This window comes from Hydrogenophaga taeniospiralis CCUG 15921 (genome assembly GCF_001592305.1).
Lineage (GTDB): Bacteria > Pseudomonadota > Gammaproteobacteria > Burkholderiales > Burkholderiaceae_C > Hydrogenophaga > Hydrogenophaga taeniospiralis.
Window position 1 is genome coordinate 57,672 of sequence record NZ_BCWR01000021.1, and the last position, 55,115, is coordinate 112,786.

General features: G+C 65.8%; 57 protein-coding genes and 1 tRNA gene (2 of these 58 cut by a window edge). 11 read left to right on the top strand and 47 right to left on the bottom strand.

Annotated features, from left to right (window positions below; translation table 11 throughout):
• The 29 genes from nuoI to HTA01S_RS22320 all read right to left on the bottom strand — a co-directional run.
• A protein-coding gene (gene nuoI / locus HTA01S_RS22180) for an NADH-quinone oxidoreductase subunit NuoI (protein ID WP_068175376.1) crosses the window boundary here: on the bottom strand, positions 1-430 show its 5' portion. The gene continues 98 nt to the left of window position 1, outside the view; 430 of the gene's 528 nt are visible here — the first part of the coding sequence; it begins with the start codon at positions 428-430; the stop codon falls past the left edge of the window.
• A gap of 15 nt (positions 431-445) precedes the next feature.
• Positions 446-1,528 (bottom strand): NADH-quinone oxidoreductase subunit NuoH, encoded by a 1,083-nt coding sequence (nuoH, locus tag HTA01S_RS22185; protein WP_068175378.1) that lies wholly within the window; start codon positions 1,526-1,528, stop codon positions 446-448.
• On the bottom strand, positions 1,525-3,675 hold the full coding sequence (gene nuoG, locus HTA01S_RS22190) for an NADH-quinone oxidoreductase subunit NuoG (RefSeq protein WP_068175380.1): 2,151 nt from the start codon (positions 3,673-3,675) through the stop codon (positions 1,525-1,527). The genes nuoH and nuoG overlap by 4 nt, the downstream gene beginning before the upstream one ends.
• A gap of 14 nt (positions 3,676-3,689) precedes the next feature.
• On the bottom strand, positions 3,690-5,051 hold the full coding sequence (nuoF, locus tag HTA01S_RS22195) for an NADH-quinone oxidoreductase subunit NuoF (protein ID WP_068175383.1): 1,362 nt from the start codon (positions 5,049-5,051) through the stop codon (positions 3,690-3,692).
• On the bottom strand, positions 5,048-5,572 hold the full coding sequence (gene nuoE / locus HTA01S_RS22200; RefSeq protein ID WP_068175385.1) for an NADH-quinone oxidoreductase subunit NuoE: 525 nt from the start codon (positions 5,570-5,572) through the stop codon (positions 5,048-5,050). The genes nuoF and nuoE overlap by 4 nt, the downstream gene beginning before the upstream one ends.
• Positions 5,569-6,822 carry an NADH-quinone oxidoreductase subunit D gene (locus HTA01S_RS22205; RefSeq protein WP_068175387.1) on the bottom strand — a complete coding sequence of 418 codons (1,254 nt, stop codon included), beginning with the start codon at positions 6,820-6,822 and terminating at the stop codon, positions 5,569-5,571. The genes nuoE and HTA01S_RS22205 overlap by 4 nt, the downstream gene beginning before the upstream one ends.
• 2 nt (positions 6,823-6,824) lie before the next feature.
• Complete coding sequence (locus HTA01S_RS22210; protein WP_068175389.1) at positions 6,825-7,445, bottom strand: NADH-quinone oxidoreductase subunit C; 621 nt, start codon at positions 7,443-7,445, stop codon at positions 6,825-6,827.
• A 40-nt stretch (positions 7,446-7,485) separates the two neighbouring features.
• Complete coding sequence (locus HTA01S_RS22215) at positions 7,486-7,965, bottom strand: NuoB/complex I 20 kDa subunit family protein (protein ID WP_068175390.1); 480 nt, start codon at positions 7,963-7,965, stop codon at positions 7,486-7,488.
• A gap of 36 nt (positions 7,966-8,001) precedes the next feature.
• Positions 8,002-8,361, bottom strand: a complete 360-nt coding sequence (locus tag HTA01S_RS22220; protein ID WP_068175391.1) for an NADH-quinone oxidoreductase subunit A — start codon at positions 8,359-8,361, stop codon at positions 8,002-8,004.
• Between the two features lie 49 nt (positions 8,362-8,410).
• Positions 8,411-8,495 (bottom strand) — tRNA-Leu (locus tag HTA01S_RS22225).
• Positions 8,496-8,664: 169 nt separating this feature from the next.
• Positions 8,665-9,069, bottom strand: coding sequence for a preprotein translocase subunit SecG (secG, locus tag HTA01S_RS22230; protein ID WP_068175393.1), 405 nt, complete (start codon positions 9,067-9,069; stop codon positions 8,665-8,667).
• A gap of 36 nt (positions 9,070-9,105) precedes the next feature.
• Positions 9,106-9,852, bottom strand: a complete 747-nt coding sequence (gene tpiA / locus HTA01S_RS22235) for a triose-phosphate isomerase (RefSeq protein ID WP_068175398.1) — start codon at positions 9,850-9,852, stop codon at positions 9,106-9,108.
• Between the two features lie 32 nt (positions 9,853-9,884).
• Positions 9,885-10,874, bottom strand: a complete 990-nt coding sequence (locus tag HTA01S_RS22240; protein ID WP_068175399.1) for an NAD(P)H-quinone oxidoreductase — start codon at positions 10,872-10,874, stop codon at positions 9,885-9,887.
• A 19-nt stretch (positions 10,875-10,893) separates the two neighbouring features.
• The gene (gene pnp / locus HTA01S_RS22245; protein ID WP_068175400.1) at positions 10,894-13,029 is read right to left on the bottom strand and encodes a polyribonucleotide nucleotidyltransferase; all 2,136 of its coding nucleotides are present in this window, start codon (positions 13,027-13,029) and stop codon (positions 10,894-10,896) included.
• Between the two features lie 265 nt (positions 13,030-13,294).
• Complete coding sequence (gene rpsO, locus HTA01S_RS22250; RefSeq protein WP_068175401.1) at positions 13,295-13,561, bottom strand: 30S ribosomal protein S15; 267 nt, start codon at positions 13,559-13,561, stop codon at positions 13,295-13,297.
• A gap of 209 nt (positions 13,562-13,770) precedes the next feature.
• On the bottom strand, positions 13,771-14,958 hold the full coding sequence (locus HTA01S_RS22255) for a pyridoxal phosphate-dependent aminotransferase (protein WP_068175402.1): 1,188 nt from the start codon (positions 14,956-14,958) through the stop codon (positions 13,771-13,773).
• Positions 14,959-15,087: 129 nt separating this feature from the next.
• A complete protein-coding gene (locus HTA01S_RS22260; protein ID WP_068175404.1) occupies positions 15,088-16,380 on the bottom strand; it encodes a branched-chain amino acid ABC transporter substrate-binding protein in 1,293 nt (430 codons plus the stop codon).
• Between the two features lie 121 nt (positions 16,381-16,501).
• Positions 16,502-17,596, bottom strand: coding sequence for a tRNA (adenosine(37)-N6)-threonylcarbamoyltransferase complex transferase subunit TsaD (gene tsaD / locus HTA01S_RS22265; RefSeq protein ID WP_068175405.1), 1,095 nt, complete (start codon positions 17,594-17,596; stop codon positions 16,502-16,504).
• Between the two features lie 37 nt (positions 17,597-17,633).
• Entirely contained in the window at positions 17,634-17,909 is a 276-nt protein-coding gene (locus HTA01S_RS22270) for a cytochrome C oxidase subunit IV family protein (RefSeq protein ID WP_068175408.1), read from the bottom strand.
• Between the two features lie 11 nt (positions 17,910-17,920).
• Positions 17,921-18,481 carry a cytochrome c oxidase subunit 3 gene (locus HTA01S_RS22275; protein WP_245638174.1) on the bottom strand — a complete coding sequence of 187 codons (561 nt, stop codon included), beginning with the start codon at positions 18,479-18,481 and terminating at the stop codon, positions 17,921-17,923.
• Between the two features lie 215 nt (positions 18,482-18,696).
• Complete coding sequence (locus HTA01S_RS22280) at positions 18,697-20,310, bottom strand: cytochrome D1 domain-containing protein (protein ID WP_068175411.1); 1,614 nt, start codon at positions 20,308-20,310, stop codon at positions 18,697-18,699.
• Complete coding sequence (nirJ, locus tag HTA01S_RS22285) at positions 20,303-21,580, bottom strand: heme d1 biosynthesis radical SAM protein NirJ (RefSeq protein ID WP_068175413.1); 1,278 nt, start codon at positions 21,578-21,580, stop codon at positions 20,303-20,305. The genes HTA01S_RS22280 and nirJ overlap by 8 nt, the downstream gene beginning before the upstream one ends.
• A 5-nt stretch (positions 21,581-21,585) precedes the next feature.
• The gene (gene ahbB, locus HTA01S_RS22290) at positions 21,586-22,068 is read right to left on the bottom strand and encodes a siroheme decarboxylase subunit beta (RefSeq protein ID WP_068175415.1); all 483 of its coding nucleotides are present in this window, start codon (positions 22,066-22,068) and stop codon (positions 21,586-21,588) included.
• Positions 22,055-22,555: an Lrp/AsnC family transcriptional regulator gene (locus HTA01S_RS22295; RefSeq protein ID WP_068175417.1), complete on the bottom strand. Its 501-nt coding sequence runs from the start codon at positions 22,553-22,555 to the stop codon at positions 22,055-22,057. The genes ahbB (HTA01S_RS22290) and HTA01S_RS22295 overlap by 14 nt, the downstream gene beginning before the upstream one ends.
• Positions 22,539-23,579: a siroheme decarboxylase subunit beta gene (gene ahbB, locus HTA01S_RS22300; protein WP_068175418.1), complete on the bottom strand. Its 1,041-nt coding sequence runs from the start codon at positions 23,577-23,579 to the stop codon at positions 22,539-22,541. Before ahbB (HTA01S_RS22300) ends, HTA01S_RS22295 begins: the two co-directional genes overlap by 17 nt.
• A 4-nt stretch (positions 23,580-23,583) precedes the next feature.
• Positions 23,584-24,858, bottom strand: coding sequence for a cytochrome D1 domain-containing protein (locus tag HTA01S_RS22305; RefSeq protein ID WP_068175420.1), 1,275 nt, complete (start codon positions 24,856-24,858; stop codon positions 23,584-23,586).
• Positions 24,855-25,199 (bottom strand): c-type cytochrome, encoded by a 345-nt coding sequence (locus HTA01S_RS22310; RefSeq protein WP_407656129.1) that lies wholly within the window; start codon positions 25,197-25,199, stop codon positions 24,855-24,857. Before HTA01S_RS22310 ends, HTA01S_RS22305 begins: the two co-directional genes overlap by 4 nt.
• Before the next feature lie 101 nt (positions 25,200-25,300).
• The gene (locus tag HTA01S_RS22315) at positions 25,301-25,615 is read right to left on the bottom strand and encodes a c-type cytochrome (RefSeq protein ID WP_068175422.1); all 315 of its coding nucleotides are present in this window, start codon (positions 25,613-25,615) and stop codon (positions 25,301-25,303) included.
• Between the two features lie 127 nt (positions 25,616-25,742).
• Positions 25,743-27,464 (bottom strand): nitrite reductase, encoded by a 1,722-nt coding sequence (locus HTA01S_RS22320; RefSeq protein ID WP_068175425.1) that lies wholly within the window; start codon positions 27,462-27,464, stop codon positions 25,743-25,745.
• 212 nt (positions 27,465-27,676) lie between these two features.
• Between HTA01S_RS22320 and cobA the strand changes: the two genes are divergently transcribed.
• From cobA to HTA01S_RS22355, 7 genes are all read left to right on the top strand, one after another.
• On the top strand, positions 27,677-28,525 hold the full coding sequence (gene cobA / locus HTA01S_RS22325) for a uroporphyrinogen-III C-methyltransferase (RefSeq protein WP_068175427.1): 849 nt from the start codon (positions 27,677-27,679) through the stop codon (positions 28,523-28,525).
• Positions 28,526-28,622: 97 nt separating this feature from the next.
• Entirely contained in the window at positions 28,623-29,894 is a 1,272-nt protein-coding gene (locus HTA01S_RS22330; protein WP_068175472.1) for a nitrate regulatory protein, read from the top strand.
• 375 nt (positions 29,895-30,269) lie between these two features.
• Positions 30,270-31,556: a CmpA/NrtA family ABC transporter substrate-binding protein gene (locus HTA01S_RS22335; protein WP_084236476.1), complete on the top strand. Its 1,287-nt coding sequence runs from the start codon at positions 30,270-30,272 to the stop codon at positions 31,554-31,556.
• A 130-nt stretch (positions 31,557-31,686) separates the two neighbouring features.
• Entirely contained in the window at positions 31,687-32,625 is a 939-nt protein-coding gene (gene ntrB / locus HTA01S_RS22340; RefSeq protein ID WP_068175476.1) for a nitrate ABC transporter permease, read from the top strand.
• Entirely contained in the window at positions 32,622-33,434 is an 813-nt protein-coding gene (locus HTA01S_RS22345) for an ABC transporter ATP-binding protein (protein ID WP_068175428.1), read from the top strand. The genes ntrB and HTA01S_RS22345 overlap by 4 nt, the downstream gene beginning before the upstream one ends.
• Positions 33,435-33,866: 432 nt before the next feature.
• Positions 33,867-35,081, top strand: a complete 1,215-nt coding sequence (locus HTA01S_RS22350; protein ID WP_068175430.1) for an MFS transporter — start codon at positions 33,867-33,869, stop codon at positions 35,079-35,081.
• A gap of 157 nt (positions 35,082-35,238) precedes the next feature.
• A complete protein-coding gene (locus HTA01S_RS22355; protein ID WP_068175432.1) occupies positions 35,239-35,532 on the top strand; it encodes a hypothetical protein in 294 nt (97 codons plus the stop codon).
• Positions 35,533-35,583: 51 nt separating this feature from the next.
• Here HTA01S_RS22355 and HTA01S_RS22360 read toward each other — a convergent pair whose 3' ends face one another.
• Positions 35,584-35,883, bottom strand: a complete 300-nt coding sequence (locus HTA01S_RS22360; RefSeq protein WP_068175434.1) for a hypothetical protein — start codon at positions 35,881-35,883, stop codon at positions 35,584-35,586.
• A 366-nt stretch (positions 35,884-36,249) separates the two neighbouring features.
• On the opposite strand from HTA01S_RS22360, the gene HTA01S_RS22365 reads away from it, so the two are divergent.
• The 3 genes from HTA01S_RS22365 (at position 36,250) to HTA01S_RS22375 (ending at position 39,037) form a co-directional block, all read left to right on the top strand.
• On the top strand, positions 36,250-37,395 hold the full coding sequence (locus HTA01S_RS22365) for an HPP family protein (protein ID WP_068175435.1): 1,146 nt from the start codon (positions 36,250-36,252) through the stop codon (positions 37,393-37,395).
• Between the two features lie 73 nt (positions 37,396-37,468).
• A complete protein-coding gene (gene serA, locus HTA01S_RS22370; RefSeq protein WP_068175438.1) occupies positions 37,469-38,731 on the top strand; it encodes a phosphoglycerate dehydrogenase in 1,263 nt (420 codons plus the stop codon).
• A 12-nt stretch (positions 38,732-38,743) separates the two neighbouring features.
• A complete protein-coding gene (locus HTA01S_RS22375) occupies positions 38,744-39,037 on the top strand; it encodes a hypothetical protein (protein ID WP_068175440.1) in 294 nt (97 codons plus the stop codon).
• 25 nt (positions 39,038-39,062) lie between these two features.
• Here the strand turns inward: HTA01S_RS22375 and HTA01S_RS22380 are convergent, their stop codons facing one another.
• Both HTA01S_RS22380 and HTA01S_RS22385 read right to left on the bottom strand, forming a co-directional pair.
• On the bottom strand, positions 39,063-40,283 hold the full coding sequence (locus HTA01S_RS22380; protein ID WP_068175442.1) for a cation:proton antiporter: 1,221 nt from the start codon (positions 40,281-40,283) through the stop codon (positions 39,063-39,065).
• A gap of 124 nt (positions 40,284-40,407) precedes the next feature.
• The gene (locus tag HTA01S_RS22385) at positions 40,408-41,286 is read right to left on the bottom strand and encodes a LysR family transcriptional regulator (protein ID WP_068175444.1); all 879 of its coding nucleotides are present in this window, start codon (positions 41,284-41,286) and stop codon (positions 40,408-40,410) included.
• 93 nt (positions 41,287-41,379) lie between these two features.
• Between HTA01S_RS22385 and HTA01S_RS22390 the strand changes: the two genes are divergently transcribed.
• Positions 41,380-42,384, top strand: a complete 1,005-nt coding sequence (locus HTA01S_RS22390) for a zinc-dependent alcohol dehydrogenase family protein (protein WP_068175445.1) — start codon at positions 41,380-41,382, stop codon at positions 42,382-42,384.
• 42 nt (positions 42,385-42,426) lie between these two features.
• Here HTA01S_RS22390 and HTA01S_RS25780 read toward each other — a convergent pair whose 3' ends face one another.
• From HTA01S_RS25780 to HTA01S_RS22460, 15 genes are all read right to left on the bottom strand, one after another.
• A complete protein-coding gene (locus HTA01S_RS25780; RefSeq protein WP_218017378.1) occupies positions 42,427-43,326 on the bottom strand; it encodes a GNAT family N-acetyltransferase in 900 nt (299 codons plus the stop codon).
• A 19-nt stretch (positions 43,327-43,345) separates the two neighbouring features.
• Positions 43,346-43,738 carry a hypothetical protein gene (locus tag HTA01S_RS25445; protein ID WP_157572236.1) on the bottom strand — a complete coding sequence of 131 codons (393 nt, stop codon included), beginning with the start codon at positions 43,736-43,738 and terminating at the stop codon, positions 43,346-43,348.
• A gap of 138 nt (positions 43,739-43,876) precedes the next feature.
• Complete coding sequence (locus HTA01S_RS22400) at positions 43,877-44,308, bottom strand: GNAT family N-acetyltransferase (protein ID WP_068175447.1); 432 nt, start codon at positions 44,306-44,308, stop codon at positions 43,877-43,879.
• Between the two features lie 158 nt (positions 44,309-44,466).
• Entirely contained in the window at positions 44,467-45,492 is a 1,026-nt protein-coding gene (locus tag HTA01S_RS22405; protein WP_245638176.1) for a YeiH family protein, read from the bottom strand.
• 122 nt (positions 45,493-45,614) lie between these two features.
• Positions 45,615-46,388 carry a ferredoxin--NADP reductase gene (locus tag HTA01S_RS22410; RefSeq protein WP_068175449.1) on the bottom strand — a complete coding sequence of 258 codons (774 nt, stop codon included), beginning with the start codon at positions 46,386-46,388 and terminating at the stop codon, positions 45,615-45,617.
• Positions 46,385-46,705, bottom strand: coding sequence for a DUF971 domain-containing protein (locus HTA01S_RS22415; protein WP_068175451.1), 321 nt, complete (start codon positions 46,703-46,705; stop codon positions 46,385-46,387). Before HTA01S_RS22415 ends, HTA01S_RS22410 begins: the two co-directional genes overlap by 4 nt.
• A 61-nt stretch (positions 46,706-46,766) precedes the next feature.
• A complete protein-coding gene (locus tag HTA01S_RS22420; RefSeq protein ID WP_157572237.1) occupies positions 46,767-47,651 on the bottom strand; it encodes an ABC transporter ATP-binding protein in 885 nt (294 codons plus the stop codon).
• Complete coding sequence (locus tag HTA01S_RS22425; RefSeq protein ID WP_245638177.1) at positions 47,648-48,643, bottom strand: ABC transporter permease; 996 nt, start codon at positions 48,641-48,643, stop codon at positions 47,648-47,650. Before HTA01S_RS22425 ends, HTA01S_RS22420 begins: the two co-directional genes overlap by 4 nt.
• A gap of 3 nt (positions 48,644-48,646) precedes the next feature.
• Positions 48,647-50,134 carry an ABC transporter substrate-binding protein gene (locus HTA01S_RS22430; RefSeq protein ID WP_245638178.1) on the bottom strand — a complete coding sequence of 496 codons (1,488 nt, stop codon included), beginning with the start codon at positions 50,132-50,134 and terminating at the stop codon, positions 48,647-48,649.
• Positions 50,135-50,200: 66 nt separating this feature from the next.
• Positions 50,201-50,530, bottom strand: coding sequence for a ferredoxin FdxA (fdxA, locus tag HTA01S_RS22435; protein WP_068175455.1), 330 nt, complete (start codon positions 50,528-50,530; stop codon positions 50,201-50,203).
• The gene (locus HTA01S_RS22440; RefSeq protein WP_068175457.1) at positions 50,527-51,504 is read right to left on the bottom strand and encodes a HEAT repeat domain-containing protein; all 978 of its coding nucleotides are present in this window, start codon (positions 51,502-51,504) and stop codon (positions 50,527-50,529) included. The genes fdxA and HTA01S_RS22440 overlap by 4 nt, the downstream gene beginning before the upstream one ends.
• Positions 51,505-51,506: 2 nt before the next feature.
• Positions 51,507-51,740: a 4Fe-4S dicluster domain-containing protein gene (locus HTA01S_RS22445; RefSeq protein WP_056273822.1), complete on the bottom strand. Its 234-nt coding sequence runs from the start codon at positions 51,738-51,740 to the stop codon at positions 51,507-51,509.
• 29 nt (positions 51,741-51,769) lie between these two features.
• Positions 51,770-53,506 carry a fumarate reductase/succinate dehydrogenase flavoprotein subunit gene (locus HTA01S_RS22450; RefSeq protein ID WP_068175459.1) on the bottom strand — a complete coding sequence of 579 codons (1,737 nt, stop codon included), beginning with the start codon at positions 53,504-53,506 and terminating at the stop codon, positions 51,770-51,772.
• Positions 53,507-53,546: 40 nt separating this feature from the next.
• Complete coding sequence (locus HTA01S_RS22455; RefSeq protein WP_218017379.1) at positions 53,547-54,341, bottom strand: GntR family transcriptional regulator; 795 nt, start codon at positions 54,339-54,341, stop codon at positions 53,547-53,549.
• Between the two features lie 475 nt (positions 54,342-54,816).
• Positions 54,817-55,115: the final stretch of a class I SAM-dependent methyltransferase gene (locus HTA01S_RS22460; RefSeq protein WP_068175463.1), read on the bottom strand. It continues 403 nt past the right edge of the window; only the last 299 of its 702 coding nucleotides appear in the window; the start codon falls outside the window, past its right edge — the gene reads right to left on this strand; it ends in the stop codon at positions 54,817-54,819.

The following is a 55,115-nucleotide window of genomic DNA, read 5'->3' on the forward strand; positions in this document are numbered from 1 at the left end:
CGCGCTTTTCACCGTGGTATTCGAGGATGTGGGTCTCCACAATCGCGTCCACCGGGCAAGCCTCTTCGCAGAAACCGCAGAAGATGCACTTGGTCAGGTCGATGTCATAGCGGGTGGTGCGGCGCGTGCCGTCCGACGCGCGTTCGCCGGCCTCGATGGTGATGGCCAGGGCCGGGCACACCGCCTCGCACAGCTTGCAGGCGATGCAGCGCTCTTCGCCGTTCTCGTACCGGCGCTGCGCATGCAGGCCGCGAAAACGCGGCGACAGCGGGGTCTTTTCTTCCGGGAACTGCACCGTCACCTTGCGGCGCAACGCGTAGCGCCCGGTCAGGGCCAGGCCCTTGAAAAGCTCGACTAACAGGAAACTCTTGAAGAAATCGCGCAGGGAAAACGGCGCGACAACGGCCGGGGTGGCGGAGGTGGTAGACATGGTGGTTCGCCCAGCTTATTTCCAGATGTTCCACGGCGTCTGCATCAGACCGCCCACGAGGAGCAACCAGATCAGTGTCACGGGAATGAAAATCTTCCAGCCCAGACGCATGATCTGGTCGTAGCGGAAGCGCGGGAAGGTGGCCCGGATCCAGATGAACATGGACACGACCAGGAAGGTCTTGAGGCCGAGCCAGATCCAGCCGGGGATCCAGTTGAAGAGCGCGCTGTCGATGGGTGGCAGCCAGCCGCCCAGGAACATCAGCACGCCCAGGATGGACACCAGCCACATGCTGGCGTATTCGGCCAGGAAGAAGATGGCGAAACCCATGCCCGAGTACTCGACCATATGGCCTGCCACGATCTCGGCTTCGCCTTCGACCACGTCGAAGGGGTGGCGGTTGGTTTCGGCCACGCCCGAGATCAGGTACACGAAGAAGATCGGCAGCAGGGGCAGCCAGTTCCAGGACAGGAAGTTCAGCCCCATGCCGGCGGCCATGCCGCGGCTCTGCGACGCCACGATCTCGCCCAGGTGCAAACTGCCGGCGGTCATGATCACCACCAGGAAACAGAAGCCGATCGCGATCTCATAGCTCACCATCTGGGCCGAGGCGCGCAGCGCCCCCAGGAAGGCGTATTTGGAGTTCGATGCCCAGCCGGCGATGATCACGCCATAGACCTCGATCGAGGTGATGGCCAGAATCACCAGCAGGCCGGCGTTCACGTTGGCCAGCACCGCCTCGGGCCCGAAGGGCACCGCCACCCACGCGGCCAGCGCCGGCATGATGGCCATGATCGGCCCCAGACGGAACAGCCCGCTGGCGGCGGCACTGGGGCTGATGATTTCCTTGGTCAGCAACTTGATCGCATCGGCGATCGGCTGCAGCAGACCAAACGGTCCGACCCGGTTGGGGCCCAGACGCACCTGCATGAAACCCAGCAGCTTGCGCTCCCACAGCGTGAGGTAAGCCACCGCGCCCATCAGGGGCGCCAGCACCACCACAATCTTGATCAGGATCCAGAGCACCGGCCAGGCCGCGGTGGTCCACCACGGGGCGGCGATCAGACCCATGCCGCCGTTGTACATCGCGTCGATCATGCACTTGCTCCTTCGACCACGGTGCGACCGGTCCGTGCATCGCTCGTGAGTTGCAGCGAGGTGGCGCGACGCACCAGCGAATCGAGCTGGTAGATCGAGGCCACGCAGGGCTGGGACTGGACAGGGCCCAGGTCGGCAGCGGCCGGGCCGACGCCAGCGTCGGCGTTCGACAGGCGGGCAGCGGCCACCACGTCACCCGAAGCCACACCCGGCAGCACCGAAGCCAGCACCGCCTGCGAGGAGTCGGCATCGAACCCCGACAGGCCCAGCAGATTGCCCAACACGCGCAACACCTTCCAGGCCGGGCGCGTGTCGCCCAGCGGGCGCACCACGGCGTGGAAACTCTGCAGACGGCCTTCGGCATTGACGAAGGAGCCCGAGGTTTCGGTGAACGGAGCGATGGGCAGGAGCACGTCGCTCACGTCCATGTTGGCCTTGAAGGGGCTGAGTGTGACGACCATGCCGCCGCACGAGCGCAGGCCCTGGGCGCCGACCGCGCTGTCGAAAGCCGGCTCGGTGTTGAGCAACAGCGTGGCCTTGAGGGCACCACCCAGCATCTGGCCCGCATGCAGACCACCCTGCCCCGGCACCGCTCGCACCAGTTGGGCACCCACGGTGTTCGCGGCTTCGATGAGGTAGCCGACCTTCGCGCCGGTTTGCTGGGCGATCCAGTTGGCCAGCGAGAGCAGGCTGGACGCCTTCTCATGGTGAGCCGCAGCGTTGCCCAGCAGGATGGCTTTCTGTTCACCATCCAACAAGGACCTGGCCACGGCGCGGGTCGTGTCGTTGATCTCACCCGCGATGGGTGTCTGCACGCCGGTTTCAGCGGCCACGGCCGCAGCGATGCCGGCGAGTGCCGCCACCCAGAGATTGCTGTCGACGGTCACGGCGTTCGCGATCGGCATCGCCCAGTCTTGCATCTGGTCGCTGACCACATTCACCTGAGCCCCCTTGCGGACGGCTTGGCGAATGCGCTGCGCGAACAGCGGATGGTCTTTGCGCAGGGAGGACCCCACGACCAGCACGCGCTGGAGGGAAGACAGCGCGGCAATGGGCATGCCCAGCCAGCGTGCCGACCCAGCGGCGGCGGCGTTGCCGAAGTCCGCCTGGCGCAAGCGGCTGTCGATGTTTTCACTGCCCAGGCCGCGCACCAGGGCACCGGCCAGCGCGAGCTCTTCGAGCGTGCTGTGCGGGCTGGCGAGCAGACCGATGGCGCCAGCACCGTGTTCGGTCTTGAGCTCCTTGAGGCCGTTGGCCACGTATTCGAGCGCGGTCTGCCAGTCCACCGTCTTCCACTCGCCGCCCTGCTTGAGCATGGGCGCGGTCAGACGGTCTTCGCTGTTGACGGCTTCGTAGGAGAAACGGTCACGGTCGGCGATCCAGCACTCGTTGATGGCGTCGTTCTCGAACGGCACGACGCGCATCACCTTGTGGTTCTTCACCTGGACGATCAGGTTGGCCCCGGTGCCGTCGTGTGGGCTCACACTCTTGCGGCGCGAGAGTTCCCAGGTGCGGGCGCTATAGCGGAAAGGCTTGCTGGTGAGCGCACCCACGGGGCAGAGGTCGATCATGTTGCCCGACAGCTCGGAGTCCACCGTGTTGCCAACGAAGGCCTCAATCTCGGCGTGTTCGCCACGGTGCGACATGCCCAGCTCCATCACACCGGCGATCTCCTGGCCGAAGCGCACGCAGCGGGTGCAGTGGATACAACGGCTCATTTCCTCCATGGAAATCAGCGGCCCCACGTCTTTGTGGAACACCACGCGTTTTTCTTCTTCGTAGCGCGAACCGGAGCCGCCATAGCCCACGGCCAGATCCTGCAACTGGCACTCGCCGCCCTGGTCGCAGATCGGGCAGTCCAGCGGATGGTTGATGAGCAGGAACTCCATCACCGACTGCTGGGCCTTGATGGCCTTGTCGCTCTTGGTGCGAACGATCATGCCCTGCGTGACCGGTGTGGCACAGGCCGGCATGGGCTTGGGCGCCTTCTCCACGTCCACCAGACACATGCGGCAGTTGGCTGCGATGGAGAGCTTCTTGTGGTAGCAGAAATGCGGAATGTAAGTGCCCGCCTTCTCGGCGGCATGCATGACCATGCTGCCCGGTGGCACTGCGACCTTCTGGCCGTCGAGTTCGATTTCAACCATGGTGTGTCCCGCTATCAGACCGCGGCCGGGGCCGGCTGTGAAGCAGCGGCATCGGCTTTGATCATGGCCTCGAACTCGGGCCGGAAATGTTTGATCATGGCGCGCACCGGCATGGCTGCCGCGTCGCCCAGGGCGCAGATGGTGCGGCCCATGATGTTCTCGGCCACGTTGTCCAGCAGCGCCATGTCGGCCGGGCGACCGTCGCCTCGGTGGATGCGGTCCACCAGGCGCCAGAGCCAGCCCGTGCCTTCGCGGCAGGGCGTGCACTGTCCACAGCTCTCGTGCATGTAGAAGTAGGACAGGCGCTTGAGCGACTCGACCATGCATCGCGAGTCGTCCATCACGATCACCGCTCCCGAGCCGAGCATGGAGCCGGCCTTGGCAATGGAGTCGTAGTCCATGGTGCATTCCATGATGATGGATGCGGGCAGCACGGGCGACGACGAGCCACCGGGGATCACGGCCTTGAGCTGACGACCGGTGCGCACACCGCCGGCGAGCTCCAGCAGCTTGGCAAACGGCGTGCCCATGGGGACTTCGTAGTTGCCCGGGCGCTCCACATCGCCGCTGACCGAATAGATCTTGGTGCCGCCGTTGTTGGGCTTGCCGCACTCAAGATAGGCCTGGCCGCCGTTGCGGATGATCCAGGGCACGGCCGCGAAGGTCTCTGTGTTGTTGATGGTGGTGGGCTTGCCGTACAGGCCGAAGCTGGCCGGGAACGGCGGTTTGAAGCGCGGTTGACCCTTCTTGCCTTCCAGCGATTCGAGCAGCGCGGTCTCTTCACCGCAGATGTAGGCGCCGAACCCGTGAAACGCGTGCAACTGGAAACTGAAGTTGCTGCCCAGAATCTTGTCACCCAGGAAGCCCGCGGCACGCGCTTCTTCCAGAGCGGCTTCGAAGCGGTCGTAGACCTCGAAGATCTCGCCGTGGATGTAGTTGTAGCCCACGCTGATGCCCATGGCATACGCCGCGATGGCCATGCCCTCGATGACGATGTGCGGGTTGAACATCAGGATGTCGCGGTCCTTGCAGGTCCCCGGCTCGCCTTCATCCGAATTGCACACGAGGTACTTCTGACCCGGAAACTGGCGCGGCATGAAGCTCCACTTCAGGCCGGTCGGGAAACCTGCGCCACCGCGCCCGCGCAGTGCGGACTCTTTCACGGTGGCGATCACCTGATCCTGCGAGAGGCCTTCGGAACCATCCTGGCCCAGCACCTTGCGCAAGGCCTGGTAACCGCCGCGCGCCACGTAGTCCTGCAGCGACCAGTTGCTGCCGTTGAGTCCGGCATAGATCTGGGGATTGATGTGACGGTCGTGGAAACAGGTCTGCACGCCGGTGGCGCGAAACTGCAAAATCACCTGTTCTGCGTTCATGCCTTGGCCTCCGCGGCCTTCAGACCGTCGATCAGCTGGTCGAGTTTGTCGTTGCTCATGAAGCTGCACATGTGGCGGTCGTTGACCAGCATCACCGGCGAGTCGGCGCAAGCGCCCAGGCACTCGCTCTGCTGCAGGGTGAACAGGCCATCGGCCGTGGTTTCGCCCATGGCGATGCCCAGCTTGTGCTCCAGGTGGGCCAGCGCCTTGTTGCCGTCGCGCAGCTGGCACGGCAGGTTGGTGCAGACGTTGAGCTTGTACTTGCCCACTGGCCGCTGGTTGTACATGTTGTAGAAGGTCGTGACCTCGTGCACCGCCATGGGTGCCATGTCGAGGTAGGCGGCAATGGCCTTCTCAGCGGCCAAGCTCACATGGCCTTGCTCCTGCTGCACGATGGCCAGACAGGCCATGACGGCCGACTGCTTCTGGTCCGCGGGGTACTTGGCCACCTCGCGCGCAAAGCGCTGCAGCGTGGCATCGGCGAGCGTCGCGGCGCTCACGGCTTGGGTCTCAGAGATCATCGGTCAATCTCTCCAAAAACGATGTCCATGGTGCCGATGATGGCGACCGCGTCGGCCAGCATGTGACCTTTGGCCATCTCGTCCATAGTGGACAGGTGGGCAAAACCGGGGGCGCGGATCTTCAGTCGGTACGGCTTGTTGGCGCCGTCGCTCACGAGGTAGATACCGAACTCCCCCTTGGGATGTTCGACGGCCGCGTAGGCTTCGCCTTCGGGCACGTGGAAACCTTCGGTGAACAGCTTGAAGTGATGGATCAGCTCTTCCATGCTCGACTTCATCGCTTCGCGAGAAGGCGGCGCCACCTTGTGGTTGTCGGTGATGACCGGGCCCGGGTTCACCCGCAGCCAGTCCACGCACTGCTTGATGATGCGGTTGGACTGCTTCATCTCTTCCATGCGGACGAGGTAACGGTCGTAGGTGTCACCGGTCTTGCCGACGGGGATGTCGAAGTCCATGCGGTCGTACACGTCGTACGGCTGCTTCTTGCGCAGGTCCCAGGCGATGCCGGAACCGCGCAGCATGGGGCCGGTCATGCCGAGGTTGAGCGCACGCTCGGGCGTGACCACACCGATGCCGACGGTGCGCTGTTTCCAGATGCGGTTGTCGGTGAGCAGCGTGTGGTATTCGGCCAGGTAGGTGGGGAAACGCTGGGTGAAGTCATCGATGAAGTCCAGCAACGAACCCTGGCGGTTGGTGTTCATTTCCGCCATGGCCTTGGCGTTGCGGATCTTGCTGTGCTTGTATTGCGGCATCGTGTCCGGCAGGTCGCGGTAGACACCGCCCGGACGGAAGTAGGCCGCATGCATGCGCGCACCCGACACGGCTTCGTACATGTCGAACAGGTCTTCGCGCTCGCGGAATGCGTAGATCAGGATGGTCGAGCTGCCGCAGTCGTTGCCGTGTGAACCCAGCCACATCAGGTGGTTGAGCAGGCGGGTGATCTCGCTGAACATCACGCGGATGTACTGCGCACGGATCGGCACCTCGATGCCCAGCAACTTTTCGATGGCCAGACAGTAGGCGTGCTCGTTGCACATCATCGAGACGTAGTCCAACCGGTCCATGTAGGGCAGCGACTGGATGAAGGTCTTGTGCTCGGCCAGCTTTTCGGTGGCGCGGTGCAGCAGGCCGATGTGCGGGTCGGCGCGCTGCACGACCTCACCATCGAGCTCCAGCACCAGGCGCAACACGCCGTGCGCGGCCGGGTGCTGCGGACCGAAGTTCAGGGTGTAGTTCTTGATTTCAGCCATGGTCAGTGCAGTCCGCCGTAGTTGTCTTCACGGATCACGCGTGGCGTGATTTCACGAGGCTCGATGGTCACCGGCTCGTAGACCACCCGCAGGCGCTCGGCGTCGTAGCGCATCTCGACGTGGCCCGACAACGGGAAGTCCTTGCGGAAGGGGTGGCCGATGAATCCGTAGTCGGTCAGGATGCGGCGCAGGTCGTTGTGTCCCTCGAACACGATGCCATAGAGATCGAAGGCCTCGCGCTCGTACCAGTTGGCCGACGCCCAAAGCTCCGACACAGAAGCCACGACAGGGAAATCGTCCTCGGGGCAGAACACGCGAACGCGCACCCGATGATTGAGACTGACGGACAGCAGGTGCACCACCACAGCGAAGCGCGACCCCTCCCAGCGACCGTCGCCGTAGGTGGAGTAGTCCATGCCACACAGATCGATCAGTTGTTCGAACCGTGTTTGCGGCGCGTCACGCAACGTCTGCATCACCGCCAGGTAGTCGGCGGCGGCCACCACCAGGGTCACCTCACCGCGCTCGATGTCGATCGACTGCGCCCGCTCGCCCAGCAAAGCGGAGAGAGAAGCCTGAATGGCTTCAGGGCTTGTTGTGTAGGGCGTGGCTGTCTCGCTCATGAACCGTCTTTCTGGACTTGAACCCGTGGACCGCAACCGCTCAGGCACGCGCGATGGTGTTTGTGCGGCGGATCTTCTGCTGCAACTGGATGATTCCGTACAGCAGCGCCTCGGCCGTGGGCGGACAGCCCGGCACGTAGACATCAACCGGCACGATCCGGTCGCAACCGCGCACCACCGAGTAGCTGTAGTGGTAATAGCCGCCACCATTGGCGCACGACCCCATGGAGAGCACCCAGCGCGGCTCGGCCATCTGGTCGTAGACCTTGCGCAACGCCGGCGCCATCTTGTTGCACAAGGTGCCGGCCACGATCATCAGGTCGGACTGGCGCGGACTGGCGCGAAACACCTCGGCACCGAAACGCCCCAGGTCGTAACGCGCCGTGGCCGCATGCATCATCTCCACCGCGCAGCAAGCCAGACCGAAAGTCATGGGCCACAGCGATCCGGTCTTGGCCCAGTTCACCACCGAGTCATAGCTCGTGGTGACAAAACCTTCCTTGAAAACGCCTTCAATCATGAGCTGCTCCGGTGATCCCGCACGTGTTGCTGTTCATCATTCCCAATCCAGCGCACCTTTTTTCCACTCATAGGCAAAGCCCACGGTCAGAATGGCCAGGAAAACCACCCCCGCCAGAAAGCCGGTGACGCCAATGTCGGAAAAGGCCACGGCCCAGGGGATGAGAAACGCGATCTCGAGATCGAACAGAATGAAGAGAATGGCCACCAGGTAGTAGCGCACATCGAACTTCATGCGAGCATCTTCGAAAGCCTCGAAGCCGCATTCGTAAGGGGAGTTCTTTTCCGCGTCCGGGCGGTTGGGGCCGAGGATGTAGCCCAGGACCTGGGGAATGATCCCGATAGCGATACCCACCAAAATGAACAAGAGCACGGGAAGGTATTGTTCGAGACTCATCTTGGGTAAGTTCCGCTGACATGGCTCACGGGCCATGTTGTCCAAAGATTGGTGCCGACGGCGAGACTCGAACTCGCACAGCTTTCGCCACTACCCCCTCAAGATAGCGTGTCTACCAATTTCACCACGTCGGCTGGGTCTGCATTGTCTGGCTCACGAGGGTCGGTGTGAGCCTTGCTGACAACCCATAGAGTTTACCCTGAATCCACCTTGATTTTCAGGGCACACCATGGTTTTTCAAACCATATCGGTAGAGTGGAGCAACAGGAAAGTGCCCTTTACCACCGATCGATTTCACAAAAATTACTTGCCTGGAATCTGCGCGGCGCCCGTGCCTGCGGGCTGCGTTTCCGCGGCGGCCGGAGCGGCCGGTTGGCCAGAGGTGGAGTCGGGGATCTGGGCCGCTGCCGGCTGCTGTGCGGGTGCTGCCGCACCCTCCAACACGCTGCCCGAACTCGGTGCTTCACGCAGGTTGCCGAAGTAGGCCAGGCCCAGCGTGCAGGAGAGGAAGATGCCGGCCAGCACAGCCGTGCTGCGGGACAGGAAGTTCGCGCCCCCCGAAGCACCGAACAGGCTCGCGGAGCCCGCGCCGCCGCCAAAGGCGGCGCCCGCATCGGCACCCTTGCCGTGCTGCATCAGGATCAGGCCGATCATGCCGAGCGCGGAAAGAATCTGCACCGCGAGGAGGATGGTCAACAAAACATTCATTTTTTTCTCCGGAATGGTGGGAAACGTGTCCGGGGCTCAACGCGCCGCGGCCACGATCTGCAAAAAGTCTGCGGCCTTGAGCGACGCACCGCCGATCAAACCGCCATCGATGTCGGGCTGCGCCAGCAGGCTGGCCGCGTTGGCGGCATTCATGCTGCCGCCGTAGAGGATGTGCACACGCTCGGGGTGTTGCGTGGCCGCCGACAGCTGCGCACGCAGCACGGCATGCACTTGCTGGGCCATGTCGGGGGTGGCGGTCTTGCCAGTGCCGATGGCCCACACGGGCTCATAGGCCACCACGATCTCGCTGGTGCAATGGGCCACCGCGTGGATCACCGCGGCGAGCTGGCGCTTGACCACGGCCTCGGTCTGACCCGCTTCACGTTCGTCCAGGGTTTCACCCACACACACGATGGGCGTGACGCCGGCCGCCAGCGCGCGCTGGGCCTTCGCCGCCACCAGGGCATCGGTCTCACCGTGGTACTGACGGCGCTCGGAGTGACCGACGATGGCGTAGCGGCAACCGAAGTCCTTGAGCATGGCCACACTCACCTCGCCGGTGTATGCGCCTTGCTCGTGGGCCGAAACGTCCTGCGCCCCCCAGGCCACAGGGCTGCCTTGCAGCAAGGACTGCAGCTGTGCCAGATAGGGCGCAGGGACGCACAGGGCCATGTCGGCCGCGGGCGCCGAGCCCTGCAGGCCGTCGAGCATGGCCTTGACCAAGGCTTCGTTGGCGGCCAGCGAGCCGTTCATTTTCCAGTTGCCTGCGATCAGTTTTTTCATGGGATTCACTCCAGCTTGACGACGCACACCGGTCACGCCCAGGTCAGGACGAGCTTGCCGATGTGGCGGTTGGATTCCATCAGTTCGTGGGCGGCCGCTGCGTCAGCGGCATCGAACACCCGGTAGATCACGGGCTTGATGCGGCCGCTGGCCAGCAACGGCCAGACGTGTTCGCGCAAGGCACTCGCGATCGCCGCCTTGAAGGCCACCGGGCGCGGACGCAGGGTCGAGCCCGTGATGGTCAGACGGCGCCGCAGCACCGTGCCAGCGTTGATCTCGGCCTTGACGCCGCCCTGCACCGCGATGAAGACCAGCCGACCATCCTCGGCCAGGCAGTCCAGCTCACGCGCCACGTAGCTGCCGGCCACCATGTCGAGCACCACGTTGACGCCGCGTCCTTCGGTGAAGTCGGCCACGGCGCGCACGAAGTCCTGCGTCTTGTAATTGATGGCGTGGTCGGCCCCCAGCGCCAGGCAGGCCGCGCACTTGTCGTCGCTGCCCGCGGTGGCGATCACGCGCGCACCCAGAGCCTTGGCCATCTGGATGGCGGTCACGCCGATGCCGCTGGTGCCACCCTGGATCAACAGGGTTTCACCGGCCTGCAGACGGGCGCGATCAAACACATTGCTCCAGACGGTGAAGAAGGTCTCGGGCAAGGAGGCCGCGGCCACATCGTCCAGCCCCTCAGGGACCGGCAGGCACTGCGCCACCGGCGCCACGCAGTACTGGGCATAACCCCCACCCGCCACCAGCGCACAGACCCGGTCGCCGACCTGGAATCCGGCCGCCGCCATGGCCGCCTCGTCGCCCGATTCGATCACGCCCGCCACTTCGAGGCCGGGAATGTCGGACGCGCCTGGCGGCACGGGGTAGTTGCCAGTGCGTTGCAGCACGTCGGGCCGGTTGACCCCCGATGCAGCGACGCGGATGAGCAGCTCGCCCGCGCCCGCTACGGGCATGGGACGATCGCTCAGGCGCAGCACCTCGGGAGCGCCAAAGGCGCTGATTTCAACGGCTTTCATGACCAGACGTGCGCGCGACTCACTGTTGCTGCTGCTGTTGCTGCTGGGCCTGCTCGCCGCTGTTGCGGTCGATCAGCGCCTTCATGGACAGCTTGACGCGGCCCTTTTCGTCGGTCTCCAGCACCTTGACCTTGACGATCTGACCTTCGGTCAGGTAGTCGGTCACTTTTTCCACACGCTCGTGAGCGATCTGGCTGATGTGCAGCAGGCCGTCCTTGCCGGGCAGCAGGTTGATCAGGGCGCCGAAGTCCAGGATCTTGGTGACCGGGCCTTCGTAGATCTTGCCGATTTCGACTTCGGCGGTGATCTGCTCAATGCGGCGCTTGGCTTCGTCGGCCTTGGCGCTGTCGGTCGAAGCGATGGTGATGGTGCCGTCTTCGTCGATGTTGATCTGGGTGCCGGTCTCTTCGGTCAGCGCGCGGATCACGGCGCCGCCCTTGCCGATCACGTCACGGATCTTCTCGGGGTTGATCTTCATGGTGAAGAGCTTGGGCGCGAAGTTCGAGACTTCGGTCTTGGCTTCGCCCATGGCTTCCTGCATCTTGCCCAGGATGTGCATGCGGGCTTCCTTGGCCTGGGCCAGTGCGACCTGCATGATTTCCTTGGTGATGCCCTGGATCTTGATGTCCATCTGCAGCGCCGAGATGCCGTTGGTGGTGCCGGCGACCTTGAAGTCCATGTCGCCCAGATGATCTTCGTCACCCAGGATGTCGGTCAGCACCGCGAAGCGGTTGCCTTCCTTGATCAGGCCCATGGCGATACCGGCCACATGCGCCTTCATGGGCACGCCAGCGTCCATCAGCGCCAGGCAGCCGCCGCAGACCGAAGCCATCGACGAGGAGCCGTTGGACTCGGTGATTTCCGAGACCACGCGCATGGTGTAGGGGAAGTCTTCCTTGCTCGGCAGGGCGGCGATCAGCGCGCGCTTGGCCAGGCGACCGTGGCCGATTTCGCGGCGCTTGGGGGTGCCGAAACGGCCGGCTTCACCGGTGGCAAAGGGAGGCATGTTGTAGTGCAGCATGAAGCGGTCTTCGAACTCGCCAGCCAGCGCGTCGATGCGCTGGGCGTCGCGGTCGGTACCGAGCGTGGCCACCACCAGTGCCTGGGTTTCACCGCGGGTGAACAGGGCAGAGCCATGGGTGCGGGGCAGCACGCCGTTGCGGATTTCGATGGCGCGCACGGTGCGCGTGTCGCGGCCGTCGATGCGGGGCTCGCCGGCCAGGATCTGGCCACGCACGATCTTGGCTTCGATCTCGAACAGCAGGGCTTCGATGGCCACGCTGTCAAAGGCCACGCCCTCTTCTTTCAGGGAGGCCATCACGTCGGCGTAGGCGGCGCGGCAGGCCTGGGTGCGGGCCTGCTTGTTGCGAATCTGGTAGGCGGCTTCGAGCTTGGCTTTGGCCAGGGCGTCGATCTTGGCGATCAGCGCCTCGTCCTTGGCCGGCGGCTGCCAGTCCCAGGCCGGTTTGCCGGCGTCGCGCACCAGCTCGTTGATCGCGGCAATGGCGATGTTGCCCTGCTCGTGACCGAACACCACGGCACCGAGCATGATTTCTTCGCTCAGTTGCTGGGCTTCGGATTCCACCATCAGCACGGCGGCCTGCGTGCCGGCGACCACGAGGTCGAGCTGGCTGTCCTTCAACTGGGTCTGGCCCGGGTTGAGCACGTACTCGCCGTTGACGTAGCCCACGCGAGCGGCACCGATGGGGCCATTGAACGGGATGCCGCTGACGGCCAGCGCGGCGCTGGTGGCGATCATGGCGGCGATGTCGGCCTGCACTTCGGGGTTCAGGCTGACCACGTGCACGATGACCTGGACTTCGTTGTAGAAGCCTTCGGGGAACAGCGGACGGATCGGGCGGTCGATCAGGCGGCAGGTCAGCGTTTCCAGTTCGCTGGGGCGGCCTTCGCGCTTGAAGAAGCTGCCGGGGATCTTGCCGGCGGCGTACGATTTTTCGGTGTAGTCAACCGTCAGGGGGAAGAAGTCCTGCCCGGCCTTGGCTTCGGTCTTGGCGACCACGGTGGCGAGCACCACGGTGTCATCGATGTTGACCAGCACGGCGCCGGTGGCCTGGCGGGCGATTTCGCCGGTTTCCATGGTGACCGTGTGCGGGCCCCACTGGAAGGTCTTGGTGACTTTGTTGAAAAGGCTCATGGGGTTTCTCCTTTGAGTGACCACCCGTTGAAAGTCGGGATGGAAAACCGTGCAGATTCACTGCACACAACCCGGAAAAACAACCCAGAACACGATGCCATTCCAGAGGATCTGGTCGCCTGCCTCACGACAACCAGTCCCTTTGGAATGACACAGCTTCGCTCTGTTGCGGCTTTTCCGGAATCAAAAAACGGCGTGCACAAACAAAAATCGCCCGAGCCAGCGAACCAACTCAGGCGTTTTGCGTGTCATGCCGGGTCCAAAATTACTTGCGCAGACCCAGTTTCGCGATCAGGGCGACGTAACGGTCGGCGTCCTTGGACTTCAGGTAGTCGAGCAGCTTGCGACGGCGGCTCACCATGCGCAGCAGGCCACGGCGACCGTGGTGGTCTTTGGCATGGGTCTTGAAGTGGGGGGTCAGCTCGTTGATGCGGGCGGTCAGGATGGCGACCTGCACTTCGGGGCTGCCGGTGTCGTTGGCGGCGCGGGCGTTGTCGGCAACAACGGCTGCCTTGATGGATTTTTCGATCATGTCGGATTCCTGGGGGTTACATGCGTCCCGCCGCAGCCTGCCGGCCTCTGAACGGGGTTCAGATCCGACCGCCGCAACGGGCGTGAATCGCCATCCAGAAGATGGCAACCGCGAATTATAGCGCACGGTCCCTTCTTGGACAGGGGCACGCTGCCACGGCTTTGTGGCGGCGGAACCACCGTCCCGTAACCGTCATCGGGTGGCCGCGCTCAGGCGCGGGCAAGCCACCTCGCCAGGCGCTGCACGCCCTCTTCCAGCCGCTGCGGGTCCCGGCTGGCGAAACACCAGCGCAACCAGCCGGCCGCCTCGGGGCCGAAAGCGCTGCCGGGCGCCAGGCCCAGGCCGGCTTCACGCACCAGGCGCTTGGCGGTGTCCAGGCAGTCGTCCTGCCCCGCCAGGTGGAAAAAGGCGTACATGCCGCCCCGGGGTTCGGCCAGCGTGACACCGGGCACGGCCTGCAGCAGCGGCACCAGGGTGTCGCGGCAGCGCCGCAGGTGCGCCACCAGCGCGGGTGTGACGTCCTGACCGCGCTCCATGGCCACCACGGCCGCGCGCTGGGTGAAGACCGGGGCGCACGAGGTGTTGAACTCGATCAGCTTGCCCACGGCGTGGGTCAGCGGTTTGGGCAGTACCAACCAGCCCAGGCGCCAGCCGGTCATGAGGAAGCTTTTGGAAAAACTGTGGGCCACGATCAGGCGGTCTTCCGGCACGGCCACGTCCAGAAAACTGGGCGCCGCGCCATGACTCGAATCGCCCGCGAAATACAGGCGCTCGTACACCTCATCGGCCAGGATCCAGGTGCCGGTGCGGCGGCAGTGCGCCAGGATGGCCGCCTGCTCGTCGCGGGTGAGCGTCCAACCGGTGGGGTTGTTGGGCGCGTTGACGATCAGCAACCGCGTGGCCGGGGTGATGGCCGCAATCAGGGCGTCCATGTCCAGCGTCCAGGCACCGGCGTGCGCGCCCTGCGCCACCACCTTGAGCGGCACGGTCTTCACCGTGGCGCCCATGATCTGCGGCTGCGCCACCAGGTTGGGCCAGGCCGGCGTGACCACCACCACCTCGTCGCCCGCCTCCACCAGCGCCTGCGAAGCCAGCATCAGGCCGTTGACGCCGCCGGACGTGACGGCGATGCGGTCGAACCATTGGTCGGTGCTCTGCTGGGGATGCAGGCCGTGGGTGTAGCCGGCAATGGCGTGGCGCAGTTCGGGCAGACCCAGGTTGTGGGCGTAGAAGGTTTCACCCGCCTGCAGCGAGGCGATGGCGGCCTCGCGAATGAAGGCCGGCGTGACCTCGTCGCTCTCGCCAAACCAGAACTTGAGCACACCCTCGCGCCCCAGGCCTTCGTTGGCCACCTCGCGAATGCGCGACTCTTCAAGACTCTCCACCACGGCTCGCATCGGGTATTTCCTTCTTCGTATCGGCTGTTCGCGCGAAAGCGCTTAGACCAGAACACCGCGGAACCGGCTTTGCTGGGCCGCAGGTGTTGCCCCCTGGGGGGTCGCGCGAAGCGCGGCGGGGGGGAATATCTACCGGGTCATGTTACAGCCGTGGGGCTGCTCGGCCTGCGCAGGCGTCAGGTGGCGCACCACGCGGAAGCCGTAGCCAGAACCTTCGACGTCGAACTTGACGCCGGGGGCGCCCTGGCGGTCCATCACCGCCACCGCCAGCGGCTGCTGGAACTGGTGGTCGGCGGCGCGCATGTGGGCGCTCTGGCCGGCAAGCTTGACCTTGGCCTTTTCCAGCTGCGCCGCCACGGCGGCCGCGTTGACCGAGCCCGCGCGTTCGATGGCCTGCGCCAGCGACTCGACCATGAGCTGCATGCGCATGTGCACGTAGTCATCGGCCGGGTTGGGGAAGCGCTGGCGGAACGACTGGTAGAACGCCTCGGACTCTTTCGTCGGCACGTTGGGGAACCAGTCGGCCACCGCCACCACCTTGCCGATGCCGGCGTCGCCGATGGCCGCGGGCGCGCCCAGGGCGTTGCCGTAGAAGGTGTAGAACGAGCCATCGAAACCGGCCTCGCGGGCCGCCTTGACCAGCAGCGTCAGGTCGTTGCCCCAGTTGCCGGTCAGCACGGCCTGCGCGCCACTGGCCTTGATCTTGGCCGCGTAGGGCGCGAAGTCCTTCACGCGCGCCATCGGGTGCAGCTCGTCGCCCACGATCTTCACGTCCGGGCGCTTGGCGGCCAGCTGGCTGCGGGCTTCGCGCAGCACCGCCTGGCCGAAGCTGTAATCCTGGCCGATCAGGTAGACGCTCTTGAGTTCGCGGTCGTCGCGCAGCACGCTCATGAGCGCGCTCATGCGCATGTCGGCGTGGGCGTCGAAGCGGAAGTGCCAGTAGCTGCACTTCTGGTTGGTCAGCACCGGGTCCACCGCCGAATAGTTCAGGAACAGCACCTGCTTCGTGGTGTCGCGCTCGTTGTGCTTGTTGATGGCGTCGATCAGGCCGGCGGCCGCGGCCGAGGAATTGCCCTGGGTCACGATGGTGATGTCGCGGTCGATGGCCGAACGCAGGGCCGACAGCGCCTCTTCGGTCTGGCCCTTGCTGTCGAAACGCTCGATGACGAGCGGGCGGTTGCCGCCGGGCAGCTTCACGCCGCCGCGGGCGTTGACGCGCTCGGTGGCCCACACCAGGTTGCGGTACACCGCTTCACCGGTGTTGGCGAACGGGCCCGAGAGGCCTTCGATCATGCCGATGCGCACGGGAGCGGCGGTGGCAGCGGGCGCGGCCGGGCTCTGGGCCCAGGCGCTGGTGGCGCCGGCGGCGCCCAGCAGCAGGGCCGCCAGGGCGCGGCGGCGCGGGAAGTTCGGTCGGTTCATGGGAATGCACTCCGTGGTTCAAGACCCGCCGGCTGGGCGCCGGCGATGGCACGCCTGTCACCAAGGCGACAGGCGTGCGCAGTCTAATTCATAATTACAGAACCTACCCCACCCGGGTATTTCAGAGGGCCGTGATGGCGAGTTCCGACAGTGGCCAGCGGGGCCGGACGTCGAAGCGGTAGGCTACCGCGCCGCCGCTCGGCGCCAGCAGCCCGGCCTGCACGCGCAGGCCCGCGGCCAGCGCGATCATGGCGCCGTTGTCGGTGCACAGGTGCAGCTCCGGGTAGTGCACGCGCACGTTCTGGCGCTGGCAGGCGGCGTTGAGCTGCTCGCGCAGCAGCGCGTTGGCGCCCACCCCACCGGCGACCACCAGGCGGCGCAGGCCGGTGGACGCGATCGCCGAGAGCGACTTCTTCACCAGCACGTCCACGATGGCGGCCTGCACGCTGGCGGCCACGTCGGCCTTCTGCGCCACGTTAAGCGCCTGCGCCAGCTGCGGCGTGGCCGGGCCTTCGGGCCGCGCATGGGCAAGCCGCTTCACCTGGGTCAGCACCGCCGTTTTCAGGCCTGCGAACGAAAAGTCCAGGTCCCCGCTGTGCAGCAGGGGGCGCGGGAACTTGTAGGCCATCGGGTTGCCCTCCAGAGCCAGCCGGGCCAGCGCGGGCCCGCCCGGGTAGCCCAGCCCCAGCAGCTTGGCCGATTTGTCAAAGGCCTCGCCCGCGGCGTCGTCAATGGTTTCGCCCAGCAGTTCGTAGCGGCCCACGCCGTCCACCCGCATCAGCTGGGTGTGCCCGCCGGACACCAACAGGGCCACGAACGGGAACCGGGGTGGATCGGCGCTGAGAAAAGGCGACAACAGATGACCTTCGAGGTGGTGCACACCCATCACCGGCTTGCCCAGCGCCATGCCCATGGCACACGCCACACCGGAGCCCACCAGCAGGGCGCCGGCCAGGCCCGGCCCGCGCGTGTAGGCCACCGCGTCCACCGCCGACAGCGACAGACCGGTCTGCGCCAGCACCTCGTCGGTCAGCGGCAGCACGCGGCGGATGTGGTCGCGGCTGGCGAGTTCGGGCACCACGCCGCCATAGGCCTGGTGCATCTCGATCTGGCTGTGCAGCGCGTGGCCGAGCAGGCGCGGCGTGTCGTGGCCACTGGCGTCCACCAGGGCCACGCCGGTTTCGTCGCAGGACGATTCGATTCCCAAAATCAGCATGGCGGAAGTGTACGGGGCGGGCCCTGAAGCGGGCCGCTCAGAGGCGCGGTAACAGGCTGGCCAGCAGCACCAGCGCGATCACCACCGCCAGCCAGCCCAGCACCGCCCGCCGCCACAGCGCGGGCGCGTGGCGCAGCTCCATGTAGTCGAGCGCGATCAGCGCGCCCTTGAGCACGGCCAGCGCCAGCACCGCCAGCGTGGCGGCCTGCCCGAGATGGCCCTGCGTCAGGGCGGCGCCCTCCCCCAGCCACCAGCTCAGGCCGGTGGCCAGCACGAGCACGAGGGCCATGAGGTCGACGCGGCTGGGTTTCATCCTGAATGCCCTCAACGGATCACGTACACCAGCGGAAACAGCACCATCCACAGCAGATCCACCATGTGCCAGAACACCGCGCCCGAGGCCGGCGCCACGTGGTTGGCCGGGCCGTACACGCCCGAGCGCGCGTTCCACCACAGCACCATGAAGATCACGGCGCCCACCACCACGTGCAGGAAATGAAAGCCGGTCAGCAGGGTGTACAGCACGGTGAAGCTGTCCGTGGCCCAGTCGAAACCGGCGCCCAGCTTGCCGGCGAACTCGTGGCCCTTGACGACCAGAAAGCCCAGCGCGCCGCCCAGCGCCACCAGCAGCCAGCGCGCGCCGGCCACACGGTGGTCGCGCTGGAACGCGGCCACGGCCCGCACCGCGGCCCAGCTCGCCGCCACCAGCAAGACCGTGTTGAGCGCCCCGGTGGACAGGTCCAACTCCGCCTGGCCCTGCGCGAACACCACCGGCTCGCGCCAGCGCGCCATGGCGAACGAGACGAACAGCAGCCCAAAGGCCAGCAGCTCGGCCAACACCAGCAGCCAGACCATGCCGTCGCCAGCCAGGCGGGGTTCATCCAAGCTCAGGGATGGTGCAGCCGACCTTGTCTGCGGACACATCTCCGAAGAGCGTGCCTCGTCCTCACGCCCCAGGGATGGCGCAGCCGACCTGATCAGCAGAGGCATTTCCGAAGCGCGTGCCCCGCCCAGGGCAGCCGTGGAACCGGCTTCGCCGGGCCACAGGCTGCGTCCCCCTCCCGCAGGAGAGGGGGAAGCCGCGCAGCGGCGCAGGGGGTTCAATGGGAAGTGCCTTCCGAGCGCGTGATCTTGTTCCATACGTTGTACTTGCCCACCGGCTTGCTCATGGGCAGGCGCTTGATTTCCTTGAAGGTGGCCGCGTCGTAGACGATCAGCGCGCCGTCCATCTCCCACACGCTGGCCAGCGCGTACTTCCCGTCCTTGGTGAACTCGATGTGGGCCAACGTCTTGCCGGGTTCGCGCACGCTGGCCACGGGTTGCAGCGTGGTCTTGTCGATGATGGTCAGGGTGTCCCTGGCGGTCGGGCTCATCATCGAATCGGTCCAGGCGAAGCGGCTGTTTTCATGGCTGCGCATGAAGAAGCCCGGCCCGGGAGTGGGAATCGTCGCCACCGGTTTCCAGGTCTTCATGTCGACCACGTCGATGGCCCCGCCTTTTAGGTTGGGACTCGCGAGCACCGTGCTGCCGTTCCACGCAAAGGTGATGCCAGAGCCCAGGTGCGGCATGCCGGCGATGGGCAGGTCAGCGATCTTGCGGCGCGCGTCGAGGTTGACCACTTGCGCGGTGGCAGCGCCGTCACTGGTTTTCGGACGCGTGGCGCCGAGCACATGGCGATACGACTGGTCGAAGAAGAAGTCGTCCAGCGGTTCGTCCAGCGGCGTGCGGCGCACACCGAGGAAGCCGGGTTTGGCGATGGACTCGCCCATCTTGTAGTCGTGCACCAGGCCGTCGTAGATCGGTTCGGCCTGGGGGTTGTAGGAAATTTCCCAGAGTTCGGGAATGTCCTTGAGCGCCACCACGAAGCTCTGGCGCGGTGTGGCGTCGTACACCGCCGAGACGCGCGAGGTCTGCTTGCCGTCCAGCGTGGCGGCTGCGTAGGTCTTCTGCAGGTTCAGGTCGGCGTCGAACAGCACCACGCTGTGCGGCAGGTGGTTGGCGGCCATGACCCACTGGCCGTCGCCGCTCACCGCGACGTTGCGCATGTTGAGCCCCGCGCGCACCTCGGCCACCACGCGCAGGCGCCAGAGGTCGTACTTGGTGATCCAGCCGTCGCGCGAGCCGAAGAAGACGTAGCGCCCGTCGGGCGTGAACTTGGGGCCTCCGTGCAGCGCGAAGCGGCTGGGGAAACGGGTGATGACCTCGAAGCGGTTGCCGTCGAGCAGGCTGATGTGATGGTCACCGCCTTCGACGACCACGAACAGGTTCATCGGGTCGGCTTTCCACAATGGCTTCGCCGGTTCGCCTGCCGGCACCGGGTTGAAGCTGCGCGAAGCGCGGATGTCTGCCTCGGCCCACACAGGTGCTGGCGACACCGGGGTGCGGATGTGCGCGGCGAGCGCGGCGATGTCGGCGGCGCTGAGTCGGTCGGCGAAACCCGGCATCTGCGTGGCGGTGCGGCCATGGGTGATGACCTTCAGCGCCTCGGCCGGGCGCAGGCGCTCCAGGCTCTCGGGCAGCAGCGCCGGCCCCATGAGCCCTGTGCGTTGTTCGCCGTGGCAGGTGGCGCAGTGCTGGCTGTAGAGCGCGGCGGCGTTGGGCGCCGTCTGCGCGCTCGCCATGTCCAGACCCATCCAGAACAGGCCCAGCACCAGCGTGGCGCGGGCGAGGTTGGCCAGTGTTTCCACGGCGCGCCGCTTGATCGCATCAGACATTGTTGGCCCCCTGTTGCAGGATGTGCACCTTGCGGAACGGCGTGAGTGCGAGCCGGTCCGCGTCGCTGCCGGCCATGGCGCCGATCTCTTCGTCGGTGAGGTAACAGCCCGGGTCTTCGGCCCAGGGGTTGCCGGTGAGCTGCTGGGCGCGCGTGCGGGTGTTGCCGCCGCAGAGGGCGAAGTGCTGGCAGCTCGCGCAGCGGCCTTGCACCGGGCGGGGAAACGCCTTCAGGCCCGCCATCAGCGGCTCGTTGGTGTCGCTCCAGATCTGCGAGAACGGGCGCTGGCGCAGGTCGCCGATGGTGTGGTGCCACCACATGGTGTCGGGGTGCACGTGGCCGAGGTTGTCGATGTTGGCCACGTTCACGCCGCTGCTGTTGCCACCCCAGGCCACCAGGCGCTCGCGCAGCGCGTCGGCCCAGCGTGGAAAGCGCGCCTGCACCCACTGCAGCAGGTAGGGGCCGTCGGCGTCGTTGTTGCCGGTCACGTACTCCTCGTCCAGGCACTGGCAGGCGGCGTCCCAGGCGCGTGCGAAGAGCAGGTCCAGCGCCTCGCGCGTGGCGAGGTGCTGCGCGTCTTGGCCGCGGTGGATGTTGCCGCGGCCCGCGTAGTTGAGGTGCGAGAAGTAGAACTTGTCCACCTGCTCGGTTCGCATCAGGCCCAGCAGCGGCGCGAAGTCGTGCGCGTTGAGCGCGGTCATGGTGTAGCGCAGGCCCACCTTCACGCCGCGCGCGCGCAACAGGCGCACGGCGGCCAGGCTGCGGTCGAAGGCGCCTTCGAGCCGGCGGAACTTGTCGTGCGTCTCCCGCAGGCCGTCCAGGCTGATGCCCACGTAGTCGAAGCCTGTCGCGGCGATGCGGTCGGCCATGGGGGCGTCGATCAGCGTGCCGTTGGTGGACAGGCCGGTGTAGAAGCCCATGGCGCGCGCTCGGTGGGCAATGTCGAAGATGTCGGGTCGCATCAGCGGCTCGCCGCCGGAGAGGATGAGCACTGGCACGCGGAAGGCCTTGAGGTCGTCCATCACTGTCACGACTTCGTTCCAGCTCAGCTCGCCGGCGTACTCGTGGTCGGCAGAAAGCGCGTAGCAGTGTTTGCAGGTGAGGTTGCAGCGACGAATCAAATTCCAAATGACCACGGGACCGGGCTGTTGACCCGCCGCCACGCCGGCGTCTTTGCCGGGCTGCTGGCGCAGCCGGGGCGCGGGTATCGGGTACCGGCCGGTGTGTTCGGCTTCGGCGATCTCGCGCATGTACTGGCTGATGCGAAACATGGTGTTCAGCTTTCTGAGAGGCGCAGTCCTGTTTTCTTCAGGATCGCAGTCGAATAAAGAATGTCGTGGGCGCGGCAGGCGTCGCCGAGCATCAAAGCGATGTCTTCGGCTTGCTGCTCCACCTCGTCGCGCGAGCGGCCGTGCAGCATGGCGAAGAGGTTGTAGGGCCACACGGGGAGCTGCCGCGGACGGCGGTAGCAGTGGCTCACACCCGGCAGCAGGCCGATGCGTGCACCGAGCTCGTCGACCACCTCGTCGGCCACGTCCCACACGCTCATGCCGTTGGCGGTAAAGCCCAGGCGGTAGTGGTTGGGCACGGCGCCGATGCGGCGGATCAGGCCGGCGTCGAGCATGGCCTGCAGGCGCTCGCGCACCTGCTCGCCGCTGATGCCGAGCGTGGCACCAATCGCCTCAAAGGGCCGCGGCACGAGCGGCAGGCCGGACTGTGTGGCGCGGATGAGGCGGCGGTCGAGTTCATCGAGGGCCATGCGTGACTCCCGCCAGCAAGGGAAGTTTGAGTTCCACAAAGAACTCGCGCTCCTTGGGAAAGGCGTACACCGGCAGCGCGGTCGCTGTTTCGATGTCCGCGATCACCCGCTCGATGTGGTCCGCCGCCTCGACCGCCAGCACGAACCACATGTTGAGCGGCGTGGCGCCGGGCTGGTCCGGGTGGGCCGATTCGCGGCGGTAGTTGTGCGCCACCTCGGGCATGCCGTCCAGCGCCTTCGCCACTTCGTCGAAGCGTTCTTCGGGCACCGCCATCGCGGCCAACACGAAGCGGCCACCGGCGCGTTCGATCTGGAACAGCGGGCCGAAGCGCGTGAGATCGCCCTGCGACAGCAGGCGCTGCAGGCTTTCGATCACCGCGTCTTCGCTGCGGCCGAGCAACGCGGCCACGTCGGCGAAGGGCCGGTCGCTCAGCGGGAAGCCACCGTGCAGGAAACTGACCAGGCGTGCGTCATCCAACGACAGCATGGGGCACCTCGTGTGGGAGCAGCGGCAGCGCGCGAAAGCGGTGTGCGCCGGTCTGTTTGAAACGGCGGGTGGAAAACAGCACGGCGCGCCGGTGCGCGGCCAGCCCCGCGGCGGGCACCACGCGGTCGATCACGCGCTGCACCACGGCACGGTCGGTGCCGTGCACCATGCCGTACAGGTTGTAGGGCCACTGCGGCGCACGTTCGCGCCGGTAGGCCAGGGTCACACCGGGCTGGCGCGCCAGCGCCTCGCCGCAGGCGTCCACCAGGTGGTCGGGCACGTCGAACACGGTCATGGCGTTGGCGCCAAAACCCAGCTCGTGGTGCCGCACCACGACGCCAAAACGCTTGAGCGTGCCGGCGTCCAGCCAGTGTTGCAGCGTGTAGAGCACGTCCACCACCGAACGGCCGCTGGCTTCGGCCCAGGCGTCGAAGGGGCGCGCGGTGATGGGCAGGCCCGCCTCCACCCGCTCGGCCAGCGGCTGGTCGGCCGCCGCGATGGGCTCGGCGTGGGCCACGCGCTGCACCCGCATGGGCAGCACCGCAGTGCTGTGGCGCAGATCAAAACCCAGGTCGATGCGGTAGGCGCGCTGCATGCGCAGGCGCAGCGCGGGCAGGCCGGAGGCGCGCTCCAGCGCCTGCATGGCGGCTTCCACGGCCGGCGCGTCGCGCCCGGTCATGACGAACCAGAGATTGAAGTCGTGCTCGCGCGCGTAGTTGTGGTTCACGCCCGGGTGTGCCGACACGGTGGCCGCTACCTCGTGCAAGCGGTCGTGGGGCACCGCCATCGCCGCCAGCAGCGCCGCACCGCCGGCCCCTGGTGCGAACACGCCGCCGATGCGGCTGATCGCGCCCGCGCGCTGCAGCCGCTCGCAGGCCGCGAGCACGTCCGCCTCTCGCAGATCCAGCGACTGGGCGATATGGGCAAAGGGTTCCCGCACCAGCGGAAAGCCGTGTTGCCAGGGGTTGAGCAGGGCCAGGTCGGCTGCGCTCAACGGGATGGGGATGGCGTCGCGCGCGCTCATGCTTCTAAAACCCCACCCGCGCGGCGCGTGCGGTGAAGAAGATGCCGCTGGGCGCGGGCACGTCCAGCCGCGCGCGGGTGGCGAAGCTCTGCGTGTCGACGACGCTCACGCGGTTGTCGTCGCGGCTGCTGATCCACACCGCTTCGCCTCGCGGCGTGAACTCCATGTGCAGCACGGCCTTGCCGGGTTCCAGCGTCCGCACGATCTTCTGGCTCTGCGTGTCGATGACCTGCACGCGGTGGTAGTCGGGCACGGCGAAGTTCACCCACACCTGGCGCCCGTCGGGCCGCGCCATCACGAACACCGGCTGGCCGGCCACGGGGATGCGGCCGACTTCGGCCCAGGTTTCGGTGTCGACCACCAGCACTTCGTGGCGGCCGATGGCGGGCAGGTAGGCACGGCGCCCGGCCACGGCCCAGCCGCGCAGGTGCGGCATCTTGTAGACCGGCAGCGGCGCCTGGCCCTTGCCGTAGCCGCCGAGGATGCGCTGGACCTTGGGCTGACAAGGAAACGCCGGGCCGCCCCAGGTTTCCTTGCCCCCCTCGGGGGGCGGGCTGGGCGCAGCCCTGACCTGGGGGCAATCTTCTGCCCACAGGTCGAGCTGGGCCAGACCGTCTTCGCCGAACAGGCCCGCGATGTAGTGGCGGCCGTTGGGCGTGACGAGGGCGTCGTAGGGCTGGCGGCCGATGTTCTCGAACCTGGTGGTCTTGGGATGGCCCGGGTCTGAACAGTCGCTGACCCAGATCGCGTTGGCGTCGAACAGGCTGTAGGCGAAACGCCGGCCGGGCAGATCGACCAGACCGACCACTCGCGACAGCTTTCCGGGGCCGTACTCGGCGGGGATATCGGCCAGCAGTTCCAGCGTGCGCGCATCGAACACCTTCACGCCACCCGGCGTGTAGTTCTGTGCCGCCACCAGCGTGCCGTCGGCGCTGATCGCGCCGCCGATGGAGTTGCCGGCCTGCATCACACGTCGCGTGATGCGGCGCTCCAGCAGGTTGACCTGGGTGAGGCCACCATCGCGCCCGAACACGTAGGCGAACAGTCCGTCGCGCGAGAACACCACCGAGGCGTGCGACAGGTCGCCCAGGCCGGACACCTCGCCGATCAACGCCTGCGCCGTGGTGTCCACGAGGTAGAGCGTGCCGTTGGCGCGACCGATGACCACGCCGAGGTCGCCGGTGCCGCGCAACACGGGCGCCGCGCAACCGGCGAGACCACCGAGTGCGGCGACAGAAGACAGGGTGGCCGCGGCGGCCAGCCATTCACGGCGCTTCATGGTGCTTTCGCCATTTCTTCAGGAAAGCCCTGGAGCAGGCGTTGTGCGATCCAGCGGGCCTCGGGCTCGCTGAGCATCGCCTTCCAGGGCGGCATGGGGGTACCGGGCCGACCGTGGTAGATCACGGCGGCCAGGCTTTCAAGAGGGACATCGGCCAGGGCCTCGCGCGTGAGCGCGGGGCCCAGGCCACCGGTGAGGCGCATGCCGTGGCACGAGCCGCAGTCCTGCCGCACCATGCGAACCAGGGCATGTTCACGAGTGGCCTCGGGTACCGCAGGCGCCTGCGCCAGGGCCGTGACGGGCCCCAGCAGCAGTGCGGACAGGACAGCGACAGCGCGCACGAAACAAGAGCCCCCACGCTGGCCACTGCGTGTGCTTCGCTGCCCCCCGGAGGGGGCGCGAGCTTGCTTGGGGCGGCCCTGCGCGGCGCTCATGCCTCACCTCAGGACTTCAGGATCACCGCAATGGCGTCCTTCAGATCGCCGTCGCCGATCTTGTCGGCGCCGTTGGGCGACATGGGGATCGGACCAAACACACCCGAGCCGCCCTTGCGGACCTTCTCGAACAGCTTGGCCGCCGCGTCCTGCCCCTTGTACTTGGCCGCGATGTCCTTGAACGCAGGACCAACCAGCTTCTTGTCCTTCGCATGGCAGGCCATGCAGCCGGACTTGGTCAGCGCCGCTTCGCCATCGGCGAAGGCAGCGCCAGAACCCAGCGCCATGAACGACGCCAGCAACAACACATTCACTTTTTTCATTTAAAGCTCCAAAACAGCAACAACAACGAAGTGACCCCACCCCAGGGCCCCGTGGAACCGGCTTCGCCGGGCCACCAGGGCCGTCCCCCCTCAGGGGGGAAGCCGCGTCAGCGGCGCAGGGGGGAACTTAGTAAATGTCGTGTTGGGTGTTATTGACGTTGAAGTGCCCCGTCGGCGTGATCAGGCGCGGGTCTTTGATCACGGTCTTGAGCTTGAGCGTCTTGTCATCGACGATGACCAGCGCGCTTTCCTTGTTCTTGGCGCTCCACACCGAGAACCACACCTCGTCGCCGGCCTTGTTGAACTCGGGCTGCACGACGCGCTTGGCGCCGTCGTCCTGGATGCCCGCCCACTCGGCGATCGGCAGCACGACAAACCCTTTTTCCAGGTTGTTGATGTCGTACACCGCGACCGATTGCGAGATCTTCGGATCGGGGTTCAGCGGCGTGTCCGAATACAGGTGATTGCTCTTCGGGTGGCTCTTGATGAACAACGCGCCGCCGCCCTGGCCGGTGAGCGTCTGCACGACCTTCCAGGCTTCCTTGGGGTGCTTGACCGGATCGGTGCCGATGAGCGAGATGGTCTCGTCACCCAGGTGGCCGGTGGACCACACCGGGCCGAACTTCGGGTGGGTGAAGTTCGCGCCGCGACCGGGGTGGGGAATCTTGCCCACGTCGATCAGCTTCGTGAGCTTGCCTTCCTTCAGGTCCACCGCCGCGATCTTGTTGCTCTGGTTGGCCGCCACCATGAAATAGCGCTTGGTCGAGTCCAGGCCGCCGTCGTGCAGGAAGCGTGCGGTGCCGATGGTGGTGACCTTCAGCGCGTCGATGTTGGAGTAGTCCACCAGCAGGGTCTGGCCGGTTTCCTTCACGTTCACGACGAACTCGGGCTTGTAGTGGCTGCCGACGATGGAGGCCACGCGCGGCTCGGGGTGGTACTCCTGCTTGTCGACCGTCATGCCACGGGTGGCCACGATCTTCAGCGGCTCCAGCGTGTCGCCGTTCATGATCACGAACTGGGGCGGCCAGTAGGAACCGGCGATCGCGTACTTGTCTTCGAAGCCCTTGAACTTGCTGGTTTCCACCGAACGCGCTTCGAGGCCGGTGCGGATCTCGGCCACGTTGTCGGGCAGCTCCATCCACAGGTCGATCATGTTGATCTTGGCGTCGCGCCCGATCACGAACAGGTAGCGGCCCGAGGCCGACAGGCGCGAAATGTGCACCGCGTAGCCGGTCTTGACAATGTTGATGATCTTCTTGGTGTCGCCGTCGATCAGCGCCACCTCACCCGTGTCCCGCAGCGTGGTGCTGAAGATGTTGGTGATGTTGAAGTTGTTCATCTTCTTGGTCGGCCGCTTCTCCGGCGGCACGATGACCTTCCAGGTCGCCTTCATCTGCTCCATGCCGAACTCGGGCGGGGTCGGTGGCTCGTGCTGGATGTAGCGCGCCATCATGTCCACCTCTTTTTCGGTCATCTCGCCGCTGGTCTGCCAGTTCGGCATGCCGGCCGGTGAGCCGTAGGCGATGAAGACCTTGAGGTAGTCGGTGCCCTTGCCCACGGTGATGTCGGGCGTGAGCGGCTTGCCGGTGGCGCCCTTGCGCAGCACGCCGTGGCAGCCCGCGCAGCGCTCGAAATACACCTTGCGCGCCACATCGAACTCGGCCTGCGTCATGGGCGGCGCCTTGGGGTTCACGCTCTGCACCATGGGCTCGGCGCCCATGGGCGAGCTGCCCGCCTGGTAGTTGGCCTCGGGCTGGCTGACGCCCTTTTTGTCCTGCGCGTGCAGGGCGCCGGCAACCAGCATGGCCGCCATCGCGAGCGAGCTCAGGATGATCTTGGTGGGTTTCATGGGTTTTCTCTCTCCGTCGTGGATCAGCTGTGGATGTGGCCCTCTTCCCTCCGGGGGTGTCAGACCCGCTCGCCTGGCTGCTGTCCATCGCCGGTCGACGAGCTGCATGCATCGTCGGACGGTGCGCGCGCCTTGTCCTTGAACTGGTTCAAGGACTCAGGGTTTACCCCCAAGAACAATGGGCGACACACAGATAACAAGGAGAGAGCCCCATGAGCGTGATGGAACACAGCCACTGGCTGGCCCCGGCTTGGCCCGGGGACGGCGCGACAGAGAACGGCCGCCCCCCCGGGCTGGTGACGCTGGTGGGCGCCGGCCCCGGCGATCCCGAGCTGCTCACCCTGAAGGCGGTGAAGGCCCTGCAGGCCGCGAAGCTGGTGCTGTACGACCACCTGGTGAGCCCGGCCGTGCTCGACTTCCTGCCGCCCGACGCCGACCGGGTGTACGTGGGCAAGGAATCGTCGCGCCACACCCTGCCCCAGGCCTCGATCATCGAACTCATGCTGCGGCTCGCGCGCAGCGGGCGCGCGGTGCTGCGCCTCAAGGGCGGCGACGGCTACATCTTCGGCCGCGGTGGCGAAGAGGCCCAGGCGCTGGCCGCGGCCGGCATCCCCTTCACCGTGGTGCCCGGCCTCACCGCCGCGCAGGGCGCGGCCGCCTCGGTGGGCATACCGCTGACCCACCGCGACCACGCCTGTGCACTCGTGCTGGCCACCGGCCACACGCGCGACGAGCGCGGCCTCGACATGGACTGGCCCATGCTCGCGCGCCCACGCCAGACCGTGGTGCTTTACATGGGCGTGCACAACCTGCCCGAGATCTGCCGCCAGCTGATCGCCCACGGCCTGCCGGGCGACACCCCGGCCGCGCTGGTGGAACGCGCCACCCTGCCCGACGAACGCTGCATCACCGGCACCCTGGCCGATCTGCCGCAACTGGCGCTGACCCACGGCGTGAAGCCCCCGGCCCTCATCATGGTGGGCGGCGTGGTGGGCCTGCGCGCCCAGCTCACGCCCCGGGCCACCCGCCAGCAGGCGCCCCTGGCCACGGCATTGGACTGACGGCGCCCCTGGCCCGCACAGGGCGTGGGCGGCCCGCCCCGAGGTGGGGCACGAATATTGCTGCACCCCTCCTTGCATGACCCCCACCGCCCAGCCCCTGAAATCGGGCCTCAATTTCCTCATCGCCGCCAAGCGCTGCGAGATCGACGCGCTGCGCCAGCTCTCGCTCACCAGTGCGCTGGTGAACGTGACCGGCCGGCTGATCCACGGCCTGCAGCGCGAGCGCGGGCTGTCCAACCTGTTTCTGGGCTCCCAGGGCACCCGTTTCGCGGAGCCGCGCCGCCAGCAGATCGCCGAATGCCAGGCCACCGAGGCCGATCTGCGCCACTGCTTCGACAGCCTGGACACCCAGGCCGCGCACCTGGGCCATGGCGCGCGCCTGTTCAGCCGCATCGCCTACGTGCTGCAGGGGCTCGACGCCCTGCCCGCCCTGCGCGAGCGCATCGACGCCCAGGAATGGTCGGCGCGTGAGACCACCGAAGCCTTCGTGCGCCTGATCGCCGGCCTGCTGGCGGTGGTGTTCGAGGCCGCCGACAGCGCCAGCGACCCGGCCATCTCGCGCCAGCTGGTGGCGCTGTTCAATTTCATGCAGGGCAAGGAATTCGCCGGCCAGGAGCGCGCCACGGGCTCGGCCCTGTTCGCCAGCGGCCTGGCCAGCAGCGCCGAGCAGCAGCGCCTGCTGCACCTGATCGACTCGCAGGAGCGCTGCCTGCAGGTGTTCAAGGAATTCGCCAGCGACGAACTCGCCACGCTCTGGGCCACCGCCGACCGCGACACCGTCACCGCGCGCGCCGAGCTCGAGCGCATGCGCCGCGTGCTGTGCACCGCCCCCCACGGCAGCGCGCTCGACGCCAACCAGAGCCAGCCCTGGTTCGACTGCTGCAGCCTGCGCATGGACCGCATGAAGACGGTGGAAGACCGGCTCGCCGACAGCCTGCAGCGCCTGTGCGAACACAAGACCCAGGCCGCCCTGGCCGAGCTGCTGGCCTTCCAGGGCCTGCACCCCGCCGCCACCGAGCCGGCCGACGCGCTCTCGTTCTTCCACAACCCGGTGCCCGAACACGTGAGCGGGCCCGGCCCGGCGCAGGGCTACGGTGCGCAGCTCGACCGCTCCATCCTCGACCTGGTGCAGGACCAGGCTCGCCGCCTGCAGGCCATCAGCGACGAACTCGACACCGTGCGCGCCAGCCTCAACGAGCGCAAGCTGGTGGAGCGCGCCAAGGGCCTGCTGATGGCGCACCGCAACCTGAGCGAAACCGAAGCCCACAAGACCCTGCGCCAGATGGCCATGAACCAGAACCGCCGCCTCATCGACGTGGCCGAAGCGGTGCTGTCCATGGCCGAGGTGCTGCCCGAGCGGCGGCGCTGAAAACCGGTGCGCACGGCGCTGCCGTGCTGCGGCGCACAAAACCCGTGCCCCCGCAGGGTTGATGCACCAAGCTGAAGCCCCCGCATCCGATCACCGCCCACGCCCGCCCTGTTTCGCCGACATCCCGTGACGCTGAGAAGCCATTTTTTCTTTCAATAACAAAGATCTTTCTCCCGAACCCCGACGGACCACGAGACCTGGCACGGTCTCTGCTTAGTACACAGCAACGGGACCTGCGCCAACGGCGGCGCAAACCCCGAAGTCTCCCCAGACACAGGACAACGGCGTCCATTTCCAACCCGCACCGCGCGGGCCAGGAAATGGGCGCCGTTTTGTTTTTGGCCACCGATTTTTTTCATCAGCAAGGAGTTGGACATGACCGCAGACACCACCACCCCGATCGCTGCCGCCAGCCCGGCCGACGCCGGCACCCCGGCCCAGGCCTCGCGCCGCGACTTCATCAAGAAGGGTGCGGCCACCGCCACCTTCTTCTCCACCCTGGGCCACAGCGGCGTCTGGGCCGCCGGCTCCGACGCACCGGAAAAGGAAGAAGTCAAGATCGGCTTCATCCCCCTGACCGACTGCGCCAGCGTGGTGATGGCTTCGGTGCTGGGCTTCGACAAGAAGTACGGCGTCAAGATCATCCCCACCAAGGAAGCCAGCTGGGCCGGCGTGCGCGACAAGCTCGTCAACGGCGAGCTCGACTTCGCCCACGTGCTCTACGGCCTGGTCTACGGCGTTCACATGGGAACCGCCGGCCCCAAGAAAGACATGGCCGTGCTCATGAGCCTGAACAACAATGGCCAGGCGATCACGCTCTCGAAGGCGCTGGCCGACAAGGGCGCGGTGGACGGCCCCTCGCTGGCCAAGTTCATCGCCGCCAACAAGCGCGACTACACCTTCGCCGGCACCTTCCCCACCGGCACCCACGCCATGTGGATGCACTACTGGCTGGCCGCCGCAGGCATCAACCCGCTCTCGGGCGCCCGCCTGATCACCGTGCCGCCGCCGCAGATGGTGGCCAACATGCGCATCGGCAACATGGACGGCTTCTGCGTCGGCGAGCCCTGGAACCACCGCGCCATCATGGACGGCATCGGAGTGACCGCCAACACCACGCAGGACATCTGGAAAGACCACCCCGAAAAGGTGCTGGGCACCACGGCCGAATTCACCAAGAAGTACCCCAACACCACGCGCGCCGTGATGATGGCCGTGCTCGAAGCCAGCCGCTGGATCGACGCCGGCCTGCAGAACAAGATGAAGATGGCAGAGACCGTGGCGCAGAAGTCCTACATCAACACCGGTGTGGACGCGATCAACCAGCGCATCCTGGGCCGCTACCAGAACGGCATGGGCAAGACCTGGGACGACCCGAACCACATGAAGTTCTTCAACGACGGCAAGGTCAACTTCCCCTACCTGTCCGACGGCATGTGGTTCCTCACGCAGCACAAGCGCTGGGGCCTGATCAAGAGCCACCCCGACTACCTCGGCATCGCCAAGCAGGTCAACCAGATCGACTTGTACAAATCGGTTGCCAGCGCCATGGGCATCAGCGTGCCCAAGGACCCGATGCGCAGCAGCAAGCTGATGGATGGGATCGTCTGGGACGGCAAGGACCCCGCCAAGTACGCCGATGGCTTCAGCATTAAGGCGTAACCCCCCGCGCCGGCCTTCGGCCGTCACCCCCCAAGGGGGCACAACGCTGGCGGCCCGGCAAAGCCGGTTCCGCGGCGTTCTTGGATTGAAGGCACTTCGCTCGTAGTTTTGTACTGAAAGGACATTGACCATGGTCAGCGCCGTTTTTCACTCACCGCTTGAGGCCATCGCGCCGCCCGCCCCGTCCCATGCCAGCCCCATTGGAAAAGCCATGAGCGTCCCCCACGCCGAAGCCCCCGCTACTGAGCCCGCCGCGACCAGCGGCCGCCCCTCGGCCGCGAGCCGCGATTTCCGCGGTTTCTGGATGGCGGTGCTGCCGCCCGTGCTGGGCCTGGCCTGCCTGGTGCTGATCTGGCAACTGATCGCCAGCACCAGCAACAGCGGCATCCCCAAGCCCGCCGAAACCTGGGCGCAGGCGGTGCAGGTGTTCTCCGATCCGTTCTACAGCAACGGCCCGAACGACCAGGGCGTGGGCTGGAACGTGCTGGCTTCGCTCAAGCGCGTGGCCATCGGCTTCGGCATGGCGGCGCTGGTGGGCATCCCCGCCGGTTTCGCCATCGGCCGCTTCGAGTTTCTGAGCCGCATGTTCAACCCGCTCATCAGCCTGCTGCGCCCGGTCTCGCCACTGGCCTGGTTGCCCATCGGCCTGCTGGTGTTCAAGGGCGCCGACCCGGCCGCCATCTGGACCATCTTCATCTGCTCCATCTGGCCCATGATCATCAACACCGCAGTGGGCGTGCAGCGCGTGCCGCAGGACTACATGAACGTGGCCCGCGTGCTCAACCTGAGCGAGTGGAAGATCTTCACCAAGATCCTGTTCCCCGCCGTGCTGCCCTACCTGCTGACCGGTGTGCGCCTGGCGGTGGGCACGGCCTGGCTGGTGATCGTCGCGGCCGAGATGCTGACCGGCGGCGTGGGCATCGGCTTCTGGGTCTGGGACGAGTGGAACAACCTCAACGTCTCCAGCATCATCATCGCGATCTTCGTCATCGGCATCGTCGGCCTGCTGCTCGAATTCGCCCTGATCAAACTCGCCACCCTGTTTACGTTTGAAGAGGTGAAAGCATGAGCAACTCCAGCCCCACCAAGTACATCGACATCCAGCACGTCGAGCAGACCTTCAAGACCAAGAAGGGCCTGTTCCCCGCGCTCAAGGACATCAACCTGACCGTGGCCAAGGGCGAATTCGTCACGCTCATCGGCCACTCGGGTTGCGGCAAGTCCACCCTGCTCAACCTGATCGCCGGCCTGACCACGCCCTCCCATGGCGTGCTGCTCTGCGCCGACCGCGAGATCGCCGGCCCCGGCCCGGAGCGCGCGGTGGTGTTCCAGAACCACTCGCTGCTGCCCTGGCTGACCTGCTTCGAGAACGTCTACCTCGCCGTGGAGCGCGTGTTCGCCGCCACCGAAAGCAAGGCCCAGCTCAAGGCCCGCACCGAGTCCGCGCTGGCTCTGGTGGGCCTGACCGCCGCGGCGCAGAAGCGCCCCGGCGAAATCTCCGGCGGCATGAAGCAGCGCGTGGGCATTGCCCGGGCGCTGTCGATGGAACCCAAGGTGCTGCTGATGGACGAGCCTTTCGGCGCGCTCGACGCCCTCACCCGCGCCAAGCTGCAGGACGAGCTGCTGGAGATCGTGGCCGCCACACAGGCCACCGTGGTGATGGTCACGCACGACGTGGACGAGGCCGTGCTGCTGTCCGACAAGATCGTGATGCTGACCAATGGTCCCGCCGCCACCATCGGCGAAGTGCTGACGGTGGAGCTGCCGCGCCCACGCAAGCGCGTGGCCCTGGCCGACGATGCACAGTACCAGCAGTACCGCAAGGCCGTGATCGACTTCCTCTACACGCGCCAGGCGCATGTGGAGAAGGTAGCCTGAATTGCCCCACCCCTGCCGCGCTTCGCGCGACCCCCTCCTGGTGGCGATGCGTGTGGCCCGGCGAAGCCGGTTCCACCGCATCCTGGGAAAGGCATTTCACGCCGGAAGCACCACCCCGCAACCGATCTGCAGGCCGCTCTCCACCCAACCCAAAAAGGGGCATGCTTTCGGGCATGCCCCTTTTTTTTGCGCCGCTTGCTCCTCGCGACACAAGCTTGGTGCACAGCGAGCGACCCGCACCCCTTGAAACGCTCCGGGATCGGGCATGGAATTTGCTGAAAAGTGCACAAGGCTAACGAAGGCCTTGCTCGATGCTTCGAGTCGCCCGCTCTGGGCGATCAACAGCGCCCCATCCCTGGCACCCTGCCGTCTGGCAGCGGGGCCGCGGCATGGGTTTCAATTCCCCACCCTCTCTCACAAAAGGTCCACGCCATGGCGGGCTTCCGTACGTTCCTGAAAAGCGGGCACACACCGACGCTGTTTGCAGCGTTCTTCTACCTCACGTTCTCGTTCGTGATCTGGGTCATGAACGGCGCCATGGCGCCCTTCATCAGCGAAGAGTTCAACCTCACGCCGGCCCAGAAGGGCCTGCTGCTGTCCATCCCCATCGTTGCCGGCGCGATCATGCGGTTTCCGCTCGGCCTGCTGGCGCAGTACGTGGGCCGCAAGACGGCGACCCTGGTCGAGCTGGCGCTGATCTGCTTCACCATGTCGTACGGCTACTTCTTCGTGAGCAGCTACGACGACATGCTCAAGATGGCCCTGCTGCTGGGCGTGGCGGGCGCGAGTTTCGGCGTGGCCATGTCGCTGGGCTCGGGCTGGTACCCGCCCAAATACAAGGGCCTGGCCATGGGTCTCGTCGGTGCGGGCAACGGCGGCACCGCCATCGCCGCGCTGCTGGCCCCGCCGCTGGCGCAGGCCTATGGCTGGCAGACGGTGTACAGCTTCGCGGCCATCGCCTCGCTGGTGCCCATGCTGGTGGTGGCCTTCATGGCCAAGGAACCACCCGACCGCGACCAGCACGCCGGCCTGCGCCAGCACCTGGACTGCCTGCTGGAAAAAGACGGCTGGGTGTTCAGCCTGATCTACATCGTCACCTTCGGCGGCTTCATCGGCATCACCACCTTCTTGCCCACCTACTACTACGACCAGTTCGGCGTGAGCAAGGTGCAGGCCGGTCAGCTCACCATGCTGGCCGCGCTGATGGGCTCGGTGGTGCGCATCTTCGGCGGCTGGATCTCCGACCATTGGGGGGGCGTGAACACGCTGACCGTGGTGCTGGTGGTGGTGTCGGTGGCGCTGGTGGGCGTGGGCCTGTCGGCCCACTCCATCGTGCTGACCACGCTGCTGCTGATCGTCTGTTTCGCCGCGCTGGGCGCGGGCAACGGCGCGCTGTTCCAACTGGTACCGCTGCGCTGGCCCACCTCCACCGCGGTGGCCGGCTCCATGATCGGCGAGATCGGCGCCCTGGGCGGTGGCCTGGTGCCGGCCATGATGGGCCAGTCCAAACAGCACACCGACAGCTTCCTCACCGGTTTCATCGTGATGGCGGTGTTCTCACTGCTCATGCTGGCCGTGATGCGCAAGATGCAAGTTCGCTGGACCAGAACTTGGGCGGAAAAGGGAGGCCGCGCGCGAAGCGCGTGATCTGCGCAGCAGACAAGGTGCGCCAGCACCTGGCCGAACTTTCAGCGAAGCTAAAAAGGGAGGCCGCGCGCGAAGCGCGTGATCTGCGCAACCAAGAGGACGTGGCGCACCTGGCCGCGTCCCCATTCAGCTCCAACCACGAAAACCGGGAGTTCACATGAATCCAGCAACGCTGCAACTGCTCGCCAAGTTCCGCAAGCTGTCCGGGCGGCAAGGCAGGCCCTTCGATGTGATGCGGTTCGTGGAAGACGCGGCCTATGCCCGTGAGTGCCTGGCGCTCACACTGAACACCGAAGACGAAGAGCTGTTGCTCGTGGGCCTGCAGCTGCAGCAGGCCATGGGCCTGAGCAGACCCACCGCCACGCCGTCGCCGACCGCAACGGCCAGCCCACCACCCGCCGCAGAGCCACCCGCCACCCCACACAACACCTACATCGGCCGGCTGCGCTGAACCGCAGCGCCATTGCCGAGGGGCCGAAGGGGCGCGCGCGCAGCGCCTGACTCAGATCGGGTCGCCCAGCAGCTTGGACAACGCCGCAATGTTCGCCGCGCTGGGGACTTGCGGCTTCATCTCGTCTTCCAGGGCCGTGGCGTTTTCGTGCGCCTGGATGGTGTCGACCATCTCGTACTGACTTTCCCAGGTGATGGTCTTGCCCGGCGGGCAGAGGTCGCGCAGGGTGCCGAACCAGTAGTAGCCGTCCTGACCACCAAAGAGCTTGTCGATGCCGCCGGCATCACCGGGTTTCAGCCCGTGGGCCGCGAGCACCAGGTTGAGCTTGTGGTGGGAGACCGAATAACGCATGGGATTTCCTGTGGTTGTAGCGAGAGACGAGGCGGTGCACACGCACGCGCAGACGGATCGTCGGGGCCGGCGATTCTACTGAACGGCAAGGCCTGGCCCACGACACAGCGGCGCGCCACGGCAACGCCCACCGGCCCGCGCAGGGGCAAAAACCCGGGCCCGGCAAGCCAGCGCGGGGCGGCTTAAACTGGCCACTCACCGCGCCACGCGGTTGACCGCCCCACCCGGCCCGCACCGCAACGAAGCGGCACGGCGCCCCCCCCACAGCCCCCCCCCCGAGTTTTCAACACGGCGCTGCCGCATGGCCACCCACGTCCGCCCCCATCCTTCCATCACCACCCCCGAGGCGCAGCCCGGCCCCGGCGCATGGAAAGGCCGCGCGTGAACCCCGCGCTGCGCTGGCTGCGCTCGTTCTACCCGGCCCCGCTGGCCATTGGCCGCGGCGAGCTCTGGCTCAGCAGCCTGGGCGTGGGCCTGGGGCTGCTGTGCACCGACTGGCTCAGCCGCCACGTGCTGGGCACGTCCAGCGTCTGGTTCATCGCGCCCATGGGCGCTTCGGCGGTGCTGCTGTTCGCGGTGCCGGCCAGCCCGCTGGCGCAGCCCTGGTCCATCGTTGGCGGCAACGTGCTCTCGGCGCTGATCGGCGTGGCCTGCCACCAGTGGCTGGGCTCCACGGGCCTGGCCGCCGCGGTGGCGGGCACAGGCGCCGTGGCGGCCATGTTCGCGCTGCGCTGCCTGCACCCGCCCGGCGGCGCGGTGGCGCTCACCGCCGTGCTGGGCGGCCCGGCGATCCACGAACTCGGCTTTGGTTTCGCGCTCTGGCCGGTGGCCGCCGATTCGGCCGTCATGCTGTTGCTGGCCCTGCTGTTCAACAACGCCATGGGACGCAGCTACCCGCACCACGGCGTGGCCCGGAGCCGCCCCCACGACACGCGCGACCCCCTGCCCACCCAGCGCGTGGGCCACACCAAGGAAGACCTGGACGCCGCGCTCGCCTCGTTCGGCGAGCTGCTCGACATCGACCGCGACGACCTGGAAGAAATCATGACCCGCGCGCAGATGCATGCGCAGCGCCGCCACTGGAACGGCGTGCGCTGCCAGGACATCATGTCGCGCGACGTGGTGAGCGTGGGCCCCGGCGATTCGGTGGACGAAGCCTGGGCTCGCCTGGCGCACCACAAGATCAAGGCGCTGCCCGTGGTGGACGCCGAGCAGCATCTGGTGGGCATCGTGTCGCTGCACGACTTTTTCATCGGCCAGAGCGCGCCGGCGCCCAGCCGCGTGCCGCGCATGAACACCGCGCGCCGGGTCGAAGACATCATGACGCGCAAGGTGCGCACTGCCCGCCCCGAACAGGCCATCGCCGACCTGGTGCGCGGGTTCTCCGATGGCGGCCTGCACCACATGCCCGTGCTCGACGCGCAGGACCGTCTGGTGGGCATGGTCACGCAGTCGGACCTGGTGGCCGCCCTGTTCATGACCCCTGCCGGCCCGGCCGTTGGCCCGCCATGAATTCCCCGCGCCGGCCGGGGATGAAGGCCGCGAAATTGGCCCTAGGCCCCATATCCGACTATATTTGTCAACTATGAACGCCACCACCACAACCCCCGCACAGCCCGGCCCCAAGACCTCCATCGACAAGCACAAGATCCGCTTCCTGTTGCTGGAGGGCATCCACCCCTCGGCTGTCAGCGTGCTGCGCGCGGCGGGCTACAGCCAGATCGAAAGCCTGCCCGGCGCCCTGCCCGACGATCAACTGCTCGCCAAGATCGCGGACGCGCATTTCGTCGGCATCCGCTCGCGCACCCAGCTCACCGCCAAGGTGCTGAGCCACGCCCAGCGTCTCGCCGCCGTGGGCTGTTTCTGCATCGGCACCAATCAGGTGGACCTGGCCGCAGCGCGCGAGCGCGGCATCGCCGTGTTCAACGCGCCGTTTTCCAACACCCGCTCGGTGGCCGAGCTGGTGCTGGCCGAGGCCATTTTGCTGATGCGCGGCATCCCCGAGAAGAACGCCGTGGCGCATCGCGGTGGCTGGCTGAAGTCGGCCAGCAACTCGTTCGAGATCCGCGGCAAGACGCTGGGCATCGTGGGTTACGGCGCCATCGGCACGCAGCTCTCTGTGCTGGCCGAAGCGCTGGGCATGCACGTGGTGTTCTTTGACGTGGCGACCAAGCTGCCGCTGGGCAACGCCAGGCCGCTCACCAGCCTGGACGAGCTGATGGCCACCGCCGACGTGGTGAGCCTGCACGTGCCCGAAACGCCCGCCACGCAATGGATGATCGGCGCGGCGCAACTCGCGCGCATGAAGCCCAGCGCGGTGCTCATCAACGCCTCGCGCGGCACCGTGGTGCAGGTGGACGCGCTGGCCAGCGCGCTGCACAACCAGGCCCTGCTCGGCGCCGCCATCGACGTGTTCCCCGAAGAGCCGCACAGCAACAAGGACGTGTTCGAATCGCCCCTGCGCGGCCTGGACAACGTGATCCTCACGCCGCACATCGGTGGCTCCACGCTGGAGGCGCAGGAAAACATCGGCATCGAGGTGGCGGAAAAGCTCGTGAAGTACAGCGACAACGGCACCTCCACCTCGGCCGTCAACTTCCCCGAAGTGGCCCTGCCCGCCCACCCCGGCAAACACCGCCTGCTGCACATCCACCGCAACGTGCCCGGCGTGCTCTCGGGCATCAACCGCGTCTTTTCCGACCACGGAATCAACATTTCGGCGCAGTATCTGCAAACACGCGAAGACGTGGGCTACGTGGTGATGGACATCGACGCCGCGCACTCCGAGCTGGCGCTGGCCGAACTCGCACGCGTGCCCGGCACGCTGCGCAGCCGCGTGCTGTTTTGAAAGGAACCCTTCATGCCCAAGCCGTTGCACCCCACCGCCCCCGCGCAGCCCACGCCCAGTGACGAGCCGGCCCTGACCAACACCGAGCTGGTGCAGCTGCGCATGCGCGTGATCGCGCTGGAAAACATGGTCGTCGCCCTGCTGGCCGACGCCACGCCCCAGCAGCAGGCCCTGGCACGCGAGATGGCCGGCTACATCTCACCCCGGCCGGGCTACACGCCCCACGCGCTCACCCTGCACGCGGCCGGGCAGATGCGCAACCTGGTGGATCGTGCGGACCGGTACCAGCCGATGCAGGCGGGTTGAGCGCCTGTTGGGTCCGCGCACGACCTCATAGCAGGCCGGTCTCGCGGTACCGCTCCCGCATCTTCTGGTCCACGATGGCGTTGAACGAGATGGGGGCCAGCAGCGTGGTCACCACGCCCATCAGCACCAGCACCGAAAACATGCCCTGATTGATGAAGCCGCGCTCCAGCGCGATGCTCGCCACCACCAGTTCCATCGCACCCCGACCATTGAGGATGAAGCCCAGGCCCAACGCCTCGCGGCTGGACATGCCGATGGCGCGCCCGCCCAGCCAGCCCGCCAGCACCTTCGATGCGATGGCGGCGAACAGCACGGCGGCAACGAAACCGACATCGGCCAAAGCCGAGATCTGAAACTCCAGCCCAAGATAAGCGAAGAACACCGGCGCGAGGAACCCGCCCGTGATCGAGCTGAGAGTGCGCCGCAGGTCGTCATAACGCGCGGCCACGAATTGGCGCTTGTCCAGCAGCAAGGCCGCGAAGAACGCCCCGATGACGAAGTGGAAACCCAGACTCTCGCTGAGCGAACCGAAGGCCAGCACAAAGACGATCACGATGCCGAACACGGCCTCGGGCCCGAACATCGCGGCCAGCTTCTCCGGCCCGGCCGACACCTCGACACCACGCCGGTGCAGCAGGTTGAGCAGCGCATTGAGGCCGAGCACCGCCAGGGTCAGCACCAGCAGCTTGAGCGTCACCACCCCACCGGTGGCGAAGATCGCCGCCCAGCTGGACTGCGCCGGCAGCGCCAGCAACACGCCCAGAATGAACAGCGCGAGGATGTCGTTGATGACGGCCGTGGACACCGAATAGCGCCCGATGGCCGTTTGCAGCAAGCCCAGTTCGTCGAGCATCTTCACTGCCACGGGCATCGCGGTGATGGAGATGCACAGCCCCAGGAAGATGGTGCGCATCAGGTCCTGGTCGAAGGCCCAGGCCACCGCAGCACCGGCGCCAAAGGGCAGAAAAAAAGCGACCACGGCGACGACGAAGCCGCGGCCGCGCATGGCAGCCTGCACGTCCTTGAAACTCATCTCCAGGCCAGCGTCGAGCACGACCAGGAAGATCGCCAGCGACGCGATGCCCGACAGCGCCGGATTCGGTGCGACAAACCCCAACACCGCCGGCCCGAGCACGATGCCCGCCATCATCTCGCCGACGATGGCCGGCTGACCCCAGCGTGTGAACAGGTGCCCAAGCACCCTCGCCAGCACGATCAGCGTCAACAAGCTTGTGAGTATTTGCATCTGGCTCCCTGGTTGACGGCGGAACGGATGGGAAGGCAGCGACCGCTGCGGGTTCTTCCGCGTGCTGGAGGCAGTCTAAACGGCAAGGAACCAGGTCTCGCTGGTGGCGCCCGCCGACTTCATCCTAGCCAAACCGCTCCACCATGAAGTCCACGAAGCTGCGCAGCTTGGGCGAGCGATACCGATCCTGCAAATAGACCACGCTCATCGGCCGGCTGGGGAGTTCATACGCGGGCAACAACCGCACCAAACGCCCCGCCTGGACGTCGGCCTCCAGCAATATCGCCGGCTGCAACACGATGCCCATGCCGTGCAAAGCAGCGACCCGCAGCGCCTGCCCGTGGTTGACCTGCAGGCGCCCCGAGACCGGAATGCGCCATGAGCCATCGCCGTTCTCCAGCCGCCAACTGGTCAATGCAGCGGGGCTGAAGGACAGGCAATCGTGCGCGCTGAGGTCTTCGGGCTTGGCCGGTGTGCCCCTGCGCGCCAGGTAGTCGGGCGAGGCACAGATCATCAGCCTGTAGGGTGCCAACGACTGGGCGATCAGCGCCGAATCCGGCAACTGGCCGATGCGGATGGCCGCTTCGACCCCTTCCTCCACGAAATCCACCACGCGGTCGCACAGCGTCACATCGACGCTGACCTCGGGGTAGCGCTCCAGGTACACCGACAAAGCCGGCATCAAGGCTTCGGTGCCGAAGGTCACAGGCGCGGTGATTCGAAGCTTTCCTGCGGGCGCCAATTGCAGGTTCTGCGCCTGCGCATCGGTCTCGGCCACCAGCCGAAGGATTTCCTTGCAGCGGACGTAGTAGTCCTCACCGAAAGCGGTGAGGTTCTGGCGTCTGGTGGTTCGCTGGAGCAGTTGCATGCCCAGGCGCTTTTCCAGCGTACGCAGGTGGTTGCCCGCCATCGTCGCTGAGATGTCGCAAGCCGTGGCGGCGGCACTCAAGCTGCCTTTCTCGACGGCCAGGACATACACCCGCATGCTGTCCAACAAGTCCATTGACAACCCTTGATTTCAAATGAATCAATAAAAATGAAGTTTATCTATTTTTTGTTCTAAATCAAACTGCGGTCTTCCATTCCAGAGAACCCCATGAAAGCCATAGAACTCACCGCCCCCTCCCTCACCGCGTTCCGCCCCACCGAACTGCCCGACCCGAAGCCCCGCCACGGCGAAGTGCTGGTCCGCCTGCGTGCCGCTGCGCTGAACTTCGTGGACGTGGCCATCGCCACGGGCCATTTCCCCGGCGCTGGCTTCCCGATGATTCCCGTCACCGATGGCGCGGGCGAAGTTGCCGCCCTGGGCGAAGGCGTCAGCGGTTGGTCCGTGGGCGACCGAGTGATCCCGCATTTCATGCCGAACTGGCAAGGTGGGGCGATCACGCCGTCCAACGTCGCCGCCATGCGTGGCGTCACCCTGCCAGGGTCGCTGGCGGAGTACGTGGCCGTGCCAGCCGCCAGCTTGGTGGCGCTGCCCGCGCATCTGGATTTCGTCCAGGGTGCGGCGCTGCCCATCGCCGCGACGACCGCCTGGAATGCCGTGCGCTCGGCCTCGACACGCCCCGGGTCTGTCGTGGTGCTGTTGGGTACCGGCGGGGTCAGCATCTTTGCCTTGCAGTTCGCCAAAGCATCGGGTGCCACGGTGATCCTCGCGTCGTCGTCCGATGAGAAGCTGGAACGCGCACGCCAACTGGGCGCCGACCACCTGATCAACTACCGCGCCACGCCAGCTTGGGATGAAGAGGTGTTGAGACTCACCGAAGGCCGTGGCGCTGATCTGGTGGTGGAAACGGTGGGCGGGCAGACCATCGTGCGCTCACTCAACGCAGCGGCCATGGGAGGCACCGTATTCACGGTGGGCTTCATCACCGGCACCACCTCCTCCATCGACCTGTTGCCGATCATCGTCAAGGCCTTGCGCATCGTCGGCAACAACACCGGCTCGGTCGCCGACCTGGCGCAAGCGGCTCGCGCCATCGCGGCCAACCGCATCGTGCCGGTCATCGACCGGACGTTCGGCATCGACGAAACCAGCGCAGCCTATGCCGAGCTCAGTGCCGGTGGCCGGCATGTCGGAAAGATCGCCATCGCGCATTGATGCCTTGGGGGCCACACCCCTGAACCGGTGCGGCATGGCTGCCTATGGAGGTGCAGCCTGTTCCCCGTTGCCTGCGTCGTCCAACCTACAGACGTAGCGCACTTCCTGGAGCTGTCGCCCACCCAACTCGAACGCCTGGGCAGGCCGCGCATCCGCCACAAAACCGGCCGCGCGGTAGAAGCGGATGGCGCGTTCGTTCTGGGGAAACACCCACAGGCTGCAGGTGGTGAAACCGCGATCGCGCATCAGCTCACGGGCCCGAAGCCAGAGTTGCCGGCCGGCGCCCGTGGACCAGCATTCCGGCGCCACGTACAGCGCCCAAACCTCCGCCTCTGACAGCGGGGCTCCTTCGCCCCGGCTGGCACCGAACGACAACCAACCCACCACGGCGCCATGGCGCTTTGACACGAGCAACTCGGGCTCCTCAGCGGCGATGCACTTGCGCCACATGGCTTCGCGCTGCTCGACAGAAAGCGACGCCAGGTATTCGGCGGAAAGAATCGACGCGTAAGCCGCACGCCAGGCGTTGACGTGGATCTCCGCGACGGCGTGCGCGTCCTCGGCTTGGGCGTGGTCGATCTGCATTGCCCAAGGATCGCCGCGAACCACATCCGACGAGAACAGCGTGAAGCGCGTCAGCCCGGCAGTGGACGCCACACCCCACGGGACCTCGGTGTTAACGCGAGACAGCGCCCGCCCCGCCTCGTTCGTCCATTCCGCTTCGATATGGCAGTCAATGAATCCCGGGCGTGGATAGTTGCTGTTGATCGACAGGTTTTCGGGACTGACGACGGGAGCTTTTTCAATGAATGTATGAAGCAGACCACTGGAATCCATCAGATGGCATTCAACCCAACCAGGTTGGTCATCGGTGACGTAACGCGAAATTTGCACGGCAATTGCCGGCACCAACTGAAAGCTCTCGCGCTTGAGCTCAAACATTCTTTGAGAAATTCAATGACTAAGGTGCCGGGAGCAAGACACCTACCAGCAAAAGCACTGGCACGGAGACAAGCAGCATGAGTGCATAAGACACGCCAACAAGTTTGACCCCTCCCAGCCAACCCACCTTGTTGCCATCCGCACGGGTCGCTCTGCCAGAGAAAAACCAAGCCCCAACAAACAAGTTGACTCCAAGGCCAATCAAAAACGCCATAACAGGCGGAAAAAAACCTCCCAACGAGAGGCCCGAAAAATAGCCCGCTGCAGCGAGGAAAAAGATCATTAACGAGAAAATAAAAGTGTGTCTCCAAGTCACTGTGGTGCGACGAAGAACAAAAGCCGCAAGCTTGACAAAGCTGGCAAAAAGCACAACTGTCAAAATAAGAGGAAGCATACCTATCACTGTAGACATATAAATTTTTATTTGAGGAAATTATCAATTATCGATATCGGGAATCCATCCCAATCAAAATTTTCACCACATACGAAAAAACATTGACTTTAAATTTGTGCATATGCACATCTTTACGAAACCAGCTCAAGAACAAAACTAGGTTTCATTGACATACCCGCGCTCCTGGGCCCCGGCCTGATCCTCGAAGATGGCCATTGCCGTGCTCATGCGCTTGAACCCCAGCTTCTTGTAGAACGACTCTTTGCCGGGCACCGAGTAGAGAATGATTTTCTTGTGCCCTCTGGACAGCTCCACCAGTTTGGCCACGATCTGTTTGCCGAGACCCAGACCTTGATGGCTGGGCAGCAGCGCGACGTCGCAGATGTATGAGCAGTCGACGCCATCGGCCAGCGCCCGCCCGACGCCAACGAGCTTTTCATCTTCGTAGACGAAACACTTGAACATGCTGTTCGTGAACGCGGTCTTCAGGCCGCTCGGATTTTTGCTGCCGAGTGGCGCTGCGTCATACAGCGCAGCGAGTTCATTCCAGTCGAGACCGTCGATGGAATAGGACCAGATGAGTGGCACGTTGGGCTCCTGTGAAGGGGTGAATTCAAGTCTGGCGCATTGCCGGTGGATCGTAGCCCAGGCCTTGGCGCGGCTACTGGGCAGCTGCAGACCTTACCCGTTGGCAGGCGCTGCATTCCAGACTTGAATCCACCCTTCGAAACAGGCGTGTTGCCGCCCTAGAGTTGCATCGCCACCTCGATGGCGCCCAACACGAACAGAGCGATCCAGAGGCTCGTGGCGAGCATCAGCACCGTGGGGCGCCACCCGGTTCGGGCCAGGCCGCCCAGCGAGGTTTTCATGCCCAGCGCGGTCACCCCCACCATCAGGCAGGCGCGCGAGCTTTCGCCCAGGCTCAGTTGCAGACTGGTCGACATCCAGCCGGCCGAATGAACACCCACCAGACCCACGAACAGCACCAGAAAGCCCGGCACCGGGAGCTTGAACCTGCGCGTGGGCGGCACGGCTGCGGTCTGTGAGGGGCGCTTACGAACAACCACCGAGATGGCCATGACCACGACCACCAGCAGACCCACCCGAAGCAGCTTGACGATGGACGCCGTATCCCCGGCCTCCTGGCCCAGCGAATAGCCGGCCACCACCACCTGGGCCACGTCGTGGATGGTGCCGCCCAGAAAGACGCCGGCCCACAGGGGCGGCAGCCCCAGCGCACTGGCCACCAGCGGGTAGAGCAGCATGGCCACGGTGGACAGCACGGTGGCGAGCACCACCGCGCTCAAGGTGTTGCTCTCGCGGTGTTCGTCTTTCGGCAGCACGGCCGCAATGGCCAGCGCTGCGGCGGCCCCGCAAATGGCGGTGGCGCCACCGGCGAGCAGGCCCATGCTCCACGACAGCCGCAACCAGCGCGCCGCCAGCACACCGCACAACACGGTACTGATCACCGCCAGGGCCACGATGAGGCCGGTGGCCCAGCCCAGGCTTTGAATCTGCCCGACCGTGATGCGCGCGCCCAGCAAACCAATGCCCAGCCGCAGCACCACGCGCATGCACGCATCCACACCGGGTGCCGTGCGCGGGTCGTGGCTCTGGTAGTGAAAGGCCGCCCCCATGAGCAGGCCGTACAGCATGGGCGGGCCGCCGTGTTTGTTGGACACGAGCGCAGCGGCCAGCGCAATCACCACACACAAGGCCACGCCAGGCCAGAGTTCCACCAAGCGGCTTGAGTGCGCGTTCCAGGTTTCCATGGTGCCGGAGCGCCACCCGGACCGCATGAAGCGGCGCCATCCAAGGGCACCGCCGGGCCGGCTTTGCCGGACGGCCAGTGCCGCCCCCTTGAGGGGGTGGCGCGAAGCGCCGCGGGGGTGTTTCATTTCTCCACAAAAGCGCGTTCGATCACGTACTGCCCGGGCTGGCTCATGTTGCCTTCGCGCAGGCCCAGTTTGTCGAGCAGGTCGCGCGTGTCGCGCAGCATTTCCGGGCTGCCGCAGAGCATGAAACGGTCGTCTGATGTGCTCAATGGCGGCAGGCCCAGGTCGTGCGGAAGGCGACCGGTTTCCAGCAGCGTGGGGATGCGCCCCTGATGGCGAAACGCCTCGCGCGTGACCGTGGGGTAGTACAGCAGCTTGGCCCGCGCCTGCTCGCCAAACCATTCGTTGCGGGGCAGTTCGTGGGTGATCAGGTGCTCGTAAGCGAGCTCGTTCACCTGCCGGCAGCCGTGCACCAGCACGATCTTGTCGAACAGCTCGTACACGTCAGGGTCACGGATCACACTCATGAACGGCGCCAGGCCCGTGCCGGTGGACAGCAGGTAGAGGTGGCGGCCCGGCGTAAGGTTCTGGGTGAGCAGCGTGCCCGAGGCCTTGCGGCCGACCAGCACCGTGTCACCCACCTGGATGTGCTGCAGGCGCGAGGTGAGCGGCCCATCGGGCACCTTGATGCTCAGGAACTCCAGCGTCTCTTCGTAGTGCGGGCTCACCATGCTGTACGCGCGCAGCAAGGGCCTGCCGTCGACCATGAGGCCGATCATGGCGAACTGGCCGCTCTGGTAGCGGAAACCCGGGTCGCGGGTGGTGGTGAAGGAGAACAGGCGGTCGGTCCAGTGGTGAACCGTCAGCACCTGGGCTTCGAACAGATTGCTCATGGTCGGGCTTCCGGTTGAAGGGTCGAAGAGAGTTCGCGCAGGTAGGGCCAGGGGTAGATGCCGCGGTCGTGGCCATCGTCAAAACACAGCTGCAGGCCAAACTCGCCCACCGGGTGCAGCTCGGTCATGCGGGTGGTGGCGGGTGAGGTGGGACCAAGGCCGTCGCGCCGCAGCTTCACGCACGCGGCGCAGCGGCAGGCACAACGCAAGGCGCGTGAGCTCATGGAGGCCTGCAGGCCGTCGCTCCAGCCAATATCAAGCCGACCCGACGCCTCGTGGTGAACGATGTCCACCGGGTGCACGACATCTGCGCTCATAGGACAACCCTCCGTGCTGCGCACTGCGGGGCTGAGCGCCTTCGGAACGGCCGAGCGGCGCTCATTCGATGGACCCTCCCACGCCCTGGGGCCCCATCTCCACGCTGAGACCGGCCAGGCCGCCTTCCATGAGGTCGCCCCCCATGGCGGCCAGGCTCTCTTCGCGAATCAGCCCCTTGATGGTCTTCACCAGGGCGGCGAACTCGGGCGTGGCCGTCATCTCGGGCGTGCGCGGCCGGGGCAAGGGCACCACGATCTCGGACTTCACGCGGCCCGGGCGTGCCGTCATCACGTAGATGCGGTCCGACAGGAAGATCGCTTCGTCGATGTCGTGGGTGATGAACAGCACCGAGATGCGCAGGCGCTGCCACATGTTGGTGAGGATCTCCTGCATCACCACCCGGGTCTGAGAATCCAGCGCACCGAAGGGCTCGTCCATCAGCAACACCTGCGGGCTCGTTGAGAGCGCCCGCACGATGCCCACGCGCTGCTTCATGCCGCCCGAGAGCTGATCGGGGTAGTGGTTCTCGAAATGCAGCAGGCCCGCCAGCCCCAGCAAGGTGCGCGCACGGGTTTCGCGCGCGGTGCGCGACACGCCCTGGATCTTCATGCCGAACTCGACGTTCTTGCGCACCGTCATCCAGGGAAACAGCGAGTACTGCTGAAACACCACGCCGCGGTCGGCGCCGGGCTCCTCGATGCGCGCGCCGTCCAGCCGGGCCTCGCCCGCACTGGGCTGCACGAACCCCGCCGCCACGTTGAGCAGGCTCGACTTGCCGCACCCCGAAGGGCCGATGAGCGAGACGAATTCACCGGGCTGCACATGGATGGAGACCGAGTCCACCGCCTGGACCGCCGCGCCCTTGACCTTGAACTGGATGGACACGTCCTGCATTTCCACCAGGCCGCGCACCGCCACTTCGGGTGGGGACATCACGGCGCTCATGAACGCTCTCCCGGTGAAGCCGATGCCTGCCAGGGCATGGCAAGGCGCGAGGTCAGGCGGATCGCGCTGCTGCACAGCAAGCCCAGGATGCCGATGGTGATCATGCCCAGCGCGATTTCGGGGTAGGAGATGAGCGAATACGCCTCCCAGGTGAAGTAGCCGATGCCGAACTGCCCCGAGATCATTTCCGCCGCAATCAACGACACCCAGGCCACCCCCATGCCCACGGCCAGGCCGGTGAAGATGTGCGGCAAGGCAGCGGGCAACACCACCTCAAACAGCAGCGTGGGTTCTCGCGCCCCCAGCGAGCGGGCGGCGCGCAGCAACACCGGGTCGATCGCTTCCACCCCATGGATGCTGTTGAGCAAGATGGGGAAGAACGCACCGAGGAAGGTGATGAACACGATGCTGACCTCGTTGCTCGGCCACAGCATGATGGACATGGGCACCCAGGCAATGGCCGGGATCGGGCGGAACACCTCCAGCGCCGGCATGCTGATCTGGCGGAACCACCGGTAGCGACCGATCAACAGGCCCAGGCCGATACCGAGCACCGCCGCAATGGCAAAGCCATAGAGGATGCGGCGCACGCTGATGCCGATGTTGGTGACGAAGGTGGTGGACTGGTTGACCTCGATCACCTTGGCGAACACCTCCGCCGGGCTGGGGATGTTGCCGAAGCGCACATAGAAGTCGAGCCGGTAGTGCGTGGCCAGGTGCCAGGCCAGCAACACGCTGCCGATGGAGATCGCGGCCATGATCCAGCCGCGCATCTGGTCCCGCACGCAGGCCACCAGAAAGGCCATGCCCGGGGCCTTTGCACCCACACCGCTGCCGGACGCGGCCTGGCTCTTCACACTGCTCAACGCAGCCACCGGGGTCTTGGCGGCCGGCGCGTCCGGTGTCTCTGCGGGGCGCGCGAGCGGGCTGGGGTTGTCGGGCAGGTAAGCCATGCGGTCACGGCTCACGTCAAGCAAGGAGGCTGCGCGCATGGCCTACTTCCCGCTCATGGCCACGTCGCTGGCGGGCATCGCCAGCGCGAGAGCTTCGTCGTACGTGGCCAGCTTGCCGCCGTTTTTCGCAGCAAAGGCCTCGGCGTCCTTCTTCAGCAGAAAGGGCACCACCGCAGGGGCTTTGGGGTTGCTGAGGTTGACCGAGTAGAAGGCTTTGTCGGCAAACAGCTTGATGCCCAGCGTCTTGTCGAACAAGTAGGCCACCGAGACCTTCTTGCCGTCGGCCTGGTACTGCCGCACCCCCGCCAGCAGGCAGGCCGGTGAGCTCACGGGAACCAGGCCCGCGCCATCGAGCCAGATCTCACCCGCATCCTTGGGGTGGGTCACCATGCGGTTGCAGATGGGGTCGCGGCCCGCGATGTCGTAGTTGGCCAGCGTCTGCTTCTGCGCGTCGTAGTCTTCGCCGCGCTCCTTGAAAGCCTGGCGCACATAGGTCTCGTTGACCCAGGCATTGAGGTCGAACTCCTTCACGCGGCCCAGCTTGGACAGCACACCGTGCGCGAGCTTGATGGTCTCAAGCCAGCGTGGTTTGATGGTCGGGTCAAGGGTGTGGATGCCGTTCGGGCCGAGGAACATGTAGCCCACTTCCTTCTCGATCTTGGTCCACTCCTCCACCTTCTGCATCGCCATGCTCGGGTTCTTGCGCACCCAGTCGTTGGCCTCCATCAAGGCCTTGATGTAGGCCACCACGGCCTCGGGGTAGGCGTCGGCGAAATCCTTGCGCACCACCACACCGTGGAAGGTGGGCACCTTGGTCTGCGCGCCGTCAAAGATCTTGCGGGCGAAACCGCGGTAGGGCAGCAGGTCGGCGAAGGGCACGAAGTCGCCGTGCGCGTCGATCTTCTTTTCCTGCAGGTTGGTGGTGCCCACCTCGGGGCTCTGGCTCACCAGGTTCCAGTAGTCGTTGGGCCAGCCGCGTTCCTGCAAGGCCTGCAACATCATCCCGTGTGCCGCCGAGCCAAAAGGCACGGACACCGTCTTGCCCTTGAGGTCGGCCAGCTCGTAGTAAGGGCTGTCCTTGTGCACCACCACGCCGTTGCCCGAACCGAAAGCGTTGTAGGCAATGATGGCCACCAGCTGGGTTTCATTGCCCCGGTTCTGCTGCCCGGTGGCGCCGTTCACCAGCAGCGGGTAGTCGCCCATCATCCCGATCTGCAGCTTGTTGGCCACCATGCCATTGGTGACCGGCGGGCCGGAGGTGAAGTTCTGCCAGTCGAGCTTCCAGGTGATGTTGGCGTACTTGCCGGTTTTTGGCAGGTGTTTTTCCAGCAGCTTGAGCTCCTTGAGCACGATGCCACCGGTGACGGTGTTGGTGGTCGTGTTCTGCGTGCCGATGCCGATCGTGACTTCTTTCTTGGCCTGTGCCTGCGAGACCGAAGGCAACAGGGCCAGAGCCAGCGACAGCCACATCGCGGGGATCAAGAGGTGGAAGAACCAGGGGGGCCGTGGGGTGCGGGTGATAGCAGTCATGAGAACCTCCAGGTGGGTTGATTGATTCAAACAAGGGGGGTCGGGGTGTGGCCTTGAGCGTGGGGCTCAGGCGGTTTCGCTCAGCAGACTGCGCTTGTCTTTGCGCTCGGCCCATTGCGCCGCATCGGGCAGGGGCTCTTGTGTGGTGGTGATCACAGGCCACTTGGGTGCCAGCGCTGCGTTCAGCGCCACGTACTCCAACTGGTCGGGGCTCAAATCTTTCTCTTCCAGAATCGCCTCCACCGGGCACTCGGGAATGCAGACGCCGCAGTCGATGCAGGCGTCGGGGTCGATCACGAGGAAGTTCGGCCCCTCGTGAAAACAGTCCACCGGGCACACCGCCACGCAGTCCGTGTATTTGCAGCCAATGCAGGCTTCGGTGACGACGTGGGTCATGACGCAGCTCCCGGGTTGCCGTTCATCTGGATCGACGTGAGGGCGAGCTTGGCCAGCTTGCGCACGTCGGGATCGCTGTCTTTCAAGGCGCGCTCCAGCGGCGCAATGGCGCGGGTGTCGCCGATCTCGCCCAGCGCGATCACCGCTTCCTTGCGCAGGTTGCTTACGGCGTGGGTGGTGGCCTCACTCAGCACCTGAACCGCCATCGTGGCCTTGAGCTTGCCCAGGCTGCGCGCGGCCTTCACGCGCACCTGCCAGTAGGCGTCGTCCATGGCGCGGATGAGGTCGGGCACGCCCAGCGTGGAACGGGTCTTGGCAAAGGTGGTGGCGGCTTCTTCACGCACCTGCCAGGCGCTGTCGACCAGGGCGCGGCTGAGCGCCGGGTGCACGCTCACGGCGGTGGATTCACCGGCATAACCCAGCGCCCCCACCGCCACCCGCCGCACTTCAGGCTCTGGATCGTGCGCGGCTATCTGGGTGAGATCCGCAATGGCCTGGGGCCGTTTGAGGTAACCCAGCACGCCCACGGCTTCGCGCCGCACCGCGGGGTCCGCGTCGCTCAGTGCCTGCAGCGCGGGCTCGAAGGCCTCGTCCACCCGCAGGGCCTTCACGGCATGCAGGGCCGCCGCCTTGACGCCCGGATCGGCATCCACCAGGTACGGCAGGATGGGGCCGGCCGAAGCGGGCTCCTTCAACTCGGCCAGGGTGTAGGCCACCGCCGCGCGCACATCGGCGTCGCTGTCTTTGAGCAGAGGCACCAGGGCCGTCAGCACATCCATGTCCTCATGGCCTTCGAGCGCCTTGGCGGCCTCCAGCCGCACCAGCGGACTGCTGTCGCCGAGCGCAGCCGTGAGCAGGGGTGCCACGTCGTCTTCCTCGTCCGTGTACGGGAGTTCAAGCACGGCGACACGGCGCACGCCCGGGTCGCTGTCTTGCAGGCGCTGGCGGATGCTCTGGTGAAGGATCTGACTCATGCTCACCTCACCAGATAGGGAATGTTCACGTGCACGGCGCCGGTGGGGCAGTCCTTCTCGCAAGGCATGCAGTACCAGCATTCGTCGAACTTCATGAACGCCTTGTTCTTCACCAGGTCGATGGCGAGCACATCGAGCGGACAGACGTCGACGCAGACGGTGCAGCCCTTGTCGGCAATGCACTTGTCGTCGTCAACGACAACCGGTGCCTGGGTTCGGGTGGTGGTGATGGTCATGGGGATGGCCTTTCGGTGGGTGATGCGGTTCAGGCGGCTTTGGCGGTGGCCGGGCTGGCCACGCGAAGGCGCTGGTAGGCCACCTTCTCCTGGTCGTTGAGTTCGACCACGTAGGGCTCCACCTCACGCTTGCGGAACCTGGCGTTGCCGTTGCCGTCGCTGGTGACGTTGGTGTGGCAGAACCAGTTCTGATCGTCCTTTTCCGGGTGATCCACGCACAGGTGGTACAGGCCCCAGCGGCTTTCGGTACGGAACAACGAGGCGCGCGCGGCCAGTTCGGCGCAGTCGCGGATGGTGTGGGCCTCCATGGCGCGCATGAGCTCGTGCGGGTCCGCCGCCACCATGTGGTCCAGGTCTTCGCGGATCTCGTCGAAACGCTGCAGGCCGATCTCCATCTTGCGGGTGACCTTGGGTGGCTGCAGGTAGTCGTTGACCACGCGGCGGGTCTTGTATTCGACCTGGAAGGGCGTGGGCCCTTCGCTGCGCGACAGCGGTGCCGCGACGCGCTCACGCTCCGCCTGCACACGGTCCTGATCGATGCGCGGATCGCTGGCACCGGCCACGTAGTCGGCGGCGTTCTCACCGCAGAACTTGCCGTAGACGAAGGCGCCCAGCATGTAGTTGTGCGGAATGCTGGCGCAGTCGCCCGCCGCGTACAGGCCGGGGATGGAGCACTCGCCACGCTCGTTGGTCCAGATGCCGGAGGCGCTGTGGCCGCTGCAGAAGCCGATCTCGGAGATGTGCATCTCGATCATGGCCTTGCGGTAGTCCGTGCCGCGCCCTTCGTGGAAGCGGCCGCGGCTGGGCCGCTCGTTGGTGTGCAGGATGTGCTCGATCTCGCTGATGGTTTCTTCGGCCAGATGGTCGAGCTTGAGGAACACCGGGCCCTTGCCGCCTTCGAGTTCGTTGAAGAACTCCATCATCATCTGGCCGCTCCAGTAGTCGCACTCGATGAAGCGCTCGCCCGCGTTGTTCGAGGTGTAGCCCCCGAACGGGCCGGTCACATAGGCACAGGCCGGGCCGTTGTAGTCCTTGATCAGCGGGTTGATCTGGAAGCACTCGAGGTTGGTGAGCTCAGCGCCGGCGTGGTAAGCCATCACATGGCCTTCGCCGGTGTTGGTCGGGTTCTCATAGGTGCCGAACATGTAGCCCGAAGCCGGCAGCCCCAGGCGGCCAGCGGCGCCGGTGCAGATCACCACGGCCTTGGCCTTGATGACGTAGAAGTCCGCAGTGCGGCAGTCAAAGCCCATCACCCCCGTGATCTCGCCACCGGCACCGGTGAGCAGCCGGGTGGCCACCACGCGGTTGGTGATCTCCACACGCGCCTTCTTCAGCTGGCGGTAGAGCACGCGCTTCATGTGGTGGCCTTCGGGCATGGGCAGCACGTAGCTGCCGATGTGGTGCACCTTGCGCACGGCGTAGTCGCCGGTTTCGTCCTTCTCGAACTTGATGCCCCATTTGTCCAGCTCTTCGATCATTGCGAAGCTGTTGGCCGCGTAGGCGTACACCCCCTTCTGGTCCACGATGCCGTCGTTGGCCACCGTGATCTCCTTGGTGTATTGCTCGGGCGTGGCGTGGCCGGGAATCACCGCGTTGTTCAGGCCATCCATGCCCATGGAGATCGCGCCGCTGCGTTTCACGTTGGCCTTGTCCAGCAGCAGCACGCGCAGCCTGGGATTTTTTTCCTTGGCTTTCACCGCGGCCATGGGGCCGCCGGTGCCGCCACCGATCACCACAATGTCGTACTCAAGTTCGATGGTTTTCATACAGACCTTTCGGGTTCTTCACGGGGAGGGGGTTGAGGCGTCAGAGCGGGACGCGATCGACGCGCACCTTGTACTGAAAGGCGTCGCCGCGGTAATAGAGGTGCTCGTAGTCGATGGGGGTGCCGTCGCTGGTGTGGGTGGTCCGCTCGATCACCAGCACCGGCGAGCCCTCTTCCACCTGCAGTTGCCCGGCCAGGCGCTCATCGGCCAGCGTGGAGCCGATCTGCAGGTCGGCATGGCCCAGCGACATGCCATAGTCGTTTTCCAGGATCACGAAGACGTCGCGACTCGCGAGGTCTTCCTTGGCCAGGCGCGCGCCGATGGCCACCGGCAGGTAGGTGATGTCCAGCGAGATCGGCTCGCGGTTAAGAAAGCGCAGGCGCTGCAGCTCGGTAACTTTGGCCCGCTTGGTCAGTTGCAGGCGCTCCTGCACCTGGGCCGAAGGCAGCACCGTGCGCATGGACACCACGCGCGCAAACGTCTCGTAGCCCATCTGGCGCATGGCCTCGCCGAACCCCTGCAGCTTGCCCAGGTCTTGAAACGCCTTGGGCTTGGCCACGAAGGTGCCCTTGCCGTGGATGCGGAACACCAGGCCTTCGTTCTGCAGGTCGCTCAAGGCCTGGCGCACCGTGATGCGGCTGACACTGAAGGCCGCCATCATTTCGCTCTCGGAAGGCATCTGCTCATGGGGCTTGTAGGTGCCATCAAGCACACGAGCGCGCAAGATTTCCTTGATCTGCTCGTACAGCGGCGTGGGCGACGACGGCTGAATTTCGTCCACCGGACGGGGCAAAGGCAGATTCGTGACGACAGCGCGTAAACCGTTGGAGGCCATGTTTTTGCTCACTTCCTGATAACTCGTTATGACAAGTCATGATGAGCAAACAGCATGCCAACCCGATTCAAGCCGGTTTGAGGCCCATTGGTGCGATATCCCGGCCCAAAGCGTCGATAAAAGTCACCAACGCTGCGCTGCTGGTGCACGGCTGGCCCAAGCCCGGTGCATCCGCAGCGGGAATGCACAGGGATCGCGCACTTGGGGCACGGGATGCGGGCTTTAGGCAGTCAGGCGGGCCACTTGATTACCGGCACCAATGCAAGACCGCCCTACTTCGGCGAGAACAGCAGCAGGCCCTGGCGCGCGAGAGGGCCAGCCTACATCTCAAGTGTGAGGATGCTTTCGCCAGAGCTCCACCCCTGAGCAGGAGTGGCAAAGCCACTGCGGAAGGGGATTCTTCCATCGGCATCCGTGGCGCGCCCAATGCCAGGCGCCATGCCGGTGGCTCTCCGCTCGGGCGAAAGGCTGGGCGTCAACGTGCTGCCCGCATGGCATACCAGCCGTGAATGAGCCCAGCCTGATAGAACTGCACCGGTGACCCGAATCCGCCCGCTTCAATGAGGCGCTCTACATGGGGCGGAGGCAGGATCGACACGTCACGCGCGTACGCGTCGCGCATCTGCTGTATTCGCTGAGGCGAGAGATCTGCCGACGCCATGGTTTTCAGCCACACCTCCAGAAGGCCACCGTAGCTCCCGGCGCTGGTGTCTGCGGCCAGGTCAGATGAGGCCAGGATGCCACCATCTCTCAGACGGGCTGCGATCTGGCCGA

What these genes read in the sequence shown, in the direction of transcription:
- HTA01S_RS22390 (WP_068175445.1), top strand. Translation starts at nt 41,380, where the DNA reads ATGAAAGCCATAGAACTCACCGCCCCCTCCCTCACCGCGTTCCGCCCC.
- HTA01S_RS22295 (WP_068175417.1), bottom strand. Translation starts at nt 22,555, where the DNA reads ATGCTGTCGTTGGATGACGCACGCCTGGTCAGTTTCCTGCACGGTGGC.
- HTA01S_RS22410 (WP_068175449.1), bottom strand. Translation starts at nt 46,388, where the DNA reads ATGAGCAATCTGTTCGAAGCCCAGGTGCTGACGGTTCACCACTGGACC.
- HTA01S_RS22375 (WP_068175440.1), top strand. Translation starts at nt 38,744, where the DNA reads ATGCCCAAGCCGTTGCACCCCACCGCCCCCGCGCAGCCCACGCCCAGT.
- HTA01S_RS22455 (WP_218017379.1), bottom strand. Translation starts at nt 54,341, where the DNA reads ATGGCCTCCAACGGTTTACGCGCTGTCGTCACGAATCTGCCTTTGCCC.
- HTA01S_RS22430 (WP_245638178.1), bottom strand. Translation starts at nt 50,134, where the DNA reads ATGACTGCTATCACCCGCACCCCACGGCCCCCCTGGTTCTTCCACCTC.
- rpsO (WP_068175401.1), bottom strand. Translation starts at nt 13,561, where the DNA reads ATGATCGAAAAATCCATCAAGGCAGCCGTTGTTGCCGACAACGCCCGC.
- HTA01S_RS22305 (WP_068175420.1), bottom strand. Translation starts at nt 24,858, where the DNA reads ATGAAGCGCCGTGAATGGCTGGCCGCCGCGGCCACCCTGTCTTCTGTC.
- HTA01S_RS22355 (WP_068175432.1), top strand. Translation starts at nt 35,239, where the DNA reads ATGAATCCAGCAACGCTGCAACTGCTCGCCAAGTTCCGCAAGCTGTCC.
- cobA (WP_068175427.1), top strand. Translation starts at nt 27,677, where the DNA reads ATGAGCGTGATGGAACACAGCCACTGGCTGGCCCCGGCTTGGCCCGGG.
- ntrB (WP_068175476.1), top strand. Translation starts at nt 31,687, where the DNA reads ATGGTCAGCGCCGTTTTTCACTCACCGCTTGAGGCCATCGCGCCGCCC.
- HTA01S_RS22385 (WP_068175444.1), bottom strand. Translation starts at nt 41,286, where the DNA reads ATGGACTTGTTGGACAGCATGCGGGTGTATGTCCTGGCCGTCGAGAAA.
- HTA01S_RS22350 (WP_068175430.1), top strand. Translation starts at nt 33,867, where the DNA reads ATGGCGGGCTTCCGTACGTTCCTGAAAAGCGGGCACACACCGACGCTG.
- nuoE (WP_068175385.1), bottom strand. Translation starts at nt 5,572, where the DNA reads ATGATCTCTGAGACCCAAGCCGTGAGCGCCGCGACGCTCGCCGATGCC.
- HTA01S_RS22365 (WP_068175435.1), top strand. Translation starts at nt 36,250, where the DNA reads ATGGAAAGGCCGCGCGTGAACCCCGCGCTGCGCTGGCTGCGCTCGTTC.
- HTA01S_RS25780 (WP_218017378.1), bottom strand. Translation starts at nt 43,326, where the DNA reads ATGTTTGAGCTCAAGCGCGAGAGCTTTCAGTTGGTGCCGGCAATTGCC.
- tsaD (WP_068175405.1), bottom strand. Translation starts at nt 17,596, where the DNA reads ATGCTGATTTTGGGAATCGAATCGTCCTGCGACGAAACCGGCGTGGCC.
- nirJ (WP_068175413.1), bottom strand. Translation starts at nt 21,580, where the DNA reads ATGTTTCGCATCAGCCAGTACATGCGCGAGATCGCCGAAGCCGAACAC.
- tpiA (WP_068175398.1), bottom strand. Translation starts at nt 9,852, where the DNA reads ATGAAAAAACTGATCGCAGGCAACTGGAAAATGAACGGCTCGCTGGCC.
- fdxA (WP_068175455.1), bottom strand. Translation starts at nt 50,530, where the DNA reads ATGACCCACGTCGTCACCGAAGCCTGCATTGGCTGCAAATACACGGAC.
- HTA01S_RS22255 (WP_068175402.1), bottom strand. Translation starts at nt 14,958, where the DNA reads ATGCGAGCCGTGGTGGAGAGTCTTGAAGAGTCGCGCATTCGCGAGGTG.
- HTA01S_RS22260 (WP_068175404.1), bottom strand. Translation starts at nt 16,380, where the DNA reads ATGAACCGACCGAACTTCCCGCGCCGCCGCGCCCTGGCGGCCCTGCTG.
- pnp (WP_068175400.1), bottom strand. Translation starts at nt 13,029, where the DNA reads ATGAGCCTTTTCAACAAAGTCACCAAGACCTTCCAGTGGGGCCCGCAC.
- nuoH (WP_068175378.1), bottom strand. Translation starts at nt 1,528, where the DNA reads ATGATCGACGCGATGTACAACGGCGGCATGGGTCTGATCGCCGCCCCG.
- HTA01S_RS22380 (WP_068175442.1), bottom strand. Translation starts at nt 40,283, where the DNA reads ATGCAAATACTCACAAGCTTGTTGACGCTGATCGTGCTGGCGAGGGTG.
- HTA01S_RS25445 (WP_157572236.1), bottom strand. Translation starts at nt 43,738, where the DNA reads ATGTCTACAGTGATAGGTATGCTTCCTCTTATTTTGACAGTTGTGCTT.
- HTA01S_RS22205 (WP_068175387.1), bottom strand. Translation starts at nt 6,822, where the DNA reads ATGGCTGAAATCAAGAACTACACCCTGAACTTCGGTCCGCAGCACCCG.
- HTA01S_RS22360 (WP_068175434.1), bottom strand. Translation starts at nt 35,883, where the DNA reads ATGCGTTATTCGGTCTCCCACCACAAGCTCAACCTGGTGCTCGCGGCC.
- HTA01S_RS22445 (WP_056273822.1), bottom strand. Translation starts at nt 51,740, where the DNA reads ATGACCATCACCACCACCCGAACCCAGGCACCGGTTGTCGTTGACGAC.
- HTA01S_RS22450 (WP_068175459.1), bottom strand. Translation starts at nt 53,506, where the DNA reads ATGAAAACCATCGAACTTGAGTACGACATTGTGGTGATCGGTGGCGGC.
- ahbB (WP_068175418.1), bottom strand. Translation starts at nt 23,579, where the DNA reads ATGAGCGCGCGCGACGCCATCCCCATCCCGTTGAGCGCAGCCGACCTG.
- HTA01S_RS22335 (WP_084236476.1), top strand. Translation starts at nt 30,270, where the DNA reads ATGACCGCAGACACCACCACCCCGATCGCTGCCGCCAGCCCGGCCGAC.
- HTA01S_RS22345 (WP_068175428.1), top strand. Translation starts at nt 32,622, where the DNA reads ATGAGCAACTCCAGCCCCACCAAGTACATCGACATCCAGCACGTCGAG.
- HTA01S_RS22315 (WP_068175422.1), bottom strand. Translation starts at nt 25,615, where the DNA reads ATGAAAAAAGTGAATGTGTTGTTGCTGGCGTCGTTCATGGCGCTGGGT.
- HTA01S_RS22420 (WP_157572237.1), bottom strand. Translation starts at nt 47,651, where the DNA reads ATGAGCGCCGTGATGTCCCCACCCGAAGTGGCGGTGCGCGGCCTGGTG.
- HTA01S_RS22215 (WP_068175390.1), bottom strand. Translation starts at nt 7,965, where the DNA reads ATGATTGAAGGCGTTTTCAAGGAAGGTTTTGTCACCACGAGCTATGAC.
- HTA01S_RS22440 (WP_068175457.1), bottom strand. Translation starts at nt 51,504, where the DNA reads ATGAGTCAGATCCTTCACCAGAGCATCCGCCAGCGCCTGCAAGACAGC.
- nuoF (WP_068175383.1), bottom strand. Translation starts at nt 5,051, where the DNA reads ATGAACGCAGAACAGGTGATTTTGCAGTTTCGCGCCACCGGCGTGCAG.
- HTA01S_RS22415 (WP_068175451.1), bottom strand. Translation starts at nt 46,705, where the DNA reads ATGAGCGCAGATGTCGTGCACCCGGTGGACATCGTTCACCACGAGGCG.
- HTA01S_RS22405 (WP_245638176.1), bottom strand. Translation starts at nt 45,492, where the DNA reads ATGGAAACCTGGAACGCGCACTCAAGCCGCTTGGTGGAACTCTGGCCT.
- secG (WP_068175393.1), bottom strand. Translation starts at nt 9,069, where the DNA reads ATGAATGTTTTGTTGACCATCCTCCTCGCGGTGCAGATTCTTTCCGCG.
- HTA01S_RS22320 (WP_068175425.1), bottom strand. Translation starts at nt 27,464, where the DNA reads ATGAAACCCACCAAGATCATCCTGAGCTCGCTCGCGATGGCGGCCATG.
- nuoG (WP_068175380.1), bottom strand. Translation starts at nt 3,675, where the DNA reads ATGGTTGAAATCGAACTCGACGGCCAGAAGGTCGCAGTGCCACCGGGC.
- serA (WP_068175438.1), top strand. Translation starts at nt 37,469, where the DNA reads ATGAACGCCACCACCACAACCCCCGCACAGCCCGGCCCCAAGACCTCC.
- HTA01S_RS22220 (WP_068175391.1), bottom strand. Translation starts at nt 8,361, where the DNA reads ATGAGTCTCGAACAATACCTTCCCGTGCTCTTGTTCATTTTGGTGGGT.
- HTA01S_RS22280 (WP_068175411.1), bottom strand. Translation starts at nt 20,310, where the DNA reads ATGTCTGATGCGATCAAGCGGCGCGCCGTGGAAACACTGGCCAACCTC.
- HTA01S_RS22425 (WP_245638177.1), bottom strand. Translation starts at nt 48,643, where the DNA reads ATGCGCGCAGCCTCCTTGCTTGACGTGAGCCGTGACCGCATGGCTTAC.
- HTA01S_RS22270 (WP_068175408.1), bottom strand. Translation starts at nt 17,909, where the DNA reads ATGAAACCCAGCCGCGTCGACCTCATGGCCCTCGTGCTCGTGCTGGCC.
- ahbB (WP_068175415.1), bottom strand. Translation starts at nt 22,068, where the DNA reads ATGGCCCTCGATGAACTCGACCGCCGCCTCATCCGCGCCACACAGTCC.
- HTA01S_RS22240 (WP_068175399.1), bottom strand. Translation starts at nt 10,874, where the DNA reads ATGAAAGCCGTTGAAATCAGCGCCTTTGGCGCTCCCGAGGTGCTGCGC.
- HTA01S_RS22210 (WP_068175389.1), bottom strand. Translation starts at nt 7,445, where the DNA reads ATGAGCGAGACAGCCACGCCCTACACAACAAGCCCTGAAGCCATTCAG.